The organism is Bacillus sp. FJAT-27225, from assembly GCF_001685025.1.
Lineage (GTDB): Bacteria > Bacillota > Bacilli > Bacillales > Cytobacillaceae > Bacillus_D.
This window is the reverse complement of record NZ_MAYU01000003.1, coordinates 1-45,506: the sequence shown is the minus strand read 5'-3', so window position 1 is coordinate 45,506 and position 45,506 is coordinate 1. Positions and strand designations below refer to the sequence as shown.

At 42.2% G+C, this 45,506-nt stretch carries 46 protein-coding genes and 1 tRNA gene; 11 read left to right on the top strand and 36 right to left on the bottom strand.

What is annotated here, in order from left to right:
- Positions 1-90: 90 nt before the first annotated feature.
- From A8F94_RS06955 to A8F94_RS06940, 4 genes are all read right to left on the bottom strand, one after another.
- Positions 91-291: a cold-shock protein gene (locus A8F94_RS06955; RefSeq protein ID WP_066197587.1), complete on the bottom strand. Its 201-nt coding sequence runs from the start codon at positions 289-291 to the stop codon at positions 91-93.
- Between the two features lie 860 nt (positions 292-1,151).
- Positions 1,152-1,889, bottom strand: a complete 738-nt coding sequence (locus A8F94_RS06950) for an esterase family protein (RefSeq protein ID WP_066197585.1) — start codon at positions 1,887-1,889, stop codon at positions 1,152-1,154.
- Between the two features lie 17 nt (positions 1,890-1,906).
- Positions 1,907-3,076, bottom strand: coding sequence for an ATP-grasp domain-containing protein (locus A8F94_RS06945; RefSeq protein WP_066197582.1), 1,170 nt, complete (start codon positions 3,074-3,076; stop codon positions 1,907-1,909).
- A 151-nt stretch (positions 3,077-3,227) separates the two neighbouring features.
- Positions 3,228-4,058 carry an alpha/beta hydrolase gene (locus tag A8F94_RS06940; RefSeq protein ID WP_066197579.1) on the bottom strand — a complete coding sequence of 277 codons (831 nt, stop codon included), beginning with the start codon at positions 4,056-4,058 and terminating at the stop codon, positions 3,228-3,230.
- 282 nt (positions 4,059-4,340) lie between these two features.
- Here A8F94_RS06940 and A8F94_RS06935 point away from each other — a divergent pair, with 282 nt between their 5' ends.
- Positions 4,341-5,162 carry a hypothetical protein gene (locus tag A8F94_RS06935; protein ID WP_066197576.1) on the top strand — a complete coding sequence of 274 codons (822 nt, stop codon included), beginning with the start codon at positions 4,341-4,343 and terminating at the stop codon, positions 5,160-5,162.
- A gap of 331 nt (positions 5,163-5,493) precedes the next feature.
- Here A8F94_RS06935 and A8F94_RS06930 read toward each other — a convergent pair whose 3' ends face one another.
- Both A8F94_RS06930 and A8F94_RS25665 read right to left on the bottom strand, forming a co-directional pair.
- The gene (locus A8F94_RS06930) at positions 5,494-6,798 is read right to left on the bottom strand and encodes a phospholipase D-like domain-containing protein (RefSeq protein WP_175384369.1); all 1,305 of its coding nucleotides are present in this window, start codon (positions 6,796-6,798) and stop codon (positions 5,494-5,496) included.
- A 379-nt stretch (positions 6,799-7,177) separates the two neighbouring features.
- Positions 7,178-7,274 (bottom strand) — tRNA-Sec (locus A8F94_RS25665).
- A 139-nt stretch (positions 7,275-7,413) separates the two neighbouring features.
- On the opposite strand from A8F94_RS25665, the gene A8F94_RS06925 reads away from it, so the two are divergent.
- The gene (locus A8F94_RS06925; protein ID WP_066197568.1) at positions 7,414-7,839 is read left to right on the top strand and encodes a DUF2621 domain-containing protein; all 426 of its coding nucleotides are present in this window, start codon (positions 7,414-7,416) and stop codon (positions 7,837-7,839) included.
- A 233-nt stretch (positions 7,840-8,072) separates the two neighbouring features.
- Here the strand turns inward: A8F94_RS06925 and A8F94_RS06920 are convergent, their stop codons facing one another.
- Positions 8,073-8,555 (bottom strand): CcdC family protein, encoded by a 483-nt coding sequence (locus A8F94_RS06920; RefSeq protein ID WP_066197565.1) that lies wholly within the window; start codon positions 8,553-8,555, stop codon positions 8,073-8,075.
- Positions 8,556-8,639: 84 nt separating this feature from the next.
- Entirely contained in the window at positions 8,640-9,350 is a 711-nt protein-coding gene (locus A8F94_RS06915; protein WP_066197561.1) for a cytochrome c biogenesis CcdA family protein, read from the bottom strand.
- 262 nt (positions 9,351-9,612) lie between these two features.
- Here A8F94_RS06915 and A8F94_RS06910 point away from each other — a divergent pair, with 262 nt between their 5' ends.
- On the top strand, positions 9,613-9,786 hold the full coding sequence (locus A8F94_RS06910) for an aspartyl-phosphate phosphatase Spo0E family protein (protein ID WP_066197559.1): 174 nt from the start codon (positions 9,613-9,615) through the stop codon (positions 9,784-9,786).
- 41 nt (positions 9,787-9,827) lie between these two features.
- Here A8F94_RS06910 and A8F94_RS06905 read toward each other — a convergent pair whose 3' ends face one another.
- The 4 genes from A8F94_RS06905 to sirA form a co-directional block, all read right to left on the bottom strand.
- A complete protein-coding gene (locus A8F94_RS06905) occupies positions 9,828-11,630 on the bottom strand; it encodes an ABC transporter ATP-binding protein (protein WP_066197555.1) in 1,803 nt (600 codons plus the stop codon).
- The gene (locus tag A8F94_RS06900) at positions 11,617-13,368 is read right to left on the bottom strand and encodes an ABC transporter transmembrane domain-containing protein (protein ID WP_066197552.1); all 1,752 of its coding nucleotides are present in this window, start codon (positions 13,366-13,368) and stop codon (positions 11,617-11,619) included. Before A8F94_RS06900 ends, A8F94_RS06905 begins: the two co-directional genes overlap by 14 nt.
- A gap of 146 nt (positions 13,369-13,514) precedes the next feature.
- The gene (locus A8F94_RS06895) at positions 13,515-13,736 is read right to left on the bottom strand and encodes a YneF family protein (RefSeq protein ID WP_066197550.1); all 222 of its coding nucleotides are present in this window, start codon (positions 13,734-13,736) and stop codon (positions 13,515-13,517) included.
- A 72-nt stretch (positions 13,737-13,808) separates the two neighbouring features.
- Positions 13,809-14,249 carry a sporulation inhibitor of replication protein SirA gene (gene sirA, locus A8F94_RS06890; RefSeq protein ID WP_066197547.1) on the bottom strand — a complete coding sequence of 147 codons (441 nt, stop codon included), beginning with the start codon at positions 14,247-14,249 and terminating at the stop codon, positions 13,809-13,811.
- Positions 14,250-14,566: 317 nt separating this feature from the next.
- Between sirA and A8F94_RS06885 the strand changes: the two genes are divergently transcribed.
- Both A8F94_RS06885 and A8F94_RS06880 read left to right on the top strand, forming a co-directional pair.
- Entirely contained in the window at positions 14,567-14,881 is a 315-nt protein-coding gene (locus tag A8F94_RS06885; protein ID WP_066197543.1) for a hypothetical protein, read from the top strand.
- A gap of 84 nt (positions 14,882-14,965) precedes the next feature.
- A complete protein-coding gene (locus tag A8F94_RS06880) occupies positions 14,966-15,424 on the top strand; it encodes a spore coat protein (RefSeq protein ID WP_066197540.1) in 459 nt (152 codons plus the stop codon).
- Between the two features lie 48 nt (positions 15,425-15,472).
- On the opposite strand, the gene tkt is transcribed toward A8F94_RS06880, so the two are convergent.
- From tkt to yneA, 4 genes are all read right to left on the bottom strand, one after another.
- Positions 15,473-17,479, bottom strand: coding sequence for a transketolase (gene tkt / locus A8F94_RS06875; RefSeq protein ID WP_066197536.1), 2,007 nt, complete (start codon positions 17,477-17,479; stop codon positions 15,473-15,475).
- Between the two features lie 162 nt (positions 17,480-17,641).
- Positions 17,642-17,875, bottom strand: a complete 234-nt coding sequence (locus tag A8F94_RS06870; RefSeq protein WP_066197534.1) for a DUF896 domain-containing protein — start codon at positions 17,873-17,875, stop codon at positions 17,642-17,644.
- Between the two features lie 69 nt (positions 17,876-17,944).
- Positions 17,945-18,595, bottom strand: a complete 651-nt coding sequence (locus tag A8F94_RS06865) for a YneB family resolvase-like protein (RefSeq protein ID WP_066197589.1) — start codon at positions 18,593-18,595, stop codon at positions 17,945-17,947.
- An 18-nt stretch (positions 18,596-18,613) separates the two neighbouring features.
- Positions 18,614-18,943: a cell division suppressor protein YneA gene (gene yneA, locus A8F94_RS06860; protein WP_066197531.1), complete on the bottom strand. Its 330-nt coding sequence runs from the start codon at positions 18,941-18,943 to the stop codon at positions 18,614-18,616.
- Between the two features lie 154 nt (positions 18,944-19,097).
- Between yneA and lexA the strand changes: the two genes are divergently transcribed.
- Positions 19,098-19,718 (top strand): transcriptional repressor LexA, encoded by a 621-nt coding sequence (lexA, locus tag A8F94_RS06855; protein ID WP_066197528.1) that lies wholly within the window; start codon positions 19,098-19,100, stop codon positions 19,716-19,718.
- 44 nt (positions 19,719-19,762) lie between these two features.
- Here lexA and A8F94_RS06850 read toward each other — a convergent pair whose 3' ends face one another.
- The gene (locus A8F94_RS06850) at positions 19,763-19,990 is read right to left on the bottom strand and encodes a hypothetical protein (protein ID WP_066197525.1); all 228 of its coding nucleotides are present in this window, start codon (positions 19,988-19,990) and stop codon (positions 19,763-19,765) included.
- Between the two features lie 870 nt (positions 19,991-20,860).
- On the opposite strand from A8F94_RS06850, the gene A8F94_RS06845 reads away from it, so the two are divergent.
- Positions 20,861-21,364, top strand: coding sequence for a CarD family transcriptional regulator (locus A8F94_RS06845; protein WP_066197523.1), 504 nt, complete (start codon positions 20,861-20,863; stop codon positions 21,362-21,364).
- Positions 21,365-21,430: 66 nt separating this feature from the next.
- Here A8F94_RS06845 and gyrB read toward each other — a convergent pair whose 3' ends face one another.
- The 10 genes from gyrB to miaA all read right to left on the bottom strand — a co-directional run bounded on the left by gyrB (position 21,431) and on the right by miaA (position 32,404).
- A complete protein-coding gene (gene gyrB, locus A8F94_RS06840) occupies positions 21,431-23,347 on the bottom strand; it encodes a DNA topoisomerase (ATP-hydrolyzing) subunit B (protein ID WP_066197520.1) in 1,917 nt (638 codons plus the stop codon).
- A gap of 168 nt (positions 23,348-23,515) precedes the next feature.
- On the bottom strand, positions 23,516-23,959 hold the full coding sequence (locus A8F94_RS06835; RefSeq protein ID WP_066197517.1) for a MarR family transcriptional regulator: 444 nt from the start codon (positions 23,957-23,959) through the stop codon (positions 23,516-23,518).
- Between the two features lie 129 nt (positions 23,960-24,088).
- A complete protein-coding gene (glnA, locus tag A8F94_RS06830; protein ID WP_066197514.1) occupies positions 24,089-25,423 on the bottom strand; it encodes a type I glutamate--ammonia ligase in 1,335 nt (444 codons plus the stop codon).
- 27 nt (positions 25,424-25,450) lie between these two features.
- Positions 25,451-25,849, bottom strand: a complete 399-nt coding sequence (locus A8F94_RS06825) for a MerR family transcriptional regulator (RefSeq protein ID WP_066197509.1) — start codon at positions 25,847-25,849, stop codon at positions 25,451-25,453.
- Positions 25,850-26,130: 281 nt separating this feature from the next.
- Positions 26,131-27,396 carry a methionine gamma-lyase family protein gene (locus A8F94_RS06820; protein WP_066197507.1) on the bottom strand — a complete coding sequence of 422 codons (1,266 nt, stop codon included), beginning with the start codon at positions 27,394-27,396 and terminating at the stop codon, positions 26,131-26,133.
- 14 nt (positions 27,397-27,410) lie between these two features.
- Positions 27,411-28,670, bottom strand: a complete 1,260-nt coding sequence (hflX, locus tag A8F94_RS06815) for a GTPase HflX (RefSeq protein WP_066197503.1) — start codon at positions 28,668-28,670, stop codon at positions 27,411-27,413.
- Between the two features lie 524 nt (positions 28,671-29,194).
- Positions 29,195-29,428, bottom strand: coding sequence for a glutaredoxin family protein (locus A8F94_RS06805; RefSeq protein ID WP_077247593.1), 234 nt, complete (start codon positions 29,426-29,428; stop codon positions 29,195-29,197).
- A 327-nt stretch (positions 29,429-29,755) separates the two neighbouring features.
- Entirely contained in the window at positions 29,756-30,703 is a 948-nt protein-coding gene (gene spoVK / locus A8F94_RS06800) for a stage V sporulation protein K (RefSeq protein WP_066197498.1), read from the bottom strand.
- Positions 30,704-31,172: 469 nt separating this feature from the next.
- Entirely contained in the window at positions 31,173-31,400 is a 228-nt protein-coding gene (hfq, locus tag A8F94_RS06795; RefSeq protein WP_066197495.1) for an RNA chaperone Hfq, read from the bottom strand.
- Between the two features lie 29 nt (positions 31,401-31,429).
- Complete coding sequence (gene miaA / locus A8F94_RS06790) at positions 31,430-32,404, bottom strand: tRNA (adenosine(37)-N6)-dimethylallyltransferase MiaA (protein ID WP_066197492.1); 975 nt, start codon at positions 32,402-32,404, stop codon at positions 31,430-31,432.
- 292 nt (positions 32,405-32,696) lie between these two features.
- Between miaA and mreBH the strand changes: the two genes are divergently transcribed.
- Entirely contained in the window at positions 32,697-33,704 is a 1,008-nt protein-coding gene (mreBH, locus tag A8F94_RS06785; RefSeq protein ID WP_066197489.1) for a rod-share determining protein MreBH, read from the top strand.
- Positions 33,705-33,762: 58 nt separating this feature from the next.
- Here the strand turns inward: mreBH and A8F94_RS06780 are convergent, their stop codons facing one another.
- From A8F94_RS06780 to A8F94_RS06770, 3 genes are all read right to left on the bottom strand, one after another.
- Positions 33,763-34,386, bottom strand: a complete 624-nt coding sequence (locus A8F94_RS06780) for an NUDIX hydrolase (protein WP_066197487.1) — start codon at positions 34,384-34,386, stop codon at positions 33,763-33,765.
- 23 nt (positions 34,387-34,409) lie between these two features.
- Positions 34,410-34,721 carry an iron-sulfur cluster biosynthesis family protein gene (locus A8F94_RS06775; RefSeq protein WP_066197485.1) on the bottom strand — a complete coding sequence of 104 codons (312 nt, stop codon included), beginning with the start codon at positions 34,719-34,721 and terminating at the stop codon, positions 34,410-34,412.
- A gap of 69 nt (positions 34,722-34,790) precedes the next feature.
- On the bottom strand, positions 34,791-35,216 hold the full coding sequence (locus A8F94_RS06770; protein ID WP_066197482.1) for an organic hydroperoxide resistance protein: 426 nt from the start codon (positions 35,214-35,216) through the stop codon (positions 34,791-34,793).
- A 264-nt stretch (positions 35,217-35,480) separates the two neighbouring features.
- On the opposite strand from A8F94_RS06770, the gene A8F94_RS25660 reads away from it, so the two are divergent.
- Positions 35,481-35,618 carry a hypothetical protein gene (locus A8F94_RS25660; RefSeq protein WP_175384368.1) on the top strand — a complete coding sequence of 46 codons (138 nt, stop codon included), beginning with the start codon at positions 35,481-35,483 and terminating at the stop codon, positions 35,616-35,618.
- Between the two features lie 178 nt (positions 35,619-35,796).
- Here A8F94_RS25660 and mutL read toward each other — a convergent pair whose 3' ends face one another.
- Both mutL and mutS read right to left on the bottom strand, forming a co-directional pair.
- A complete protein-coding gene (gene mutL / locus A8F94_RS06765) occupies positions 35,797-37,728 on the bottom strand; it encodes a DNA mismatch repair endonuclease MutL (protein WP_066197479.1) in 1,932 nt (643 codons plus the stop codon).
- A gap of 16 nt (positions 37,729-37,744) precedes the next feature.
- A complete protein-coding gene (gene mutS / locus A8F94_RS06760) occupies positions 37,745-40,369 on the bottom strand; it encodes a DNA mismatch repair protein MutS (protein WP_066197476.1) in 2,625 nt (874 codons plus the stop codon).
- A 230-nt stretch (positions 40,370-40,599) separates the two neighbouring features.
- Between mutS and A8F94_RS06755 the strand changes: the two genes are divergently transcribed.
- On the top strand, positions 40,600-41,043 hold the full coding sequence (locus A8F94_RS06755; RefSeq protein ID WP_066197473.1) for a cupin domain-containing protein: 444 nt from the start codon (positions 40,600-40,602) through the stop codon (positions 41,041-41,043).
- 56 nt (positions 41,044-41,099) lie between these two features.
- Here the strand turns inward: A8F94_RS06755 and A8F94_RS06750 are convergent, their stop codons facing one another.
- Entirely contained in the window at positions 41,100-41,321 is a 222-nt protein-coding gene (locus A8F94_RS06750) for a hypothetical protein (protein WP_066197470.1), read from the bottom strand.
- 153 nt (positions 41,322-41,474) lie between these two features.
- Here A8F94_RS06750 and A8F94_RS06745 point away from each other — a divergent pair, with 153 nt between their 5' ends.
- Positions 41,475-42,392 (top strand): 4Fe-4S binding protein, encoded by a 918-nt coding sequence (locus A8F94_RS06745; RefSeq protein WP_066197467.1) that lies wholly within the window; start codon positions 41,475-41,477, stop codon positions 42,390-42,392.
- Between the two features lie 58 nt (positions 42,393-42,450).
- Here A8F94_RS06745 and A8F94_RS06740 read toward each other — a convergent pair whose 3' ends face one another.
- The 3 genes from A8F94_RS06740 to miaB all read right to left on the bottom strand — a co-directional run bounded on the left by A8F94_RS06740 (position 42,451) and on the right by miaB (position 45,186).
- On the bottom strand, positions 42,451-42,993 hold the full coding sequence (locus A8F94_RS06740; RefSeq protein WP_066197465.1) for an outer spore coat protein CotE: 543 nt from the start codon (positions 42,991-42,993) through the stop codon (positions 42,451-42,453).
- Positions 42,994-43,188: 195 nt separating this feature from the next.
- The gene (locus tag A8F94_RS06735; protein WP_066197461.1) at positions 43,189-43,638 is read right to left on the bottom strand and encodes a RicAFT regulatory complex protein RicA family protein; all 450 of its coding nucleotides are present in this window, start codon (positions 43,636-43,638) and stop codon (positions 43,189-43,191) included.
- Positions 43,639-45,186 (bottom strand): tRNA (N6-isopentenyl adenosine(37)-C2)-methylthiotransferase MiaB, encoded by a 1,548-nt coding sequence (gene miaB / locus A8F94_RS06730; RefSeq protein WP_066197459.1) that lies wholly within the window; start codon positions 45,184-45,186, stop codon positions 43,639-43,641.
- Positions 45,187-45,506: the final 320 nt, after the last annotated feature.

Below are 45,506 nucleotides of genomic sequence, written 5' to 3'. Positions count from 1 at the left end.
AAAAAAGACTGTAGTCAAACCCGATTTAGTTCGAGTTTGTCTACAGTCTGACAGACTCTATAAAGAGTCTGCTTTAGTTTGTTCTCATTATTAAGCTTTACGAACGTTAGCTGCTTGAGCTCCACGTTGACCTTGCTCAACGTCAAAAGTAACTGCTTGACCTTCGTCTAAAGATTTGAAACCTTCGCCTTGGATTGCTGATAAATGAACGAATACGTCTTCTCCGCCTTCACGCTCGATAAATCCGAAACCTTTTTCTGCGTTAAACCATTTTACTTTACCTTGTTCCATTTTGTTTCCTCCTGCTGTGTGCTTTGCACACAATGTGTTACTATCCTTGCACTCAGTGATCATCAAGACGAAAAGTTAATCTTTAGACTATCCTTTACACCGAACAAAAATAATTCTTCTAAAGTTTAACATTTTTCAAACGTATTTGCAAGAAGAAAGAAACACAACAGATTTGCCACTTCTGAATTTTCAATAATAACTTCGCATATCGATTATTCCGGAACAGGGTAAAATAGCCTTAATTGGTGTTATGGTCGTTCTCTCCCTGAGCCCTTCAACCTCTTTTGCTTGCATGAAGATGCCAAATAGCTCGTCAAGAGTCCTCTCATGTATAACTTGTGCCTCTTCCTCAGTAAATCGCCTTGATGCTGTCTTCTTTCATTCCTTCCGTTTGCTTTGTTCAGCCAAAACAAAAACCTCCTTCGCATTTTTGATGCCCAAGCCCAAACATACGCAAAGGAGGTCAAACGATCTGTTTTTTAAACCCCACACGGTCTATGGGAAAACAAAACAGTATGTATAAAATTCCACTTCATTAGAAACCTTGATATATCAAGGTTTTTAGCGGGACTGTGTGGGAATCGAACCCACTGACCTGGCACTCAGGCCACAAGGGGGGTTGAAGTTTGCTAGCATCTGTTTTTCTAGTACCTTGATGTACTCAGAAGTACTTATAATCAAGGTTTCTTGCTTTCTAATATTCCCCTGTGATTTCTAACTTTAAAAATTTTGGCACCACATGCAGCACAAACGGTTTGGTCTTCCTAACTTATGATGGCTCGATATCTCTTGAACACCAAACTATTCAATTGACTTAAAAAACCAGCGACTCAGCGTATCGATGTTTTTTTGTCATTTTATTAAAGTAATTTCCCTAAATAATACGGCATTTGGCGTCTCCACCAAATCCAATCATGCGAAACATCTTCGCCCCACTCATCAAACAAAGCTGGAATTTGTTTTTCTTCAAAGGCTTCTTTTAAGGTAAAGTATGAAGGCAGCCCGTCCTGTTCCCAATCACCCAGGCCGGTACAAATAATGATAGTTGCTGACCGATATCGATCAATAAACCAGCCGTCATTTTGATTCCAAATGTAATCACTCGGTGAATTTTGGTATACAAGCGGATCATTTCCGTAATCCCCAAAAAAGTAACGCGCATCGTAAATACCGCTAAGTGCAATGGTCGTTTGGAAAACATCCGGATGTCTCAAGAAAAAGTTCAACGCATGATATGCCCCCATGCTACATCCCGTTGTCATCATTGGATCAAACCAACCTGTTTTATGTTTTATAAATGGAATAGCTTCTGATATCACATAACGGTCATATGCTTCATGAGCTAATGCACGGTCATGCGCTGGTTTTGAGTCGTGCAGCCAACTTTCGCTATCGATACTAGCCAATGTAAAAAACTGAACTTTTCCGGATTCAATAAAGTCATGACACACATCAATCATTCCAAAATCATGATATTCAGTGTGCGTCCCTCCAGATGAAGGAAAAACGACGATTGGCATGCCACTGTGTCCATATCTGTTCACCAGCATTTCACGCCCTAATTCGCCACTCCAATGGCTTAAATGTTCTATATGCATAGCTGAATCTCCTATCCCTAATTATTTCGTTCATGTACAAAACGGATAATGTCATCGACTTCTTCCTGCGAATCTGCAATAATCGCATAAAACTGATTTCCTTGGAGTTCCGCAAACGCATCTGGTATGCGCTGTGCCAACTTTACACGATCGCCAAATCGTTCATAAATAGCATTCGTACCATGTTTATACTCATACGCATCACGCTGTGTTACACCTACACAGAACTGGTTTTCAGCATCGGACTCCTTAAATTTTCCGCCTTTCACTAAAGAAGCATACTGAGCAAATAAATCAATGGAGTACGCGAAATTGTACATATCGACCGTGTAGCCGCCAGCCAAGCGATTATTGTATTCAAGTGCAACATAATCCCCATTTTCCAATCGAAAAAACTCAATATGGAAAAAGCGTTCTTTCATGCCAAATGTTTTCACGATTGCCTTACCATACATTTCGAGCCTTGGATCAATTTCTTTTTGAATCACATAGGCCATATCCAGTTGGCCATTAACCAGTTCCAGAGTTGGCACATTATACGTAAAGCTTGTTTGGAAAACAATGTTCCCTTTCTGATCCACTAAACCATCAAATGTACAAAGCACGCCTCCTTCGACAAATGGTTCCAAGAAGTATACTTGTGCTTCTCCCCATTCTTCTTCAAAATGATGTACAGCCTCTTTTGAATCCAATTTAAAGGTGGCAGCCGACCCCACTCCGTTATCGGGTTTAGCAATAACCGGCAGTCCTAATTCATCAATGGCTTTGGATAACTCCTCTTTAGTTTTTACGACTCTTCCTTCTACGACAGGCACTTCTGCTTTTTTAAACAACTTCTTCATTTCAGATTTATACTTAACTTTTTTCAAGTCATCCGTTTTATTGCCGTACACGTTAAATTGCTCACGCAACTTCGCATCAAGTTCCAGCCAGTGCTCATTATTGGATTCAATGCGGTCAATTGGACCATGTTTATAAAATAAAAATGCAACAGCCCGTTTCACTTCATCTAAATCTTCTAAATTATTGACACGATAATATTCAGTTAAAGATTTTTGTAATTTGGAACCTAATTGGTTATATGGCTCTTCGCCAATTCCTAAAACATTGATACCTGCTTTTTTTAAACGATGAGCGAACGGCTGGAAATTAACTGGATAATACGGTGATATCAAAATATAATTCATAAAAAAGGCTCCTTTCTTAGAATCAAAGAATCTTAGTTTTTACAAATGATACAATCTTTTATATTTTTAATCAAATTAAATTCAAAAAATTTCAAAAAAAGTGTGAGAGTTTCCTCCCACACTATCAATTAAATATATTTATTCAGTTCGTTCAAGACCACTTTTCACTTAAGAAACGTAAACATTCTGGCAAGTGTTTTGCCCAGGCTTTTTCATTATGTTCTTCATCCGCAAAAATATTAAAACGTATGCTATCAATTGGAACAGAGCCTTTTATTAGTTGTTTATAATACTTAAGCGAGCCATCGATATATGCCTGCTTCATATTACCATACATCAATTGACGGTCTGCCTCATCGCCTTCCTGAGTCCCAACTTGAATGTACACGCGTTGTTCAGGATCCAACTCTTTTCTAGCAATATAGCTGTCAAATGCTTTATTTGTAATCCAATTGGCTAAAGAAAAAATACCTAATCCACCAATTTGATTTTTATATTCAATACCCATAAAAGCCGAAATATTACCTCCAAGTGAACTGCCAATCATCGCTGTATGATACTTATCTGATTTCGTTCGGTAATGCTTATCTATAAACGGTTTCACGACCGTCATGACAAATTCAGCAAATTCTGCGCCTCTTCCCCCTAGCTCAAAATCTTCAGGAAGTGGGCTTTCAGTAATTTTCCAAGGCGTATATTCATTAATTCGCTCTTGTCCACCATGATCAATCCCAACAACAATCATTCTCGGCAAATCGGGATTTTGTTTAATTGCCGGAATCACCTTCCATGAAAACCCGCTATAAGATTCACTACTGTAGAAAACGTTTTGCCCATCATGCATATAGACGACTGGATAACGTTCAGACTCATCTTTATCATAGTTTTTCGGCAATAAAACACGCACGCGGCGTTCTTCATTTTTATAAGGCATATATAACTCATGTGTTTCTAGTTTTAAATAAAAATAGGATTCGTTCAATTTACCACTCCTCACTCCCTGATATTACATTAAATATACTAATCTTTTTCTAATTAAACCCCTTTGTTTATTTCAACATTTCCAGTGCTACTAATCTCCCCTTAGAACAAAAATGCTATAGTGAAAACAGGCAAGAATTCCATTCAATTTCAAAAACAAATGCCTTCCATTATTCCCCATAATGAATTAATAAGGCTTTTGTAGGTAGAAACTCTACGTTAGGAGTTGTATAATCTCATGGTAGTGGTAGTGTTCAACAAAAAACGGTAGAGGTGATAGGCATTGAACTTTTATTCAGAAAATGAGCATCCAGAAAAAGTCGATGGCCAAAAATATAGAGAACTAATACGGACTGAGGAACCCCAGGCAGAATCGGAGACAGACCAAAGGGGTAATATACGGGAAACAAGGGAAAGCAGGGCCAGCAGCTCAAGGATGGAGAGGCGAAACAAAATGGCTGGTACAGGGGCCAAAGTGGGGGCCACTCCACCAAGCAGGACGAACTCCAAGCGCAACTTTAACTTTAGACCTTTCGATAAGAAAATAAAAGTGAAACTGCCCAAGGTAAGCGTAAATCTTGTAGTAAAAATCGCAGCCCTCCTAGCGGTACTTTTCAACGTTAGATACGTTATGGGTCTGATGGAGGACCCGGTCGGCACCTTCACATTCAATGATTTGGTGATAAAGTTAGCAATATCAGTTGGTATCAACTTTGCAGCAGTCTGGGTTCTGTTTGCCAAACAGTCCCGGATTAAGTATTTTCTTTCACTGTTTGCAGTGTTAGCATCATTTCTGCATTACTTTTATGGCCATTATACCAATCATACTTTATTAGTGAGGAGCAACTTGATCCCTTCGGTGCTTGTCATCCTATCCGTTCTGATGGTGGTCAATTCCAGGTCCAATTATTACCTGAAAAGCATCCTTTTGTTAATTATCTCCACTGCCGGAATCTATTTTAGCAGCAATCAATATGTACTTGAGTGGATGTTGATAGGCAGTGCTGGACTGGTGATGTTTTTCAGAGTTTCCAAAACCAAAAGGAATGACAAATCCACTAAAAAGGATAGCAGGATAAGAAGGAGCCAGCGGCGGTCAGCTTAGTTTAGCAAGAAAACCACAGTACGCAAATAAGGCCACCCATATAGTCAGGGTGGCCATTTTTATTAGTGAAATAAAAATTGCTCGGCTAAAAGATAAAATGTCCAAGTGATTGGAGTTGTGCTTCAAGTGTGTATTGGCGGGACTGTGTGGGAATTGAACCCACCTGACTGGGACGTAGGTCAAAAGTAGTTTTGAAGTTCTAGACAGTACGTAATTTTAGTATCACAAAGTCCTGAATAGTCCTACAGAATGAGGTTTATGTGATTAAAAGTAGTTTGGTGTATTTTTAATGAAATTTAACTATACCTATCTGAGTTTATTGAGTGGAGCCTTATAATAAATGCTGGAATAAACCCGTTATATAGGATAGTCCTTTTATACTGAATGATTTAACCCAACTTACTTTACCTGGTTTTAAGTTTGGGTCCTCTATATACGACCCATCCTTTGCTACCTTTAAGCTCTTTTTAAAATACTGGTTCATTTCTTTTTCGAGATTCTCGGTAAATTCCACGCTATCAATAACGACCATAGACTCAGTATTTAAAAACGTCGACCTGGAATCCATATTAAATGCTCCAATGGAACTCAATCGATTATCAAAGATAAATGTTTTGGCATGTATGGAGTCACGCCCTTGATATTCCAATACATTCACACCCTTTTTTGCCATCCCGTTAATATGTTTAATATGTCCTGAATAGGCCATAACATTTGCTGTCGATGCTAAAGAGTTCGTTAAAATCGTTATCTTTTCGGGAGGTACTTGTAAAGTATCCATATAAGGAAGCATAGGTTTCGTTGGAATAACATACGGGCTTTGAATGACTATGGACTTTTTCGAATTCTTCATGAGATTCGTTAAATCATACCAAGCCCAAGGTTCTTTATTAAATCTTTGTATAGGATTATGAATAAAGGTGATATTTTTAGTAGGAAGGGACATTTTCACCCAATCATAATAACTAGCAAATAATTTTTTATCCGTTTTTTTCAAATTTTCTAGTTTCTGTTTTAATTGTTGATTGGCTTCTTTTGCTTTCTTTTGTTGGTGTGTGGATAGCTTTTTAAAAGGAACTTTTGTAATGGGATGGTCCCAGACTTGATTAAAATAGCCTTCCATTTGATACAAAACACTGCCTTCCTTTGACTTGGGATCCGTATTAATGATTAGAACATCTCGATCATTCGTAGGGGATTTTTCACCTTCTGGAATAAAATAACGATCCCCGATATTTCTGCCCCCGATAATTGCATACTTATGATCGATAATAAGAAATTTATCATGGAGTCGATTATTCCATGTCCAAGGCAATAAAGGATTTAATGGTTCATAAAATTTAATTTCGATATTTGGATGATGGATTAAGGCGTATTGAACATCTTTCAGACTAAATCTAAAACCATGGAAAATTCCATCCAAAAGGATCCTTACCTTTACTCCACGATCGGCCGCATCCAATATCATTCCTAACAATAAATCAGTAATATATCCTTTATGAATCGCATAATAGGAGACATCAATAGATTCCTGTGCATTTTCCATTAAGTTAACACGTGCTAGACCTGAAAACATTTTTTCTTCCAGTAGAATCACACGATCCTGTGACGTCTCATTTCCATAGAATCTTTCCACTTTATGCTGTTCCTTATAAGTGCTACTAACCTGCGGATGCTTATCTTTAAAAATAACGATGCCAAATATGGTAATATACATTAAATAAAAAATGAGAATAACAATAGCCGTTTTCCTAACCTTTTTTATCGGATTTACCTCCTTTCTAACACCTCTAAAGCCCCACTAATTGTTAATAGTTTGTCCAAATTTATTTACATTACAAATATCAGAGCAATAAATAACAATATAAGTTGTTAATATCTATTATATTTCGTCTTTACCAAATCTTAAGAGACACTCTCTTCCCAAAATGAACAATGGTACAATTTTAGGCACCACCTAACAAAAAAAAGACCGAGTTGCCTCGGTCTTAAGTTCATATGTTGATATGTAAATTTGGCGGGACTGTGTGGGAATCGAACCCACCTGACCTGGCACGCAGGTCACAAGCGGTTTTGAAGACCGTGGAGGACACCAGTACCCCATTCAGCCCCGTGTTAATATGATGACAAAAGTTATTATAGCAAAAAACTACTATAGTTGCTATAGAAATGATCCAATGCCACAGTCTTGTCATAATTTGCTGAATCGTTTTATAATAAGGATAGTGATTATAAGACGCAGGTGAATGCAATGATCGATATTTTAAAAGAATTAATGATTGTGATTTGGGTCTTCTTGCTGTTTGGCTTAATGGCCATTGGCGGGTTTTTTATGTTTCGGAAGTTCCTTAAAAAACTTCCTAAAGAAGACGGCAAGTCGATCATGGATTGGGAAGAGTACTATGTGAACCAATCTCGCCACCTTTGGCCGGATGACCAAAAGGCGTTTCTGGAGGAACTTGTCCAACCTGTACCCGAGCTGTTCCGTGATGTAGCCAGGCATAAAATAGCCGGGAAAATCGGTGAGCTTGCCCTAAACGAAAAGGTAAGCAAGATTGACCAGGAGCTTGTCATTAAAGGCTATATCATGGCTACTCCAAAACGCGACCATAAGTTTTTGAAAAAGACATTAAATGAAAAACAAATCGATCTTACTCGATACCAGCACTTATTTTAGCCGCCATTAGAGCGGCTTTTTACTTTTCCATTTTATTCGCTTAATGGGTCAGTTTTTGCAGCTGACTAAGCTAATAAAAATTTTTAATAGATTAATTCCTCTTCCTTTTAAACTGATTTATCCAATATCTACAGATTTTTAGATTAATTATCCCTCCACTAGTGCCCATTTACCAAAAAACCACCTCCCCCTTCCCCACCAACTCTCCCACATAACAAAAACAGCCGACCCAACTAGGCCGACTGTTTTGTAAGAGTAATTTGCTTCTGCAATTTTTTAAAGTCGCGGTACATGGCAATCCGCCAGGGCAGGATCATGGAGAAAGCTAAAAGGAAGAACATTCCGGATAATTCCCCAAAGTCGATTGTCGCACTCAATATCAACTTCATGGCCAGCCTGACAATTAGCAAGCCAATCAGAATAAAGAAAAATGCTTTCGAGCGTTTTACATAGATCTGTTGATCCTTAACTTCGAATGAAGAGGTTTTTATCAAAAGGATCGAAAATAGCATCCCCAATATAACTGCTTCAACAATTTCCATCCCGGTAAGCCGGAATTCAGGAACTATATACATAAGGGAACCTGTGCTCATTCCAATTGGAGGCATGATGATTTTCATAGCAGTCGCAGGTTTTTTTGCTGCCTTCATTCTGACAAACATGGCCATTGTTGCCATGCCTATTGCGACAACTGTTGATGCAAGGGCAAGATTCATACGTCTCATCCCAATCTTCTAAGTAGGTTAACAAGTTCATTATATTACAAAAACAAAGCTCACGCACGCTATTCTTCCAAAATCCTAAAAACCTGTGAATCCGCCAAACAACGGCTGAAGTACCTGAATGATGACGGTCAGCCAGTCAAAGAATAGCATAATCCCCATACCAATCATGATGTAGCCGCCGATTTTCATAATTTTGATAGAGTTCCGTTTAATCCATGATATTCTGCCAATGAAGAAGGACAGGATGAAAAACGGAATCGCAAAGCCCAGGATATAGGCGATCATAAGCGGCATACTTGAACTTGGATCGGTGGCTGCCAGCGAAAGCACTGCGCCAAGGATCGGACCGGTACATGGAGTCCAGCCAGCGGCAAACGCCATACCAATCAGGATGGAACCAGCATAGCCAGCAGGACGGTTCTTGAATTGGAATTTACGGTCTTTCATCAGGAATTCAGGCTTAAATAGTCCAATAATCATTAACCCGAAGATAATCATAAAAATCGCACCGATTTGCCGGATTAAATCCTGGTTTTGAAACAAGAACTGTCCAATAAAGGAAGTCACAAAGCCCATCATAACAAAGATGGAAGAAAACCCTATCAGGAAAAAGATGGTATGCAGGATGCTGCGCCTTTGCATCATCGCATTATCACTCTTCAAATCACTTACTGACATTCCAGTTATATATGAAAGGAATGCGGGATAAAGCGGCAGGCAGCAAGGTGAAATGAAGCTTAGAAACCCGGCACCCAATGCGAGGAACAAATTAACTTCGGTACCCATAAGAAAACCTCTCCCAAAACTATACTTGTATGTTGCTTCCATTCTAACAAATAGTTAGCAGGAAGGTTAGGAATCTGCATGAAAGTTTTGTGTCATCTCCCCAAGTTTGATAAGATTGACATAGTGTCAATCTTTTGTAAGTTTTTTTACAAATATCTTTTGAATTATTTACCATTATACGATATACTTAGTCGAGTATCCCATTTACTAAAATCTTCATTGTTCTCCTAAAAATGACATATCGCAGAAAGGAATTACAGCCGTGTTAAAACAGGACTTGCTTTCTCTAATTGAACAAAAGCGGATAGAGTTGTATCAAGTTGCTGCAGTAAACGGCTTAAGCTCCTCGGTCGCTATCCAGTACAGCCAGGAACTCGATCACCTGCTCAATCAGTATAATGATACATATGTTCAAAAACTTCAAACCCAATCATAAAAAACAGCCCTCCATTCATATCCGGGCTGTTTTTCTTTTGGCTAATTCACGGCATCTTGATACCGTTCAACTAATCCGTTTTGCAGAAGGTACATCTTATGATAAAGCCCCCTTAAAGCCAGGAGCTCCTGATGGGTACCTCTTTCAACAATCTCCCCTTTATGGAGGACAAGGATCTGGTCCGCATCCTGAATGGTCGAGAGCCGATGGGCAATCGCGATGGTCGTCCGCCCTTCCCTCATTTTGTTCAGTGCAGTCTGGATGGCTTCCTCTGTTTCTGTATCAATATTGGCAGTCGCCTCATCAAGGACAAGTATTTTGGGATCGGCAGCAATCGTTCGTGCAAAAGCTATCAATTGCCTCTGGCCGCTTGAAAAGGCGGCCCCGCGTTCCACAACTTTATGTTCATACTTGTCTTCCAGCTTTTCAATAAATGTATGCGCCTGGACGAATCTTGCCGCATCTATAATCTTTTCTTCTGGCATCTTTTTATCATGCAGGCGGATATTGTCAGCAACCGTACCATAAAACAAGAATGGGTCCTGAAGCACGAGGCCCATTTTTCTCCTCAGCTCATCCTTTGTAAAATTTTTCAAAGACTCCCCATCAATTAAAATTTCGCCCCGGTCAAATTCATAGAACCTCATAAGCAAATTGATGATTGAGCTCTTTCCGCTTCCTGTGTGGCCCACAAGAGCAACAGTTTCACCTGGGTTGGCAGTAAAAGATATATTTTTCAAAACATCGGTCTCGCCGTCATAGGAAAAGCTGACATTTTTGATTTCAATTTTCCCATCCTGGACTTTAAGCCCTTCTGCATTCTTCTGCCCGGGTGCAAGCTCTTCCTCATCCAGCAGCCGGAATACTCTTGATCCCGCCACTATTGCCTGCTGATAGAGGGAAAGCCTCATCATCATCTGGTTAACCGGCTCAAAGAAGCGGTCAAGATAATTAACGAAGGCATAAAGCACACCTATTTCGACCGAAACTTCCATGGAGGCAATCCCGAAATAACTCAATACAAGAATCAAAGCAAAGATATAAATCATGTCAATTGCCGGTCTTAACAGCAGCCCGTCAAGCTTGAGGTTCTTCATGCCCGCCTGATAATGATGTTCATTGATTTCGCCAAATTCCTTGCGAAGCCGCTTTTCCTGCCTGAATACCTGGATGATCGGCATTCCCTGCAGTGATTCACTAAGCTTCGCATTTAACTGGCTAAGCCGCTCCCTCATTGCAAGATAGTAGCGGGAGCTATACTTCCTGTACGTGGCGATGACAGCAACGATAATCGGGAGCAGGAGTGTACAGAATAAAGCAAGCTTCACATCCAGCATAAACATCGCAGTGAAAATACCGAACAAGAGGAACCCGCTTTGTATAAATGTCGCAATGACAGTAACAAACATATCTTTTATAGCCTCAGTGTCATTGGTAACCCTGGAAACAATGCTCCCAGCCGGCGTTTTGTCAAAGTAGCGCATTCCAAGCGCCTGTACTTTGGAAAAAACATCAATCCTTAGCTGCTGGATGATTTTTAGAGCAATTTCCTGGAATTTGACTAACTGAAAGTATAGGAGGAATGCTTTCGCTACTTGGATTGCCATATAAATGATTCCCAGTGCCAATATCGGACGAAATTCAATGTTATTAGGAAGCAGGTAATCGTCAATAAAGATTTTTACTAGATAAGGCCCCGCAATGTCACCAAGTGTAGTCAAGAAAAGAAGCAGGAACCCAACGCCTATAGCTTTCTTATGCGGTTTCGTATAGGACAGGAGCCTGTATAGAACCTTTCTTTGTTCCTTATCAGTCAAGTTTTGATCCAACTTAATGCCCCCCATGTTCAACCAACTCCTCCAGCTGCTGGTGCAAGTACATTTCACGGTACCAGCCGCCATGTTCCATCAATTGTTCATGCGTTCCCCGCTCAATAATTCTGCCCTCTTCAATGACAAGAATTTGGTTTGCATGCTGGATAGCACTAAGCCGGTGAGATGTAATGATGGTTGTTTTCCCTTCCCTTTCCTTCTTTAAGGCACCAAGTATTGCTTCTTCAGTCTTTGCATCAACCGCAGATAAGGAATCATCCAGAATCAATACTTCTGGATTAAGAAGGAGTGCCCGGGCAATCGAAATCCTTTGCTTTTGTCCGCCGGATAATGAAACTCCCCTTTCCCCGACAACCGTTTCATACCCATTGGTAAAGCCAAGAATATCGTCATGAATATTTGCCAGTCTTGCAGCGGCGATAATCTCATCCCTCGTTGCGTGTGGCATGGCAAATGCAATATTTTCTGCGACGGTTGCCGAAAACAGAAAATGGTCCTGAGGAACATATCCAATTGCCTCCCTTAGCAGTTCAAGGCGATAGGTTTCAATTTTTTTCCCGCCAAAAAGGATTTCTCCTGATTCAATAGGGTATTCCCTGATGAGCAGCTTAAGAAGTGTCGTTTTGCCAGCTCCAGTTTTGCCGACAATGCCAAGAGTCTCGCCTTTTCCGATAGAAAAATAAATATCTTTTAAAAGTGGCCTTTCTTCACTAGAAAAAGCAAACTCCCGAATGCAGTAATCGATTTTACCTGCAGGTACTTCTGAGAGGGCATCTTGTATGTCTTGTATATCCTGGGGCTGCTTCAGAAGAGACGAAACCCTGTCATAGGATGCCCGCCCTCTTTCAACAATGTTAAAGAGCCAGCCAAACGCCAGCATCGGCCATATCAACAGCCCTAAATATGTAGTAAATGAAATCAGTTCACCGATTGTCAAATTGCCATTGAGAACATCCCTTGCCCCAAAGCCAATTGAAAGGAAGAAAGAAATGCCGACAATGATGGATATGGTCGGATCGTATAAAGCGTCAATTTTTGCAACCGTCATGTTCTTTTCGACAACGTCCTTGGATTGTTGTCTGAAGTCTTCAATATCCTCTGATTCCTGTCCAAAAGTCTTAATAACCTTGATTCCCGAAATACTTTCTTGCGTCTTGTCATTTAGTGAAGAAAATGCCTCTTGGGCTTTATGGAACGAGCGGTGCAGCATCGTTCCGAACCAGCTTGTAAGCCATGCCATTAACGGCATTGGGATAAGGGCAATCAGTGTCAGCTTCCAGCTAATCGTAAAGGCCATCGCCAGAATAACAAAACCACCTGTGGCCAGAGAGTCTACAAGCGTCAAGACGCCTACCCCAGCAGTCTGCTGGATTGCTTGAAGATCATTTGTAGCATGAGCCATTAAGTCTCCTATTCGTCTCTTTTGGTAAAAGGCCGGAGACATTTTAGTAAAGTGCTGAAACAATTGATCCCTGAGATCCCTCGCCAATTTTACGGCTGAACCAAATATCATGACTCGCCAAATAAATCTTAAAACATACATTACCAAGCCAGCAGCCAGCAGGACTGCAACCCATATTCCTAGGCCTGCAGCGGTAATGGTTCCATCCTGGATGCTATCGGCAATGATGCCGATGACTTTTGGAGGAATAAGCTGAAGGAATGCAACGAACAGCAATATCGCTATTCCCGTTATGTACGACTTTCTTTCCTCCCAGAAGAACCATTTTAACTCCGCAAATATTCTCATGATCTCCCCCCTCTATCTCTACTAGTTATGTAGTTCATAAAACACTCCCACAAGAAAATCATTTTATCAAATTTTTCAAAAATAAGGAAGATTAACACAACATAATTCAAAATAAAAAGCACCCTCACCGAGGATGCCTGTCCAGCTTATTTTGATTGCTGCTTGTTCATGGCAGCCATCATTTGATTAATTTTCTTCTGTGAAGGTTTCATGCCCATCTGCATCATCATAACTTTCAACATTTGCTCATTAATAGGCGGATTTTTCTTCAAGTAATCCATCATGTACCTGCGTGTTATAAAAAATCCGATTACAATGCCGACAATTAGCGCCAACACTGCAATGGTAATCACCCAGCCAGTAGCCATCGTATTTCCTCCTCCATGTTGTCCTTCAAAAATGTAAATTACCAAGCGTAATTATACACCAATTCGCCTGTATTAGACAAATTTTCTTTCTTTAATTGGTTTCAGCCAGCCATACCTTTTGTTATCCAGGTCAATGGCAAGGAAAGACGATTCACATTTCCTTAACACCTCGAAAAAAGCGGTTTCCGCTTCATAACCCCCGTTAGCGCTTACAACAATATGCTGTTCAAAAACAGCAAGAGTCGCCGTACTGAACTTGCCATTCACTTCAATTTTATAGATTCCATTTTCAACTGAAAATCCTTTGGTCTTTTCCAGTTGTTTGTGGAGGAGCTGGTGTATTCGCAAGACGGGCAATGGCCTTGTAATATACTTAATTTGCAGATCCGTTACTTTTTTCAATTCCCCTTCAGCCTGCCTATTTTCTCTGAACAAATAAAAAAATATGCGCTCCCTTCCGAAGTAATGGGACGCAAACTCTTCTTTAATTAAATAGAGTTCATATTTTCTCATTTTGATCTCTCCCTGTTTTTGGCCTTACGGAAAGGCTGGCTTCATCTGATTACAGGCTGGCATTTATTCGGGGATGAAGAACGTGATGGCAAGAGTCAATGGGTTCGAAAAATGCATGTCGAACTATTCCAAAATTTTCTTATCCTTTATTATACTATCCAAGCTTGGTTGTGTCACGGATTTACTTTTTTCTTATCATTGATTAAAGAATAAAGAAAAACAGTCCAGATCCAACGTTATAATTCCACCTTTTGCTCATACGCGCCATCACAATTAACCATAGGATATTATAATTAAGCATGTAGGGAGGAATTTTTGTGAATAAAAGGGTTGGAAATAATGATTTATCTGGCGATATTATGAAATTTCTAGTCTCGAAAACACTCAGTAAGTACAATGTGGATAAAAAATCGCTGTCATCAGATGAAAAACAAAGGCTGAGAGACATGGTATACCGTTTAAAAGAGCAAACAGATGAGTTCCTGGCCAAGCATAATCATGAAGAAAAAATTGATCAGGAGATGGAGAAACATACGTCAACTGCTGACAGCCAGGAAGTCACACCGTTTATGCATAGCAGTAACAATGACCTGAGTCTAGTTTGGAAACCAGGAAAAAAATCAAAAAAATAGACTTTTCCCCTCCATAATTTGTCCATACCTTCTCTCTTTCCCTTGAATAACCTAGTAGGGAAATCAAAGATAGGAGGAATAACATTGAGCAGAATTAAACATCGTTCAAACTGCATGACTTGGGACGCATTAAGCGGAGAAGATCATCCGCTTGCTGTTGGGTCGGGCCGAATTAACAAAAGACAGGAAGCACGCCAGCGCAGCGTTGCTACCCAATTCTCCGATGAAGTGATCGTTGTGAGGAATTCCGTTGACGTTACGGTTACTTCAACTGACACGAAAGCCGCCATTTCCCTGCAGGTTGCTTTGCAAGCCGCTATTCAAGCAGTCATCCGCATTTCCATTGCAGATAGCACATTAGCTGAAAGGATCTCCCAGGAGCTGCTGGAATCATCCAGAATTCATCAAACAACCAGGCAGCGTACCATCGTTGAAAACAGCCGTGGTGTGAATGTAACCACAACTGACACTCAAATTGCTGTGAACATCCAAGTATTGGTACAGCTTCTGCTAGCCTTGATCGTTGAATTGGAAATTCTTTAATCATTGCAAAGGTAAGAGGCCGGAATACATTTCCGGCCTCTCCTGTTTTTATTGATTGAGAAGGTCTTTAACTTTGGCAACAACATTGTTGACGCTAAAGCCGTACTCTTCCATAATTTTTTCACCTGGTGCTGAAGCGCCGAATGTTTCGATGGCAAGGACTTCTCCTTCGTCTCCTGTATAGCGATGCCAGCCTAAAGGTGCTGCCATTTCAATGCCAAGACGCTTTTTGACAGACTTCGGAATAACAGACTCTTTATATTCCTTAGATTGCTGTTCGAACCGATCCCACGATGGCATGCTGACAACCGATACATCGATGCCTTCCTTGGCTAGCTCTGCCTGGGCTTTAACCGCAAGGCCGACTTCAGAACCTGCTGCCAGAATCAGTGCGTCAGCTGTTTCCTTTTTAGCCGGAGAAATAACATAGGCCCCCTTGGATACACCCTCATACGCATTTTTGTCGGTGTCTTTAATTGTCGGCAGGTTTTGCCTGGTCAACACTAGAGCGGTAGGTTTATCGCGTGATTCAATGGCAAGCTTCCAGGCTGCTGCTGTTTCATTACCGTCTGCCGGGCGGATTACAGATAGATTTGGCATTGCCCTTAAAGCCGGTAGTTGTTCAATTGGCTCATGGGTAGGGCCGTCCTCACCAACAGCAATGCTGTCGTGGGTGAAAACATAAGTTACTGGCAAGCCCATCAGTGCCGCAAGCCTGATTGCCGGACGCAGATAATCAGAGAATACAAAGAATGTTCCTCCGAATACCTTTAGCCCACCATGCAGTGCCATCCCATTTAAGGCTGCACCCATTGCAAATTCACGCACACCGAACCAAATGTTCCTTCCTTCGTAGGAATGAGGCATAAAGTCCGAAGAATTTTTAATCATAGTTTTGTTTGATCCAGCCAAGTCAGCGGAGCCGCCAATCAAGATTGGCAGGTTTTTGGCGATAGCGTTAAGTGCTTCCCCGGATGAAGCACGGCTGGCAAGGCTCTTTCCTTCCTCATAGACAGGAAGGTCCTTATCCCATCCTTCAGGAAGTTCACCGCTAAGTGCTAGCTCCAGTTGTGAACCTAATTCAGGATAGTCCTTTTTATATTGCTCAAATAGATCGTTCCATTCCTGTTCTTTCTTCTCGCCATTTTCAGCTATTGTTTTACGGAAATGGTCGTAAACTTCTTCCGGCACATGGAAGTCCTGGTCAAACGTCCATTTATAAGCTTCTTTTGTTAGCTTCAGCTCGTCCATTCCAAGCGGAGCTCCATGGACATCGGATTTTCCGGCAAGATTTGGCGAGCCGTACCCAATAACAGTCTTTACTTCGATCATGGTAGGCTGTTCCGTGTTATTCCTTGCTTCTTCAAGCGCACGTGCGATTTCGTGAAGGTCATTGCCGTCTTCGACACGGATGTATTGCCATCCGTATGCAATGAAACGGTCTTTTACACTTTCAGAGAATGATTGATGAAGGTCGCCGTCAAGAGAAATATCGTTTGAATCATAAAGAACGATTAGCCTTCCAAGCTTTAGATGGCCAGCAAGGGATGCAGCCTCAGCAGACACACCTTCCATCAAGTCACCATCACCGCAGATGCTGTATGTATAGTGGTTAACAAGCTCGTAGTTTTCTTTGTTGTACACAGCAGCTACATGGCGCTCAGCCATTGCCATTCCAACAGCCATGGCAATTCCCTGTCCCAATGGGCCAGTTGTTGCTTCTACTCCCTCAGTATGGCCATACTCCGGATGACCTGGTGTTTTGGATCCCCACTGGCGAAAGTTTTTTATATCATCCATTGTTACGTTATATCCGGATAAGTGAAGCAGGCTGTACAACAGCATGGAACCGTGTCCTGCTGATAAAACAAAGCGGTCTCTGTTAAACCAATTAGGGTTACTTGGATTATGGTTCATAAAACGCGTCCATAGAGTATAAGCCATAGGAGCAGCGCCCATTGGCATTCCTGGATGCCCTGAATTTGCTTTTTCAATTGCATCGATCGACAATGTTCTGATCGAGGTTACGGACAAAGCATCAATTTGATCAAACATGAAATACATCCTTTCACTATTCAGTTTCGTGCCACTTAACTATTATAGCCTAATGCCTGTATGACAACAAATTCTACTCTCTTCACCTATGAAGATTCCCTATTTTGCCACAAAAAAAACCTGGGACAGGACTGTCCCAGGCATCTGCCGCCGCATCACCAATCAATGCAGATGCTTCCCCTTCTTTCTATCCTTAATCTTTTGAGGAGTTACATCATTCCCAATTGGGTCTATAAAAGTCGTATTAGTCAAAGTATCAAGCATTGAAGAACGAAAAACCTGCAGGTATTCCTTTCTGAGCCTGGACTGTTCTTTCGCTTCATCTTCTGTTAAACCATCTGCTTTTGCCTTCCTGGCCAACACATTGATGCGGTCTAACTTTTCCTTAGAAAGCATGGCAATCCCTCTTTCGATTAAACTACCATGCATGATACTAGAATTTCGTCCTATTTACAAGGCAGATGCCTATTCGTCATCCCTGGACTCTATTGCATCCCGATATCTTCGGTGAACTGTTGCTTTAGACACATCGTAACCAAATCCTCTGAGGGTGGCTGCGATTTCTGCGAAAGTCAGGCCATTTCCCCTTAATCGGATAATTTCATCAGCCGGCAGTTCTTTTCTTTCCCTGCCTGGAGCTTGGTCTATATTTTTCAAATTTCTCTCTGGCTTGTATCCATTGTTTATCGCGCGTTTCATTCCACGCTTAATTTTAATATTATGTAATTTTCGTTGGTATTCTTCAACCATTCCAACAATATTCAAAATCATTGAATCTGATTCGGATAATTGCAGTTCACCATCATGAGCAATGCTGTATAATTTAACGCCTTCCTTCGTCAACACATGAAGGATGGCAATCTTTGCATTCCCTCTTCCAAGTCGAGTTTCATCCTGAATAAGGACTGCGTCAACCTCTTTTCCGTGTACGAGGTCAAGCATACGGAGCAGTCCGTCCCTTTCGAGTTCATACCCGCTTGCCTGTTCAGTAATAATGGATACGATATCCATTCCATTTTGCCTTGCCAGTGCCCTTAATTCTTCTTCCTGCCTTTTTAGCGATGATTCCTGGGCTTCTTTATTTGTGCTCACCCGGCAATATAATACAGCTCTCACCATACCTTGCCTCCCTGCCTATCTATTTTCATCAGCACTAGCAAGCTCGGTACCAAATCCCTGTTCAATCTTCTTTACAGGAACAATCATTTTTTCGCCGGCAATGATTGTCTCGCCATCAAGGCTGTTATACTTCATTAACCAATTCATGATTTCGGCACGGTCCATCGAATGGGTATTGGAAAGGTCGCCAGCTATACCCCAAAGAGAATCGCCTTCCTCTATTGTAATCGTTATGTACTTGCCCTGATCTTCAGTCTTGTTCAGTAAATTTGCCGTAAAAGCAATGATGCAGCTTAGTGCCAATATAATAATAACATAGGAATAATTGCTCCAAAGTTTTTTCATTTTTTACCCCTCCACGAATATATGTTCGCTTTATTGACATCATTATATTCCGAACACTTGTTTGTTGTCAACGGAAAAACTCGAACTTATGTTTGTATATTGGAGGAGGACATGCTATAATAAGGTAACATTACCAGAAGAGGTGTATCCATTTATGGCTAAAATATCAAAGCGTCAGCAGGAGATTCTGGATTTTATTAAAGGAGAGGTAAAAAAGAAAGGCTATCCGCCTTCTGTCCGTGAAATCGGGGAAGCTGTCGGCCTTGCATCCAGTTCAACAGTCCACGGCCATCTTGAAAGGCTCGAAATGAAAGGGCTCATCAGAAGGGATCCCACCAAACCAAGAGCAATTGAAATCCTCGAGATGGAAGAAAGCTACACCCCTCAAGTAAGGGTTGTAAATGTTCCGGTCGTTGGGCGTGTAACTGCCGGCCAGCCTATCACTGCTGTGGAAAATGTCGAGGAATACTTCCCTCTTCCGGAGAGAATGGTACCATCGGACGAGCAGGTATTTATGCTTGAAATAATGGGGGAAAGTATGATCGAAGCAGGCATACTTGACGGCGATTATGTTATTGTCAAACAACAACAGACTGCCAATAATGGAGATATTGTTGTTGCCATGACTCCTGAAGATGAAGCAACCTGTAAACGATTCTATAAAGAAAAAGATTACTTCCGTCTTCAGCCTGAGAATTCTACAATGGAGCCCATCATTCTACGAGAAGTATCCATCCTGGGTAAGGTGATTGGTGTATACAGGAACATCCACTAAAAAACAGGCTACCGCTAGATAGCCTGTTTTTCCTTTTTATTTGCCTATCGACCAACAGGTGCGTCTTCCCTTGCTTGCAACCGTTCTTCATACCAATTCTTAATTTGCGACAGAATTGAAAAAACGAGGAAGAAGTTCATTGACCAAACCCCAACAAATGGAGCGATTCCTCCAAATTCTATTGTTGCATACCCTTTCAAGGCCATTACTATGTACGATTCGATAAATACCAATACAAAGCCGGCCACTCCAGCTACCGCCATTCTAATCATTTAAAATCCCCCATTTCCCTTATTCATAAGTTTGTCATATTGTTTTTACGGTATTGTGAACTTAACAAGAATATCAACATTTCTACGTTGGAATTTGATAATTTATAAGTACAGAGAAACATCACCAGCAAAACAGCACCAAGAAATATACAATGATCGTGAATTGGCTGGACTAGATTCAACACCATGATTAACTTGATGTTTTCACTACTCAACCAGATGATTTCTCTTCTTGCTTTTAAGCACAGCATGAAACAACGAGAAAAACTGCTTTGATGCACACTTCACGAAATCCAGCCAAATTTTCAACAAGAAAAATAATACTTTAGCTGATGGTACCTCAACTCGTTATGACACCCTGCCTCATTCATAAACAGCAACTTACTGCCTGGAGCCTGTTTACCCATCAGTTCAACAAGAGACACCAAGATTAACACCAAAGTTATAGTTTACTGCAGCATCATGATGCATCATTGCAAAAGCTGCCAGATACACCAGGGTTATCACCAAGAAACAGCATGAAAACGCAACCAGAAACACCTAAAGGATTTCCTCCTGCGGGCCATGCCTGCAGGACCAGATAAAAGCGCATTGTAAAATGCTCTCTATATCCAAGCAACCGCCTCTTCCCTCTTGGCGGTTGTTTTCTTTTGGGTTCCTCTATATTATATCCTAATCCTTCGCGATTCGTCATGATTAAAGTTCACTATTTTGCCACATATTTTATAGTTAATTAGCTATAAATGATTTGACAAATTCATAATAATGCGGACAAATTACGTTCCGCTTCTCAGTATTGTCAATAAGGTTGACAATTATTTGATTTTATGTTACGATATACATAGTTGACAAACAATAGGAGCGAAGCAAATGTACGATATTGGCGATTTAATTATTTATTCCGCACATGGCATTTGTAAGATCGAGGATATTTGCGATAAGACGATTTCAGGGAAAACAAAAAAGTACTATGTCATGCACCCTCTCGAGAATAATCACAAACTCACCATCAGTACTCCGGTAGATAACGAGAAAGTCATCATGAAAAAACTAGTTCCCAAAGAAGATGCCAAGCTTTTAATCGACTCTTTTAAAGGGGAAGGAAAAAAGTGGATTGATAATCCAAATATGCGCTCACAAAAATATAATGAATTGGTTGCCACAGGGAATCGCCTGGAGATAGCCAAGATTATTAACACGTTGATGCGCATGCAAATGAAAGTAGAAAGTGAAGGGAAAAAATTTTATGAGCAAGATCGGAAACTGCTGGGCAGCCTCCAAAGCATCCTTTTTAAGGAATTGGCCATTTCATTAAACACCACGTTTGAAAATATACACCAGACAGTCCTCCGACAAATCGAAAAACGAAACTAAAAAAGCGGGCCATTATATGAAATGGTCCGCTTCCTTTTTGTCCTTCATTCAATACTCGTCTTGTTCTTATACGTCAAGCGTTGCATAAACCGCGTTTTCTTCTATAAATTCGCGGCGAGGCTCTACCTTGTCACCCATCAGCATATCGATAATTTCATCGGCATCCGCAGCTTCCTCAAGGCTTACTCTAAGAAGAGTCCTCGTTTCAGGATTCATGGTTGTTGACCATAATTGATCGGGATTCATTTCCCCAAGCCCTTTATAGCGCTGCAGATTGGGCCTTGGCGAACTAGGCAGGGCCGCCAGAACTTCTTCGAGCTCTTTATCATTATATGCATACTGAATATGTTTTCCCTGTTGAATTTTATATAAAGGCGGCTGTGCAATATAGACATAGCCTTTTTCAATGGTTTCCCTCATAAAACGATAAAAGAACGTTAACATAAGTGTCCTTATATGGGCTCCATCGACGTCAGCATCCGTCATGATGACGATTTTATGATATCTTGCTTTTTCAATATCAAAGTTATCGCCAATTCCTGCCCCAATTGCCTTAATTAGTGTACCTATTTCTCCATTTTGAAAGATTCGATCCATCGCCGCTTTTTCAACGTTGAGGATTTTACCCCGTAATGGGAGAATCGCTTGGAAATACCGATCCCTTCCCTGTTTTGCCGATCCGCCAGCCGAGTTTCCTTCCACGATATATAATTCACTAATGGAAGGGTCCTTTGAAGAGCAGTCTGCCAGTTTGCCTGGAAGATTCGAGACTTCCAAAGCGGTTTTTCTTCTCGTTAATTCCCGGGCTTTTTTGGCTGCAATCCTAGCTTTTGAAGCGAGCACACATTTATTGACAATACTTTTAGCAACATTCGGGTTCTCCAGCAGAAACTGTTCCAGTTTTATCGACAAAATTGATTCCGTGATTGGTTTTACTTCAGAGTTTCCGAGTTTTGTTTTTGTTTGCCCTTCAAACTGCGGATCTGGGTGTTTCACTGAAATAATCGCAATCAGGCCTTCCCTGGTGTCTTCACCGGAAAAATTAGCCTCATTCTCTTTTATCATTCCACTTTTTCTGGCATAGTCATTAACCATTCTAGTCAATGCTGTTTTAAATCCAGATTCATGTGTTCCGCCTTCGTGTGTCTTAATGTTATTTGCAAACGATAATATGTGGCTCGCAAAACCATCATTATACTGAAGAGCTATTTCCAATGTAATGCCATCTTGCTCACCTTCTATAAATATGGGTTCATCATTAAGCGGCTTCTCCTTGTTTAAATGCTGCACATACAACTTAATGCCGCCTTCAAAGTAGAATTCACTCTCGCGTCCTTCACCGCGCTTATCCTTCAGGGTAATTTTAATTCCCTTATTCAAATAAGCAAGCTCTTTTAATCTTTCTTCTAGAATTGCATATTCATATTCAAGTGATTCTGTGAAAATCTCCCCATCCGGGATAAAGTGGATCGTTGTACCAGTGTGGTCTGTATCCCCGATTACTTTTAGTTCTGTTTGAGGGATCCCCCGCGAAAACTTCTGATAATGAATCTTTCCGTCCCTGTGAACCCAAACCTCTAGTAAAGAAGAAAGGGCATTTACTACCGAGGCACCTACACCATGCAAGCCCCCCGAAACTTTATAGCCGCCGCTGCCAAACTTCCCTCCAGCATGAAGGACAGTCAAAATGACTTCTACTGCAGGCCTTCCTTCCTTTTCGTGCATGCCGACCGGGATTCCCCGGCCGTTATCCGTTACGGTAATACTATTATCCTTTTCGATTACCACGTTGATTTCATCGCAAAATCCAGCTAGCGCTTCATCGACACTGTTATCTACGATTTCCCATACAAGATGATGAAGCCCTCTTGAAGAAGTAGAGCCAATATACATGCCTGGCCGTTTTCGGACTGCATCCAGCCCTTCCAGTACTTGAATTTGATTTGCATCATACGTTTGATTATTTATTTCTGTTTCGGTCATGTTGGTTCTCCCTGCTTTCCGGCCTCTATTTCTCACTGATGGCATGCCGGCTTATTATTTCCATCACCATCTCCAGATTGTCAATTAGGTTGACTATTTTATTTTACTAAAAAACCCTTACGTTGTCAATTTAGTTGACAACGTAAGGGTGATTCCCATTTCCCGGTATTAGGACTGCTGGATTCCCCAATCCATTTTTAAGATTTCCTTTAGCAACCTCAATTTGTCGCTCCCTATTTGGTTTGCGATTTCTTCTTCCAGTTTAGACTTCAATTCCTCATTTTTTTCGTAGCATTCTTCCCCAAGATTCGTGAGCTTAATTGATTTCTCTTTCTTGTTGTTTACCACATTGTTTACTTCCACAAGGCCCTTCGCTTCTAAATTCTTGATGAATTTATGTGTGGCTTGCCTGGATATACTGACGTTTTTTGAAACATATGAAATGGTCGGATGTTTTTTATATATGCGTGACATAATATACCATTCAGAGTTGGATATATATATATCACTATTATCATTCCACGATTTCTCAGCAATTGCACGGACTAAACCATGCCGTTCACTGAGTAAATCAATTAAGTCAAGATTGTGCAATTCTGAACTCGAAGTCAAAATGGTTCACTCCATTCTTATTGTTCGCTCCTACTATACAAAAACCAAGCTAAGATTTCAACCTGGTTGACAATTTTTATAGAAAAAAACCGGCCAGGGAGTGATTTCCCACCGGCCGGTTCTTGATTATTAATACATTTGCAAGTACTGCTCGCGCTCCCATGGATGCACTTGTGTACGGAACATATCCCATTCAATCTCCTTCGCCTCAACGAAGTGTTCGAAAATATGCCCGCCTAAAGCTGAAACGATTACTTCATCAGACTTCAAGTAATCCAACGCCATTGCCAAAGTTGCAGGAAGGTCTGTAATCCCTTCAGCAAGCCGCTCTTCCCTGTCCATTACATAGATATTACGGTCAACTGGAGCAGGTGGTGTCAACTTGTTCTTGATTCCATCCAGGCCCGCCTTCAATAAAACAGCCATTGCCAAATATGGGTTTGCCGCAGGATCGACACTTCTTACTTCAACACGTGTGCTCAGGCCGCGTGAGGCAGGAATACGAACAAGCGGAGACCTGTTTTGAGCAGACCATGCGACATAGCACGGCGCCTCATAACCTGGAACCAGGCGCTTGTATGAATTTACAGTAGGATTTGTAACTGCAGTGAAGTTTGGAGCATGCTTCAGGATACCTGCGATAAATTGATAAGCTGTTTCACTAAGCTTGAGTTCCCCTTCTGTATCAAAAAATGCATTTTCCCCGCCTTTAAACAAAGATAGGTTGCAGTGCATTCCGGAGCCGCTTACTCCAAAGAGAGGCTTCGGCATGAATGTTGCATGCAGGCCATGCTTTCTGGCAATTGTTTTTACAACAAGCTTGAAGGTTTGAATATCGTCACAAGCTCTTATAGCATCAGCATATTTGAAATCAATCTCGTGCTGGCCTGGCGCTACCTCGTGGTGGGAAGCTTCAATTTCAAAGCCCATTTCTTCAAGCTCAAGTACGATGTCTCGGCGGCAGTTTTCACCAAGATCGGTTGGTGCAAGATCAAAATACCCGCCGTTGTCATTTAACTCCAGAGTAGGTTCCCCTCTTTGGTCAAGCTTGAACAGGAAAAATTCCGGTTCAGGCCCAAGATTGAAGTTCGTGAACCCAAACTCTTCCATCTCTTTCAAGACTTTCTTCAGATTATTTCGCGGGTCCCCTTCAAAAGGAGTGCCATCAGAATTGTAAATATCACAAATCAATCGGGCTACCTTGCCCTTTTCAGCTGTCCAAGGAAAAATAACAAATGTATCTAGGTCAGGATAAAGAAGCATATCAGACTCTTCAATTCGCACAAACCCTTCGATGGAGGATCCGTCGAACATCATTTTATTATCGAGCGCCTTATCAAGCTGGGAAATAGGAATTTCCACGTTTTTAATCGTTCCCAGGATATCAGTGAACTGAAGCCTGATGAATTTAACATTTTCTTCTTTTGTTACTTTTTTAATGTCTTCCTTTGTAAACTTAGCCAAATTATTTCCTCCTTGTAGTAAAACGGCCTATTGAAAAAATCGGGACATGTCCCCGGCCCTGAGTGTAGTTCGGTTAAACCGTCCAGCATGAAGCATCTCATTGCGGAGTATCTTTCTTAGTTCTTCATTCGTAAGTTTCTTTTTTGGTTTATCTACTGCCGCTTCAGGTTCCTGCTGAGGATGTTGCACAAGGAATAGTTTCTTGATCCCGGCCATGTTAATACCCTGGTCAAGCAATTCCTTGATTTCGAGTAGACGGTCAATATCGTTCAAACTAAACATCCGCCTGTTTCCCTCAGTTCTTGCGGGCGAAATCAGCTGATGTTCTTCATAATATCGAATTTGTCTCGCAGTCAAATCGGTAAGCTGCATGACAATTCCGATCGGAAACAGTGGCATGGAGCGGCGAATTTCACTTCCCCCCATGAATTCTCCTCCCTTGGGCTCTTTCATAGTTGAATTATATTCCTATGTTAGCATTATTGTCAACGTCATGTTAGGTTTCCTAACATGGTTTTTAAGAATGAGAGGAGAAAATGATATCCATCGTACGGATTCCCTTTCATTCCTCAATTTAAACGTTTTTTTATGCTTTCCTTCTGAATCCTTTTACTTACAATTTGATTATAGTAGCCCGAAGTGTCCAAAAACCTTTAGTTAAATATTCCTCTGCAAATGAAAAAACAGCGGATAATCCGCTGTTTCGATTAGTCTGCCATTCCATTATCAATCAATCGATCCATAGCCAGGCAAACCGCAATTTTTACATGGGAATATGTAAGTCCCCCCTGGACATAAGCAGCATAAGGCGGCCTTAGCGGGCCATCCGCTGTCAATTCAATACTTGCCCCTTGTATGAACGTTCCTGCTGCCATAATGACATCATCTTCATATCCCGGCATATATGCAGGGTACGGAGTTACATAGGAGTTAACTGGAGAAGCATATTGGATTGCCTGGCAAAAGGCGACCATTTTGTCCCGATCGTTGAATTCTACGGATTGGATGAGGTCGGTCCTTTTCGCATCCCAGGTTGGGGAGGATTTCATCCCGAACCTTTCAAGCATAGCAGAAGTGAAGACAGCACCTTTAAGTGCCTGTCCCACTACATGCGAAGCAAGGAAAAATCCCTGGTACATCTCCTGAAGGCTATACAAGGATGCACCCGCCTCGGCACCAATGCCAGGAGACGTCATCCGGTAGGAACACGAATTCACATATTCCTGTTTTCCGACGATATATCCGCCTGTTTTAGCGATTCCTCCACCTGGATTTTTTATGAGCGACCCAGCCATCAAATCGACTCCGGCATGGCAGGGCTCCAGCGTTTCAACAAATTCCCCATAACAGTTATCGACAAACACGATAAGGTCGCTGTTAATTTTTTTTACGAATTTACACATCTCACCAATTTCATCCACCGTGAAGGATGGACGTGTATCATATCCTTTTGAACGCTGGATACCGATCATCTTAGTGTTTGGTTTGATTGATCCGGCAACTCCCTGCCAGTCTATTTGTCCATCCGGCATCAGGGCAACACTGTCATAGGATATACCGAATTCCTTTAGAGACCCATTTCCCGTACCCCGGATGCCGACAATCTCCTCCAATGTATCGTAAGGTTTGCCTGTTATGTACAGAAGCTCGTCACCAGGCCTTAGGATTCCGAATAAGGCGATGGAAATAGCATGTGTGCCAGAAATAATTTGCGGCCTAACAAGCCCCGCCTCCGCCCCAAACACATCCGCATAAATACTTGCCAGCACATCCCGACCGGTATCATCATATCCATAACCAGTGGAAGGATTGAAATGGATGTCACTGACCTTATGTTTTTGAAAGCTCTGGAGGACCCTGAATTGATTTGTTTCTACAATCTCGTCAATTTGCTGGTGGACTTCCCGTACCTGGTCTTCTACCTCCTTTGCAAGTTGCTTTAATCTTACTCCGTGTTTCAGTTGCTCAAACATGCTGTTGCTCCATTCTAAACTGTATATTTTTGTAGTTGTCCAGTCACATGATGTTCTTTTAATGTATAGCCTTTACAGCTATAAAGCTGATGTTCCTCGATAAAGGAAAGCTCTCTTAGAATTGTTTCATTTTTTAACTGGGACAATAATTTCCCTTCAGTAGCTGGTATAAGGACATTATACAGCTCCATCATCGCAATCGCTGTTTCTTCAATTTTCCGTTTCAGGGCATCCCGGTCATCCTTATCAAAAGCGGATATAAAGGCCGTTGGTGTATCAGCAGTCGGCACAAAATCAGGATGCTGAATATCCCTTTTGTTGTATACGGTCAGTTGAGGAATATCATGAACTTCCAATTCTTCAAGCAGCCTTTTCACTGTTTTTTCATGATGAAAATAATCCGGATTTGACATGTCGACCACATGAAGGATTAAATCTGCTTCCTTTACTTCTTCGAGAGTAGAACGGAAGGCCGCGATTAATGACGTCGGCAAATCCTGAATAAATCCAACCGTATCGGTGATTAATGCAACGAAGCCGCTTGGTAAAATAACCTTCCTGGTCATCGGATCCAGCGTTGCAAACAACTGATTTTCCTCATACGATTCTGCTTCGGAAAGCCTGTTAAACAACGTGGATTTTCCTGCGTTGGTGTAGCCGGCTATCGCCATCTGAAACGCCTTGTTCTTTTTGCGGCGCTCCCTATAGCGGTCACGATGCTGGACAATGACCGAAAGCTGCTGCTTAATTTCATCAATCCGTTTGCGGATATGGCGGCGGTCTGATTCAAGCTTTGTTTCACCAGGCCCCCTCGTTCCGATACCTGCACCGAGTCGTGACAGCGCAGTTCCCTGGCCAGCAAGGCGCGGCAGCAAATATTGAAGCTGGGCGAGTTCCACCTGAAGCTTTCCTTCTTTGGAACGGGCGCGCTGAGCGAAGATATCAAGAATTAACTGGGTGCGGTCGATAATCCTTGCATCAAGAGCCGCTCCAAGATTCCGCTTCTGGCTTGGGGACAATTCGTCGTTAAAAATGACCAGGTCCGCTTCAAGCTGGTCGACGAGCGCCTTCAGCTCCTCCACTTTTCCCTTGCCGATATATGTAGCTGGATGGATCCTTTCCCGTTTCTGGACAACCGATACCATGACCTCTCCCCTTGCCGTTTCAGTTAGGGAAACCAACTCCTCCATTGAATATTGAAAACGAAGATCATCCTCTTCTGTCGTCTGGCAACCGACCAGAATTGCTTTTTCTTTCTCTGTTCTTGTTTCCATCGGTCCACCCCATTTCACATTTTCTTTTTCCCATCATACCAAAACTTCAGGGAATACTCTAATCCGGGAGGTATAAGGAGTCTGATTAGGTTGGACTTAAGCTATAAACCTTTTGTCCGTTTAAATTTAGGGTGGGTAATAGTACAAAGTTGGTTTGCGGAAGGGTGGCTAATGCATATTGTTGGGTCCGTGCTCATGTTACGTGGCGCTTGAAAGTATATCCGAGACTTTTGAACTTTTATCCGAGATTGTAGAAGTTTATCCGGGATTTTCACAAAGCTGCCACAAACCTGTTGCCTTGCCGTACAAGCATCTTGAAAAAACCAGGCTGTGTAACTTTTTCTGTGAAACAATAAAAACCGGGGCGTGCCTGGCACTGTTCGCATTTTACCGAGCTCTGTTCGCGTTCTCCGGAGGTACTGTTCCCAATCTCGTGAAACAATGTTCGTTTTGTGAATCCAGCTACACCAGTCCATTTACATTTCGGCAAAAAAAAAGAGGCAAAAGCCTCCTTTTTAACAAAATTACTTATTCACATACTGCATCAGTGTTTCAGGATCGAAGCCGAGCACCCAGTGTCCATTTACTTTTGTCTGAGGGACACCCATCTGCCCAGTTTCATTGACCAGCCGCTGTGCGGCAATCGGATCTTCTTGTACATTTACAACTTTATAGTCCAATCCTTGAGCCTCAAGGAAGTTTTTCATCATTGTGCAGTACGGTCAGGTGTTGGTAGTGTACACAGTAATATCGTTCATTTTCCATTCCTCCAATCATTATTTACTCATAAAGGTAGCAAATACCAATGGTCCTATCAAATTATCTGCCCACGGTCAAAGGGAAAAGCTCCCCTACATTTGTCTTTCCCTCTTCTCCTGTTTTTAAGCAGAAAAAAATTTTAAAAAAGCGAGTACTCATCTTAGAGCAGGAATCAGGCCTACGTTATCTGTACTGAGCATCTCCTTTTTTATCATCCAACCCAGTACAAACTCATACATTACACAGCACACTCACTACTGCCTTCAACCATACGAAAAAATACCACAGTTCCAGACTGTGGTACCTTATCTGTTAAAACAACCTCCCTATTCTTCCTCAAAGACGAGGTCGTTGCTGCGGATTGTCATGAGATCGTGACGGTCATAGCTGCTTTGCATCAGGAGCCGCATCGCCTGGGAGCGTATCGACTTCTCAATTACATTACGGATATACCGGCCATTCGAGAAAGCATTTGGAGAAAGTGCAGACCTGAGCCAAACGAGATGCTCGCGAAGTTTCCGTTCTGCTTCATGGCTAAGAACATAATCCCGCTCTTTAGCCATTCGCACCGCAATCTCCATAAGTTGTTCGTTTTGGTAATCAGGAAAGTCAATCACAAGCGGGAATCGTGAATGGAGCCCTGGGTTTAGTGAAAGAAAATGATCCATTTCACGGGAATACCCTGCCAAAATCAGAATAAAATCATGCTGTTTGTCCTCCATATGCTTAACCAGTGTATCAATGGCTTCTTTTCCAAAATCCTTTTCACCGCCTCTTCCAAGCGAATAGGCTTCATCGACGAATAAAATGCCCCCCATCGCCTTTTTTACAAGGTCGCGGGTCTTTTGTGCAGTATGCCCGATATATTCTCCAACCAAATCCGCCCGTTCCGCTTCTATTAGATGCCCCTTGGTTAGAACATTCATTTTAAGGAATAATTTCCCGATCAGCCTCGCTACGGTTGTCTTTCCTGTTCCCGGGTTGCCCTTGAACATCATATGGAGTGCCTGTTTTTTGGCCTTTAACCCCGCCTCTTCCCGCTTTTTATTGATATAAATCCAGGCATAAATTTCTTTTATTGTCTTCTTCATTTCTTCCATCCCGACCAACTCACCCAACTCTTCCTCGATTTCCTTTAAAGCGGTATGTTCCTGGCTGGATATCTTCGGGGTGTTGTAAGAAAGATTTATATCCGGGGAGGCAGGCTTTCGTTTCTGTGAATTCAGGACAATGCTGATTTGGCCATTGTCTTTCATGCGCATAGGCTGGTCCAAAGCGTTCACCTCTCATTATCAAACAATATACACAGTTCTTGGCTGTATGTTTCCTGATTAGGCTTTGGAAACCGGACTCCCGGTATTTCTTAGATCGAGAGAGCATCCCTTCTTACTATACTTATTCATACACGGCTTAAAATATCTGGAAAAATAAAGTGAAACTTCAATCAGTGGGGGTTTTCTTCATCCCCCACTGATTGTTAGTTGAACCAATCGGGCTCTTACGGGCTGTTATCCCCCACCTACGCTTCTTCGAGCCTCATTCTTAAGGTGCGGGTCTTACAGCCCGTTAATGCGGGATAAAAAAGGCCCGAATCTAATCCGGCCAGATTTATTCCATATTCATGTCTAGGCCTCTCTTGGAGGCAATTACCCCTGAAGGTCGGATTGGTTAAACTAAAAAATCAGTGGAGGTTGAAGCTCCTCCACTGATTTAAGTTAACTTTATCTTTTACGTTATGGGTTATTATCCTTCCAAATCCAACTGGACATTGCGGGAAGGGGCAAATGTAGAAATGGCATGCTTATATACAAGCTGCTGTTTTCCTTCGGATTCAAAAAGGACAGTGAAATTGTCAAAGCCTTTGATTTGGCCTCTCAACTGGAATCCGTTCAAAAGGAATACAGTTACATTTGTATTGTCCTTGCGAAGCTGATTTAAAAATTGGTCCTGGATATTGATAGCTGTTTTCATAAAAAAATCCTCCTCTTTTATCTCTACTACTATGTATTCGATTTTACTTGAAGCTTTCCTTCAATATACCCTGAAATTTCGGTTATTTTTTTTGAAAGGGTATCTTCATTTGTCATATCATACCATTCCACATCCATCTTATTTCGAAACCATGTGAGCTGGCGTTTTGCATATCTTCTTGAATTTTGTTTTAATAATTCCACTGATTCTTCGAGAGTTCCTCCCCCGTCGAAATATGGAAAGAATTCCTTATATCCGATTGCCTGCATAGCCTGGGTATTGCGAAAACCTTTATTCACCAAGGAATGGACTTCATCGTGGAGTCCTGCCTTCATCATGAGGTCAACCCGTTTGTTAATCCGCTCATATAATTTTTCCCTCTCCATCGTCAACCCTATTATGGCAGCCTGATAAAGAAGGTCCGGTTCATTCTGCTTTTGAACATCACGTAAAGGCATTCCGCTTTCCTTAATGAGTTCGATTGCGCGGATGACCCTTCTCAAATTATTCGGATGCAACTGGCTTGCCGCCTCTGGATCCAAATTGGCAAGCTCGTTATGGACCGCTTCATTGCCCTCAGTCATTGCCTTTTGCTCTAGTGCGGATCTGAACTCTTCGTTAGCAGGTGAATCAGAAAAGTGGTAATCATAGAGGACCGCTTGGATATAGAGCCCGGTTCCGCCAACGATGATGGGCAGTTTTCCGCGTGAGGATATTTCACCAATCTTCTTCCTGACGATGCTTTGGAACTCCGCAACAGAGAAGGGTTCATCCGGTTCTTTTATATCAATAAGGTGGTGCGGTATGCCCTCTGTCTCCTCTGGCGTCACTTTAGCAGTTCCAATATCCATGCCTTTGTAAACTTGCATGGAATCCCCGCTGATAATTTCACCGTTATAGCGTTTAGCCAGTTCAACACCCAATTTGGTCTTTCCAACAGCAGTCGGCCCGATGATCACAATCAATTTTTGCAAACTATCCAAAATGTCCCTCCCGCTATCCATTTACCATATTGTCTCTATTATACACAAACTTGGTTCACGTTCCAAAATTCGAGGCAATTTCTCATCCAAGTATGGGCATAGAATACCATTTGTATTCTTTCAAGCTTTTCATATTCTGCATAAATTTACATCTTTCTTTACAATTCGATAACGATTCGGTGACAAACCCGCTATTACCCCCAAACCGATGGTAGTCTAATAGAAGTCTATTTTGTGCAGATTTGTTCGCACATGATATTTATGATTACCGGCGGCTCTTGCCCGCGTTTGAAAAAGGGGGACATATTAGGGTATGTTATCGAATGCTGAAATTGGAATCGATTTAGGTACAGCCAATATATTAGTTTATAGTAAAAACAAGGGAATTGCAGTAAATGAACCATCTGTTGTAGCAATTGACACCCAGACGAAGAGTGTCGTCGCAGTTGGGGCGGAAGCTAAAGTAATGATCGGGAAGACGCCCGGCAAAATTGTCGCAATCCGCCCGCTAAGAGAGGGAGTCATTGCCGATTACGATATGACAACCGAAATGTTGAAAAGCATTATGAAAAAAGCTTCTAAGAAATTGGGCTTGTCCCTGCGCAAGCCTAATGTTGTCGTTTGTACACCATCCGGTTCGACAGGCGTAGAGCGCAGAGCGATCACCGATGCGGTCCGGAATGCAGGGGCAAAGAAAGTCCACTTAATTGAAGAACCCGTTGCCGCAGCAATTGGGGCGGGACTCCCAGTCGATGAACCAATTGCCAATGTCGTTGTTGATATAGGCGGGGGTACAACCGAAGTAGCCATTATATCTTTCGGTGGGGTCGTGGCATGCCACTCGATTAGAATTGCGGGTGACCGCATGGACGAGGATATTATTAAGCACGTACGCAACGAATATAACGTCCTGATTGGCGAAAGGACTGCGGAGCAAATTAAAATGGAAATCGGCTATGCTCTTGTAGACCACGCAGAGCTAAAGATGGAAGTACGCGGCCGTGACCTTGTTACAGGCCTTCCGAAAACAATCACTCTTTCTTCCTACGAAATCAGAGATTGCGTAAAAGAGTCACTTCTTCACATTCTTGAGGCGATCCGTGCTACCCTTGAGGATTGCCCGGCTGAGCTGAGCGGTGATATCGTTGACCAGGGTGTTATAATCACTGGAGGCGGCGCCCTGATGAAAGGCATGGAAGAATGGCTTTCCAAGGAAATCTTCGTTCCTGTCAATGTTGCAGAAAATCCGCTTGAGTCGGTTGCTATCGGTACAGGAAGAGCTCTTCAATTTATCGGAAAACTCCAGGCTGCAGCAAAGTAAAAACAAAAACATAAACATACCAAGAAAAAAGCACGCCGTGCAATTATGGCGTGCTTCTTTAGCTTGTTTCTTTTAAAATTGTGATAAAGTGCGCAAGAATCCGAGCGGTGAGCCCCCAAATAATCCTGCCTTCATATTCATAAAAATATTCATCCATCCTGGCAGCCCTGAAATCGTAATCCCTTCCGCCGACAACCTTATCAAATGGAAAGTTTTCTTCTGGCTCAGGCCTGATATTAATATGGTAAACATCAGGTTCGGTCTTCATAAAAAACTCGAGCGGAACAGTAAATACCTCTCCAACTTCCGCCTCGTTAGGGCACAGCTTTTCAAACCCTCCCAGGAAACCGGCAAAAGGGTAAATAATCATACCGAACGGGGAAATCATAAAGTCTAGTGGTTTTACATGAGTAATGTGTTCACGGGCTATCCCCAGCTCTTCAATTGTTTCTCGAATCGCAGCTTCTTGTTCATCCTTGTCCCCAGGGTCTATCCTGCCTCCCGGAAAACAAATTTCCCCAGGCTGGCGCCTTAGTTTAAGCGAGCGGATTTCAAACAGAATCGATATCCCTTCATTTGTTTTTACAAGTGGAAGGAGAATCGCATACTTCCTGAAATTTTCACTGCCAAGAATCTTCGGTCTATGTGTATTCAGTTTTACTATGATATCATTGGGATTCATTCAGCATCATTCCTGTTTCATCATTAAACACGTTCGAGCTTAAGGTTATATCGGTATACTTCCTCATCAGATGATAGTTTAAAACCCATTGTGGAATTAAAATCAAGTGTTATTCGGTTATGAAGATGTTTCTGGCTTTCCTTTGAGACAAGTACCGGAATTCCTTCAATCCCGAAACAATCATCGTCTTCATGTTCTTCGTCAATCTTTAAATAATGTTCGGCATAGATTGAACAGCTTCCAACAAAAACTGCTTCAATCCTGACACCTTCATTTTCATTATACTCATATTTTTTTAATTCTTGAGCCGCGGCATGTTTAATTCTAACATCCACCCTAACCATTCCTTCCTTTTCTTACACGCAAATAAACGAAAAGTGCTGCCTGGGCAGCACCTTAACATCCTATTCTATTACTTCAAGAATAACATCAACATTCCCTCGGGTCGCTTTGGAATATGGACAAAATTCGTGCGCTTTATGGACGAGGCCCTCCAGGGTTTCTTTGTCAACGCCTGTCCCTTTTACCTCTAGCTTTACTGCAATCTTGAAGCCATCGTCTGTTTCATCTTTTAATAAGCTTACATTCGCGGTTACCTCAGAGTCAAGCTTTACGCGCTCTTTTCTCGCCATCAACTGCAGAGCGCCATCAAAACAAGCTGAGTAGCCTGCGGCAAAGAGGAGTTCAGGGTTCACAGCATCAGGAAGCTGTTCCGCTCTTGGCGTGCCAGGCATGGCTGTATCAAAATCAATATTCCCATTTGAAGACCGTACATGTCCCTCCCTGCCGCCGGAAGCAGTTACTGAAGACGTAAATAATTTTTCACTCATACTAATACCTCCATATAAGTTTAAATTAGAGCTATGTACCCTCAGGCTCTCCTATCTATTTTCCACTCAAAAAATTTACTAAACCCTCCGCAAACGCCCTTTCATTATTTATAAAATTTCATATTTATGTATAAACCGAAAGATGCCTTACAGCCTTACTGCCAGCCAGCAGTCGCGATATTGTCGAAAAATCGGATAATTGTGGCACTATGGATAAGCTATTATTAATGGAATGAAAGAAGAACGCGTGAGGAGAGATTCAAGTTGCAGCAGGATTCTATTAAAATCCATACCGGAAAAACACAAATAACGCTGAGTGACAGCGGCGAGGAATTGGATAATACCAAACTAATTGTCGGCAAGGAATATACAATCAACATACACGTGACAAAACTTAAATAAAGTGAAACTCAATGAGTGGGGGGTTACCCTACTCATTGTTAGTTGAACCAATCGGGCTTTTACGGGCTGTTGTCCCCACCAAAACCACTTCAATTACTCTATGGCTTTGAGATGGGGATCTAGCAGCCCTTAATGCAGGATAAACAATCCCCCTGGAAATCCAGAGGGATTTTGCTCTTTACATAACCCGCTTAAACAACTTTTCCATTTCATAACTTGAAAAGTGAACAATAATCGGCCTGCCATGAGGACATGTAAACGGGTCGGATGCCTCCCTAAGCTCGTCAAGCAGCGCCTGAATCTCATCATTCCGCAAATGCCGATTCGCCTTGATTGACCCTTTGCAGCTCATCATGATGGCCGCCTCTTCCCGAAGTTTCTTAATATCGACTTTCTTCATGGACAGAAGCTGTTCAATCATTTCCTCAATCACTTCCTTCTCCTCACCAGGAGGAAGCCATTGTGGATGGGACCGGATGATAAAGCTATTCGGGCCGAAATCTTCCAGAAAAACGCCAACCCTCTCCAGCTCTGCTTTGTACTCCTGAATCTTAAGGCATTCATCAGTCGAATACTCGAAAGTAATCGGCACAAGCATTTCCTGAAGCTCACTTTCGACCTTGCCGACCTTCTCCCTGAAAAATTCATACTTTATCCGCTCCTGAGCGGCATGCTGGTCAATAATATAAAGGCCATTTTCATTCTGTGCAAGGATATACGTACCGTGCATTTGCCCAATCGGATACATCCGGGGGACACGCTTCCTATCTTCAGGAACACTGGTTGGTACTGCATTATCAGCAATATGCTCTTCAGGAACCTGATTGAATCCCATACTCCCTTCAGCTTTTGGCAAAAGGGCCTCCTTGACACGATCAGGCAGACTTGGCCAGCTTTGTTCGTACTTCCTTTCAGGGATGGCGGCAAAGCCCACACTAGAGGTATTCACCTCTTGCCTAAGCCCGTCATTTTTGGAATTAAAGTTCAATCCAGAAGTTGAAGCCGGGCCAGCCGCTTTTTCCCGCGAAAAACCACTGGTCCCCGATGATCCGTCAAGCTCAAGTGCCGTTTGCTCGGATGCCCGCCGCTCACCTTTTTCAGGTTTAGCTCCCGATGGAATAAGCTGGCGTTGTTTGAAGGCGTCCGAAATTGTTTGAATGACAAGTGCATTTAATTCAGCTTCTTTACTGATGCGAACTTCCATTTTCGAGGGGTGGACATTGACATCAACCAGAATCGGATCCATCTGTACATTCAGCAGAACAATCGGATAGCGGCCAATTGGGAGCAATGTATGATAACCCTCGAGAATCGCCTTTGACAGAGGGTAATTTTTAATAAACCGGCCATTGATCATCGTTGAAATATAGTTGCGTGATGCACGGGTCACCTCCGGCATGGACGCATAGCCGCTTATATGATAATCAAGCGAACGTCCTTCGATTGGTACAAGCAACTTCGCGATTCCCATGCCATAGATTGCCGCCAGCACTTGCCGGACATCGCCATTTCCATTCGTATGGAGCAGCTTTTTCCCGTTATGGACAAGCCGGAATGATACCTCTGGATGTGAAAGCGCGAGCCTGTTGACGAGGTCCGTTATATTTCCAAGCTCGGTATGGATTGTCTTTACGTACTTCAGCCGGGCGGGTGTGTTAAAAAACAAATCCGTGACAAGAATGTCTGTGCCCTTACGGCTTGAATATTTTTCAACTGTGACAACTTTACCGCCCTCAAGAACAATCTTAGTTCCCGGTGCATCTCCTGTTGACGTTGCCAATTCGAGACGGGAAACCGAAGCAATACTCGGAAGTGCTTCGCCGCGGAAGCCTAATGTCCTAATCCGGAACAAATCATTTTCATCCCTTATTTTGCTTGTGGCATGTCGATAGAACGCCTTGAGGACATCACTCTCCTCGATTCCTTCACCATTATCGGTAATCCTTATTTTGGCTAACCCTGCCTCTTCGACATCTATTTCAATAATCGTACTCCCTGCATCAAGGGCATTTTCGACGAGCTCCTTTACAACCGATGCCGGCCGTTCAACGACCTCTCCAGCTGCTATTTTATTCGACAAGGCCTCATCGAGTTGAATGATCTTCCCCATATTCCTTCACCCCCGTCTAATTTCTTACTTTTTTTTGCAATTCATAGAGTACATTCATAGCCTCTAATGGTGTCAAGTTCAAGATATCAAGGTCTTTCAGCTTATCAACAACTTTCTTTTCCTTCGGTGATACATCGGTCCTTCTTTGGACTATAGGTTCATCAAAGAATGAGAGCTGCGCTGAATCAGATTTCTTGGATGGTCCTGATTCCTGCACAACGGTTTCCTTCCCATCAGGCAGGACAGGAAGCTGTTTGACTGGTTCTGCCTGCTCAAGTGAGGTGAGGATTTCCTGTGCCCTATCGGTTAGCTCTTTTGGAAGCCCTGCGAGCATTGCCACATGAATTCCATAACTTTTATCGGCTGGTCCTTCTTTAATTTTATGAAGAAATACAACTCGCCCATTGTGTTCAATGGCACTCACATGAACGTTGTGGAGTTTATCAAGCTCTTCCTCTAGTATAGTCAGCTCATGATAATGGGTAGAAAAAAGTGTTTTTGCGCCAATCCTGTTGTGGATGAATTCGATTATCGCCTGGGCAAGCGCCATACCGTCGTATGTCGAGGTCCCTCGCCCGATTTCATCAAATAAAATTAAGCTATCCTGCGTGGCGTTGGCAATCGCATTTTTGGCCTCTAGCATTTCCACCATAAAGGTACTTTGCCCGGACACAAGATCGTCTGCAGCTCCAATCCTTGTAAACACTTGGTCAAATATCGGCAGGATTGCTTCTGCGGCAGGCACAAAGCAGCCTATTTGAGCAAGGATGGCAGTCAAGGTAACCTGGCGCATATAGGTACTCTTACCAGACATATTCGGCCCAGTAATTAGCAACATCTCTCTTTCTGGTGACATGATGCAATTATTCGGCACATATTCCTGGGCATCAAGGACTTTTTCAACAACAGGATGCCTGCCATCCTTAATCGTAATTTCACGTGTAGATGAGAATTGCGGACGAACATATTTTCTTGCCTCGCTGACCTCGGCGAAACTTTGCAAGACATCAATTTCACTTACTGTCTTGGCAAGCGCCTGGAGCCTTGGTATTTGCTCTTTGACTATCTCACGAATTTCGCAGAACAATTCATATTCCAACTCGCCGCCTTTTTCCTCAGCCTCCAGAATCAACGCTTCTTTTTCCTTAAGTTCGGGGGTAATGAAGCGTTCAGCATTGGCAAGTGTCTGTTTCCTGTCATACTGGCCTTCTGTCAGGAGGTGGAGATTTGATTTTGTTACTTCGATATAATAGCCAAACACCCTGTTGTAACCGACCTTTAATGACTTGATCCCTGTCTTTTCCCTTTCTTCCTTCTCCAATTGAGCAATCCACGTTTTACCATTTCGGCTTGCATCCCTGTATTTGTCCAACTGTTCATTGTAACCATCACGAATCATGTTGCCTTCTTTGACAGAAATCGGCGGATTATCGACAATCGCCTGCTCAAGCAAATCGGAAATTTCTTCACAAGGGTCCAATTTTGAAGCGAGCGTCCCCGCATCATGGCCTGGTATGCGTCCAATAATGTTCTGAAGATGCGGGATTTGCTGAAGTGACCGCATCAGTTGCTTCAAATCACGGGCGTTTACGTTGCCATAAGCGACTCTCCCCGCTAGCCGTTCAAGATCATATACTTCCTTCAACAGCTCCTGAAGTTCCTTCCGTTCAAAATAGGCTGCGATGAAGTTTTCAGTCAAGGATAGTCTCCTTTCGATTTCATCAACGTCAATCCTTGGCCGGTCAATCCATTGCTTGAGGAGACGTCCACCCATCGCGGTCTTCGTTTCATCAAGCAGCCAAAGCAGTGATCCTTTTTTCCCTTTTGAACGGATGGTCTCGGTTAACTCCAAATTCCTCTTAGAATAATAATCTAGTTTCATAAATTGATGGACTTGATAAGTGGAAAAAGGCTGAAGATGGTCAAGGCTCCTCTTTTGTGACCTGAATAAATAATTCAACAGCCTTGAAACAGTAACAATCAGTTTTTCCTGATTAAGTCCAATGGTCAAAGAATGGAATTCATCCTTTATATCTGTTTCTTCTTCATGTGATATCGTAAGAATATTTCGCTCTTGCATCCTTTTTTGCAAATTTTCGTCTAATGAGGTAGAGATTACAGCTTCTTTAGCTCCAAGGACAGACAATTCATTTAACACTTCTTCGTCGTTTGAGGATAGAAGGGTTACCTTGTTTTCTCCTGTTGAAAGGTCTGTATAGGCAAAACCATATGTACCATCTGCAAAATTGGTTATTGTGGCAAGATAATTGTTTTCTTTTTCATTCAGGCTGCGCCCTTCCATTATTGTACCTGGTGTAATGAGCTGTACGACTTCCCGGCGGACAACGCCTTTTGCCTGTTTCGGATCTTCGGTCTGCTCACAGATTGCTACCTTGTAACCTTTTTCAATCAGCCTTTCAATGTAGGTTTGCGCAGAATGGTAAGGAACCCCGCACATCGGAATCTTTTCCTCGGTTCCCCCGTCCCTGGCTGTAAGGGTAATTTCAAGCTCTTGGGAAGCCTTGATTGCATCCTCAAAGAACATTTCGTAAAAGTCGCCGAGGCGGAAGAATAAAAAGGCATCCTGGTATTCTGCCTTGATTTTTAAGTATTGATTGATCATTGGCGTATAAGCTGCCATCGTATCCTCCAAATATAAGTCATTTATTTCGATTAAGTTCGACAATCTATTATACCATATTCCAACTTACCTGCTTTACCCGCCCGACTACAAAAAATTTCATGTTGGGAAAAAAAGAGAGAGGTTTATGAAACTGTTTAAAAATGGATGATAGGGGGAATTACTCAATTATAGTAGTAAAAATTACATAAGTAGCAAATCTTTATAAAGTGACTTTAGGAGGGTTGTAAATGAAGTATTCGGATGTTAAGGTCATTTATTTATTGGAAAATCGATATGTACCTGGAAAACAGGGGAAACCCGTTTTGTATTATCCAGGTGCCCTAAAAGAAGCCTCACTTTTATCTGAACAGGAGCTCGTAAACCAATGGAGCAATGGCGTATCCGGATATTCCCGCAACCACCGATACAGTCATGAAGTTCTCGGTGTAATCCAGGGGAGCGCCGCTCTTGAATTAGGTGGAGAAAGAAAAGTTCATCTCGAAGTCAAATCAGGCGATTTGATTGTTTTCCCGTCCGGGATTGAAAAAAGGCATATATCTGTAAGCCCTGACTTTAGGGCCGCAGGTTTTAATACGAACGAAGAAGACGCCGAGCTTGCTAATATTTTATCCGAGGTTCCCTTTTTCCTAAACAATGGGACTCAGTATTATCAATTATCCTTTAATATTTAGGAACAATGATTGTCTGCCCCACAAGGAAAGCATCCAATTAAAATGGCAGCGGCCACTTAGCCGCTGCCATTTTCATCTGAAAAGTAATCCTCAAACTTCTCTTTATCTGAAAGCTCTTTATTTTGATAATAAGGGTTGTCCTCGGTAGCATCTTCGGGATCCAGATTTGTTTTGATGACAAGCATCGGCCCACTGGTTCTCCTCTCTGCTATAACCCTGTCCTCAAGTTCCTTGAAATCGGGCAAACGTTTGTTCCCAGGCTTGTATGGTTCTGTCATTCCTGCACCTCCTCTTTTTATCTTTCCAAACGGCCTGAGCCTTATGTATGTTTTGTGGCAGTACTTTTTAAAACATTTGTGAAACATAGAACAAATTATCCTTTTCCTTAAAAATAAAAGGTAAAATATAATAAAAAGGGGAGGCGGATTGCAATGTCGATGCTTACAACTTGGCTGGAGAGCCTCGCCTATGAAATTCAAATAAATACGCAATGCCTTCATACAATTAGCCCAAAAAGCAGTTGCCAAAATTGCAGTGTTGCATGTCCGCAAAACGCAATTACAATCACCGAGAGCAAGGCAGCCATCAATGAAGAATTATGCACGAAATGTGGAGCTTGTATTCCTGTCTGTCCTCAATCATCCATTCAAGGGCGCTCACCAGAACGTTTCACCGTTAAGGATATTCTTCTTGTTGATGAAGGCCATCCGCCTCCGGGTGTTGAAGAACTTTTATATTTTTACAAAAAAGGCATACGATACTTGTCTGGGAATGAGGATGCCCAAATTTCATTGGATACCACAAATCGCCTGCTCTTGGAAATGGGTCTGGAACCGATTAAAAAATCGGTAATCCCGGAAGCTTTGGAGGCAGCACCTTCATATTCTAGAAGGGGCTTTTTCCAAAAAATCTCCTTTGAAGGACGACGGCTTGCTGCAGAATCCATTACACCGGTAGCATGGCAGTTCAACCACGAAGTTTTTAATATGACTTCAATGTTTGATAAAATTTCACTATATGAAACAATCATTGACTCCCGTACCTGTAATTTATGCGAGGCATGTTTTAAGTTATGCCCAAATCAGGCTCTTTCACTAACGGAGGAAGGGCTTGAAATCAATCAGTCTCTCTGTAACGGCTGCTCGCTTTGCACAGATGTTTGTACCATTGGCTCAATTTCCGTTTCTTTAAAAGCCCGGCAGGCTGGAAAAAGCAGTTTGGATGTGGCTAGGATCGACTGTTCCGGATGCGGCAGCCCCTTCTATGTATGGCCAGACGAAATCACTGAAGAATGCAGCTTTTGCAGGGAAAGGCGGCAAAGGGGCTATTTAAATCCTAATGGGAACTAAGGCTAAGCCATTTTTCCATAAAAAGAAGAACTAGGAAGAAAATCCTCCTAGTTTCAACTTATTCTTCCTCTTTGCCGACAAGGAAGCCTGGATCAATCTCTTCAAACTCCTCATCGTCCAGAGACAGATCCCATTCATCATCACAGTCACAGCCATCCGGGTTGACGGCCACGCAAATTTTAGTTTCGCCTACTACTTCTACGGCTATTTCCCTTTCCACATGAACGATAATTTTCGTTCCATCGGATGAAATGGATGCCTCACAGCAATTCGGCTGCTGAAGAACTTTGGCGATAATGCTATCATCATCCAGTACATGCTTATCACGGTACTTCAGTTTGATAACATCTTTATAGCGGACACGGTCCGTTGCAACATCTGTCTTTGTGTTGTCGTTATAGGAGTACCAGACGTTACAATCGTAGGAGCCGTGGATTTCTACAGTCTTGCCAGCTTTTTTCGCTTCATATTTATGATTGATAATCCAGCAGCCAAGAATGCTGGTTGGATTATGTGCCGGACAGATTGTATGTTGGGACTGGGTGAACTTCTGTCCCTTTGCTACGACCGCTTTTGTAATAATCTCTCTATATTCTCCCATTCGAGCAAACCCTCCTCATTCAGTTTCACTTCATCCTATGCGTGCGCAAAGATTTGGGTGCGATTAAAATTAATGCATTGGATAAATGTTTAGGCATGCTTCATCATATGCAATTACTGAATATAGGTTCCTGCCCGGATGGTGCCTAAGAGGATTAACAAAAAAAATAGGCCCTTAACTAGGGCCTATTTCTTCTTAATGATCCTCATGTTCATGGTCGTGGTCACAGCTGGAGCCTTTCCTAACATTGGCGCCAGTCTCACCGCGGAGTATATCTCCGCCTGTTGACTCAATCACAATATCGGTTACTCTATTTGAAATGGTTGTTGCAATTAGTTGAAGCAATTCATTCACATCGACCTGTGATTGTTTGAAATCCTGGACAACCGGAATTTCATCTAATTGCGCTTCAAGAGAAGCAATCTTTTCTTCAACTTTTTTAAGAGCTTCAGGCTTGCCATAATGCTGAAGATTAACAGCCTGTTTTTGAAGACCTTTAATATCAGAAATTAAGGTGCTAACCTTAGGGTTCTGATGAATTTGAGCTTCCGCACGCTTGAAAAAGTCGACCTCTTCCGTATTAGCTATCATTTTAGCTAATTCTGTCGCCCTTGCAATAATATCGTCCTTTGTATAGTTCGCCATTTAGTTCACCTCTGCAAGCGGTACAGCCTTCTCGGACCTTACCACCATTTCCCCATTCAATGACCAGGTTTTGGCCTCATTTATTTTTACCTTCACTATTTTGCCAATTGCGGTTTTTGGTCCCCTGAAGTTAACAAGCTTGCTCTTTTCAGTATATCCAGCAAGTACATCAGGATTGTTCTTGCTTTCCCCTTCAACAAGAACATCGACTATTTGGCCTTCATATTCTTTCATTGCCTGAGCTGATAGTTCGTTAACAAGCTGATTCAGGCGCTGAAGCCTTGCCTTCTTTACTTCCATTGGGACATTGTCCTGCATTTTCGCAGCTGGCGTACCTTCCCTTGGAGAATAAATGAATGTATAGGCAAGCTCATATCCAACTTCTTTGTACAATGTCATTGTTTCTTCAAATTGCTCATCGGTTTCATTTGGATACCCTACGATGATGTCAGTAGTTAGAGCTACATTTGGAATTGCTGCTTTGATTTTCCTGACAAGCTCAAGGTATTGTTCCCGAGTATATTTACGTGCCATGATTTTAAGAACATCTGTTGAACCCGATTGGACTGGGAGATGAATATGCGGCATCAGGTTTCCACCTTTTGCAAGCACTTCAATCAAATGGTCATCAAAGTCTCTTGGATGGCTTGTTGTAAACCGTACCCTTGGAATGTCGATTTTACGGATTTCATCCATCAAATCCCCAAGGCCGTATTTGATATCTTCGAAGTCTTTGCCATAGGCATTAACGTTTTGCCCTAGCAGTGTGATTTCCTGATAACCTTGTGCTGCGAGATGGCGAACCTCCTGGATGATATCCTCCGGGCGGCGGCTTCGCTCTTTCCCGCGTGTATACGGTACAATACAATACGTACAGAACTTATCGCAGCCATACATGATATTAACCCAGCCCTTAATATTGCCGCGGCGGACTTTTGGAAGATTTTCGATGACATCGCCTTCTTTAGACCATACCTCGACAACCATTTCCTTAGACATATAGGCTTCATGGAGAATATTCGGCAATCGGTGGATGTTGTGTGTACCGAAAATCATGTCGACATGATGGTGTTTCTTAAGAATCCTATTTACGACTGATTCTTCCTGGGACATACAGCCACAAACACCCAATAGCAGATCGGGCTTTTCCATCTTAAGGGCCTTGAGGTGGCCAATTTCACCAAACACCTTGTTTTCCGCATTCTCACGAATTGCACATGTGTTAAGAAGGATAACGTCTGCATCCTCGGTACGATCCGTTGGTTCATAGCCCAATGCCATAAAAATACCGGCCATAACCTCTGTATCATGCTCGTTCATTTGGCAGCCATAGGTCCGGATATAAAACTTTCTGCCTTCGCCCATTCCTTTGAATTCTTCAGAAATGGTGAAGTCATTGTGATATTTTACCTCTTCCTTGCCGCGTTTTTTTGCATCCTTCAGGGAAGGTGGTACAAATACTGTTTCAAAATACTTGCTGTAATCCTTGGCGGATTTTTTGTCCGTTGGATTTGTTTGTGTTGAATCTAAGCGTTGGTTTTCGTTCACTTGTTCATGCCCCTTTCTTGATTGTGACTGAATGATGGAACAAACGTCTCTTAATCACCCAATTCCTTTAAGGCAACCAATGGAATAAATAAATTATGTACATTACTATAGTATAAATGGTAAATCGGACTAAAACAATAGATAATACAGGCCCTTTCTGACTCCCTGCTCTTTTCATCCGTTTCCTGTATGTATTTTGTTTTTCAGTTCTTCTCCAATTGAAAAATATGATTACAAAAAAAAAAGACAACCTGAATCGGTTGCCTTTTTTGTTGCCCGGCAGCGTCCTACTCTCACAGGGGTTTGCACCCCAACTACCA

What these genes read in the sequence shown, in the direction of transcription:
- A8F94_RS06950 (WP_066197585.1), bottom strand. Translation starts at nt 1,889, where the DNA reads ATGCATATAGAACATTTAAGCCATTGGAGTGGCGAATTAGGGCGTGAA.
- A8F94_RS06770 (WP_066197482.1), bottom strand. Translation starts at nt 35,216, where the DNA reads ATGAGTGAAAAATTATTTACGTCTTCAGTAACTGCTTCCGGCGGCAGG.
- mutL (WP_066197479.1), bottom strand. Translation starts at nt 37,728, where the DNA reads ATGGGGAAGATCATTCAACTCGATGAGGCCTTGTCGAATAAAATAGCA.
- hfq (WP_066197495.1), bottom strand. Translation starts at nt 31,400, where the DNA reads ATGAAAACAGCTATCAATATCCAGGACCAATTTTTAAATCAGCTTCGC.
- A8F94_RS06920 (WP_066197565.1), bottom strand. Translation starts at nt 8,555, where the DNA reads ATGAATCTTGCCCTTGCATCAACAGTTGTCGCAATAGGCATGGCAACA.
- miaA (WP_066197492.1), bottom strand. Translation starts at nt 32,404, where the DNA reads ATGGATAGCGGGAGGGACATTTTGGATAGTTTGCAAAAATTGATTGTG.
- A8F94_RS06925 (WP_066197568.1), top strand. Translation starts at nt 7,414, where the DNA reads ATGATCGATATTTTAAAAGAATTAATGATTGTGATTTGGGTCTTCTTG.
- hflX (WP_066197503.1), bottom strand. Translation starts at nt 28,670, where the DNA reads ATGGAAACAAGAACAGAGAAAGAAAAAGCAATTCTGGTCGGTTGCCAG.
- A8F94_RS06905 (WP_066197555.1), bottom strand. Translation starts at nt 11,630, where the DNA reads ATGGGGGGCATTAAGTTGGATCAAAACTTGACTGATAAGGAACAAAGA.
- A8F94_RS06915 (WP_066197561.1), bottom strand. Translation starts at nt 9,350, where the DNA reads ATGGGTACCGAAGTTAATTTGTTCCTCGCATTGGGTGCCGGGTTTCTA.
- A8F94_RS06820 (WP_066197507.1), bottom strand. Translation starts at nt 27,396, where the DNA reads ATGTTTGAGCAACTGAAACACGGAGTAAGATTAAAGCAACTTGCAAAG.
- A8F94_RS06750 (WP_066197470.1), bottom strand. Translation starts at nt 41,321, where the DNA reads ATGACAGAACCATACAAGCCTGGGAACAAACGTTTGCCCGATTTCAAG.
- A8F94_RS06945 (WP_066197582.1), bottom strand. Translation starts at nt 3,076, where the DNA reads ATGAATTATATTTTGATATCACCGTATTATCCAGTTAATTTCCAGCCG.
- A8F94_RS06845 (WP_066197523.1), top strand. Translation starts at nt 20,861, where the DNA reads ATGTACGATATTGGCGATTTAATTATTTATTCCGCACATGGCATTTGT.
- A8F94_RS06955 (WP_066197587.1), bottom strand. Translation starts at nt 291, where the DNA reads ATGGAACAAGGTAAAGTAAAATGGTTTAACGCAGAAAAAGGTTTCGGA.
- lexA (WP_066197528.1), top strand. Translation starts at nt 19,098, where the DNA reads ATGGCTAAAATATCAAAGCGTCAGCAGGAGATTCTGGATTTTATTAAA.
- A8F94_RS06870 (WP_066197534.1), bottom strand. Translation starts at nt 17,875, where the DNA reads ATGCTTTCTAAGGAAAAGTTAGACCGCATCAATGTGTTGGCCAGGAAG.
- A8F94_RS06735 (WP_066197461.1), bottom strand. Translation starts at nt 43,638, where the DNA reads ATGGCGAACTATACAAAGGACGATATTATTGCAAGGGCGACAGAATTA.
- mreBH (WP_066197489.1), top strand. Translation starts at nt 32,697, where the DNA reads ATGTTATCGAATGCTGAAATTGGAATCGATTTAGGTACAGCCAATATA.
- A8F94_RS06825 (WP_066197509.1), bottom strand. Translation starts at nt 25,849, where the DNA reads ATGGGGGGAAGTGAAATTCGCCGCTCCATGCCACTGTTTCCGATCGGA.
- A8F94_RS06850 (WP_066197525.1), bottom strand. Translation starts at nt 19,990, where the DNA reads ATGATTAGAATGGCGGTAGCTGGAGTGGCCGGCTTTGTATTGGTATTT.
- A8F94_RS06895 (WP_066197550.1), bottom strand. Translation starts at nt 13,736, where the DNA reads ATGGCTACTGGCTGGGTGATTACCATTGCAGTGTTGGCGCTAATTGTC.
- A8F94_RS06755 (WP_066197473.1), top strand. Translation starts at nt 40,600, where the DNA reads ATGAAGTATTCGGATGTTAAGGTCATTTATTTATTGGAAAATCGATAT.
- gyrB (WP_066197520.1), bottom strand. Translation starts at nt 23,347, where the DNA reads ATGACCGAAACAGAAATAAATAATCAAACGTATGATGCAAATCAAATT.
- A8F94_RS06780 (WP_066197487.1), bottom strand. Translation starts at nt 34,386, where the DNA reads ATGAATCCCAATGATATCATAGTAAAACTGAATACACATAGACCGAAG.
- tkt (WP_066197536.1), bottom strand. Translation starts at nt 17,479, where the DNA reads ATGTTTGATCAAATTGATGCTTTGTCCGTAACCTCGATCAGAACATTG.
- A8F94_RS06745 (WP_066197467.1), top strand. Translation starts at nt 41,475, where the DNA reads ATGTCGATGCTTACAACTTGGCTGGAGAGCCTCGCCTATGAAATTCAA.
- sirA (WP_066197547.1), bottom strand. Translation starts at nt 14,249, where the DNA reads ATGAGAAAATATGAACTCTATTTAATTAAAGAAGAGTTTGCGTCCCAT.
- A8F94_RS06740 (WP_066197465.1), bottom strand. Translation starts at nt 42,993, where the DNA reads ATGGGAGAATATAGAGAGATTATTACAAAAGCGGTCGTAGCAAAGGGA.
- mutS (WP_066197476.1), bottom strand. Translation starts at nt 40,369, where the DNA reads ATGGCAGCTTATACGCCAATGATCAATCAATACTTAAAAATCAAGGCA.
- A8F94_RS06900 (WP_066197552.1), bottom strand. Translation starts at nt 13,368, where the DNA reads ATGAGAATATTTGCGGAGTTAAAATGGTTCTTCTGGGAGGAAAGAAAG.
- yneA (WP_066197531.1), bottom strand. Translation starts at nt 18,943, where the DNA reads ATGAAAAAACTTTGGAGCAATTATTCCTATGTTATTATTATATTGGCA.